Annotated in this window: 55 protein-coding genes and 4 other annotated features (1 of these 59 running past the window's edge); of the genes, 41 read left to right on the top strand and 14 right to left on the bottom strand. The window is 36.0% G+C overall.

Features of this window, described 5'->3' with window-relative positions; all coding sequences use genetic code 11:
• Nucleotides 1-310: 310 nt before the first annotated feature.
• Nucleotides 311-1,411 (top strand): D-alanine--D-alanine ligase, encoded by a 1,101-nt coding sequence (gene ddlA, locus ACFFIS_RS16705; RefSeq protein WP_390188441.1) that lies wholly within the window; start codon nt 311-313, stop codon nt 1,409-1,411.
• Between the two features lie 586 nt (nt 1,412-1,997).
• The gene (locus ACFFIS_RS16700; RefSeq protein ID WP_390188439.1) at nt 1,998-2,897 is read left to right on the top strand and encodes a glycine betaine ABC transporter substrate-binding protein; all 900 of its coding nucleotides are present in this window, start codon (nt 1,998-2,000) and stop codon (nt 2,895-2,897) included.
• Between the two features lie 189 nt (nt 2,898-3,086).
• Here the strand turns inward: ACFFIS_RS16700 and ACFFIS_RS16695 are convergent, their stop codons facing one another.
• On the bottom strand, nt 3,087-3,380 hold the full coding sequence (locus tag ACFFIS_RS16695; RefSeq protein WP_320381254.1) for a DUF378 domain-containing protein: 294 nt from the start codon (nt 3,378-3,380) through the stop codon (nt 3,087-3,089).
• A gap of 206 nt (nt 3,381-3,586) precedes the next feature.
• On the bottom strand, nt 3,587-4,147 hold the full coding sequence (locus tag ACFFIS_RS16690; protein WP_390188437.1) for a nitroreductase family protein: 561 nt from the start codon (nt 4,145-4,147) through the stop codon (nt 3,587-3,589).
• A gap of 357 nt (nt 4,148-4,504) precedes the next feature.
• Between ACFFIS_RS16690 and ACFFIS_RS16685 the strand changes: the two genes are divergently transcribed.
• Together ACFFIS_RS16685 and ACFFIS_RS16680 are read left to right on the top strand one after the other, a co-directional pair.
• Complete coding sequence (locus tag ACFFIS_RS16685; protein ID WP_320381256.1) at nt 4,505-4,975, top strand: nucleoside deaminase; 471 nt, start codon at nt 4,505-4,507, stop codon at nt 4,973-4,975.
• A gap of 135 nt (nt 4,976-5,110) precedes the next feature.
• Complete coding sequence (locus ACFFIS_RS16680) at nt 5,111-5,563, top strand: DUF2269 family protein (RefSeq protein ID WP_320381257.1); 453 nt, start codon at nt 5,111-5,113, stop codon at nt 5,561-5,563.
• A 105-nt stretch (nt 5,564-5,668) separates the two neighbouring features.
• On the opposite strand, the gene ACFFIS_RS16675 is transcribed toward ACFFIS_RS16680, so the two are convergent.
• Nucleotides 5,669-6,709: a D-alanyl-D-alanine carboxypeptidase family protein gene (locus ACFFIS_RS16675; protein WP_390188436.1), complete on the bottom strand. Its 1,041-nt coding sequence runs from the start codon at nt 6,707-6,709 to the stop codon at nt 5,669-5,671.
• A 193-nt stretch (nt 6,710-6,902) separates the two neighbouring features.
• Between ACFFIS_RS16675 and ACFFIS_RS16670 the strand changes: the two genes are divergently transcribed.
• Nucleotides 6,903-8,099, top strand: coding sequence for an MFS transporter (locus ACFFIS_RS16670; RefSeq protein ID WP_390188435.1), 1,197 nt, complete (start codon nt 6,903-6,905; stop codon nt 8,097-8,099).
• Between the two features lie 96 nt (nt 8,100-8,195).
• Here ACFFIS_RS16670 and pepT read toward each other — a convergent pair whose 3' ends face one another.
• Nucleotides 8,196-9,431 carry a peptidase T gene (gene pepT, locus ACFFIS_RS16665; RefSeq protein WP_390188434.1) on the bottom strand — a complete coding sequence of 412 codons (1,236 nt, stop codon included), beginning with the start codon at nt 9,429-9,431 and terminating at the stop codon, nt 8,196-8,198.
• Between the two features lie 141 nt (nt 9,432-9,572).
• Here pepT and ACFFIS_RS16660 point away from each other — a divergent pair, with 141 nt between their 5' ends.
• Together ACFFIS_RS16660 and ACFFIS_RS16655 are read left to right on the top strand one after the other, a co-directional pair.
• Complete coding sequence (locus ACFFIS_RS16660; protein ID WP_320381263.1) at nt 9,573-10,412, top strand: sulfurtransferase; 840 nt, start codon at nt 9,573-9,575, stop codon at nt 10,410-10,412.
• Nucleotides 10,413-10,994 carry a DNA-3-methyladenine glycosylase I gene (locus ACFFIS_RS16655; protein WP_390188433.1) on the top strand — a complete coding sequence of 194 codons (582 nt, stop codon included), beginning with the start codon at nt 10,413-10,415 and terminating at the stop codon, nt 10,992-10,994. It begins immediately after the preceding gene.
• Between the two features lie 143 nt (nt 10,995-11,137).
• Here ACFFIS_RS16655 and ACFFIS_RS16650 read toward each other — a convergent pair whose 3' ends face one another.
• Both ACFFIS_RS16650 and ACFFIS_RS16645 read right to left on the bottom strand, forming a co-directional pair.
• Complete coding sequence (locus tag ACFFIS_RS16650; RefSeq protein ID WP_320381264.1) at nt 11,138-11,452, bottom strand: YbjQ family protein; 315 nt, start codon at nt 11,450-11,452, stop codon at nt 11,138-11,140.
• Nucleotides 11,453-11,597: 145 nt separating this feature from the next.
• Nucleotides 11,598-13,403, bottom strand: coding sequence for a methyl-accepting chemotaxis protein (locus ACFFIS_RS16645; RefSeq protein ID WP_390188432.1), 1,806 nt, complete (start codon nt 13,401-13,403; stop codon nt 11,598-11,600).
• Between the two features lie 245 nt (nt 13,404-13,648).
• On the opposite strand from ACFFIS_RS16645, the gene ACFFIS_RS16640 reads away from it, so the two are divergent.
• From ACFFIS_RS16640 to ACFFIS_RS16620, 5 genes are all read left to right on the top strand, one after another.
• The gene (locus ACFFIS_RS16640; RefSeq protein ID WP_320381268.1) at nt 13,649-14,359 is read left to right on the top strand and encodes a GntR family transcriptional regulator; all 711 of its coding nucleotides are present in this window, start codon (nt 13,649-13,651) and stop codon (nt 14,357-14,359) included.
• A gap of 11 nt (nt 14,360-14,370) precedes the next feature.
• Nucleotides 14,371-15,570, top strand: a complete 1,200-nt coding sequence (locus ACFFIS_RS16635; RefSeq protein ID WP_390188430.1) for a trans-sulfuration enzyme family protein — start codon at nt 14,371-14,373, stop codon at nt 15,568-15,570.
• 82 nt (nt 15,571-15,652) lie between these two features.
• Nucleotides 15,653-15,844 (top strand) — a binding site (T-box leader).
• Nucleotides 15,845-15,945: 101 nt separating this feature from the next.
• Nucleotides 15,946-16,137: a binding site (T-box leader), on the top strand.
• Between the two features lie 101 nt (nt 16,138-16,238).
• Nucleotides 16,239-16,431 (top strand) — a binding site (T-box leader).
• A 53-nt stretch (nt 16,432-16,484) separates the two neighbouring features.
• Complete coding sequence (gene nhaC, locus ACFFIS_RS16630) at nt 16,485-17,861, top strand: Na+/H+ antiporter NhaC (protein ID WP_390188429.1); 1,377 nt, start codon at nt 16,485-16,487, stop codon at nt 17,859-17,861.
• 162 nt (nt 17,862-18,023) lie between these two features.
• Complete coding sequence (locus ACFFIS_RS16625) at nt 18,024-18,941, top strand: MBL fold metallo-hydrolase (protein WP_390188427.1); 918 nt, start codon at nt 18,024-18,026, stop codon at nt 18,939-18,941.
• A gap of 74 nt (nt 18,942-19,015) precedes the next feature.
• Complete coding sequence (locus ACFFIS_RS16620; protein ID WP_320381269.1) at nt 19,016-19,840, top strand: aldo/keto reductase; 825 nt, start codon at nt 19,016-19,018, stop codon at nt 19,838-19,840.
• A gap of 58 nt (nt 19,841-19,898) precedes the next feature.
• Here ACFFIS_RS16620 and ACFFIS_RS16615 read toward each other — a convergent pair whose 3' ends face one another.
• Complete coding sequence (locus ACFFIS_RS16615; RefSeq protein WP_320381270.1) at nt 19,899-20,519, bottom strand: hypothetical protein; 621 nt, start codon at nt 20,517-20,519, stop codon at nt 19,899-19,901.
• Between the two features lie 252 nt (nt 20,520-20,771).
• Between ACFFIS_RS16615 and fni the strand changes: the two genes are divergently transcribed.
• From fni to murB, 9 genes are all read left to right on the top strand, one after another.
• Nucleotides 20,772-21,833, top strand: a complete 1,062-nt coding sequence (fni, locus tag ACFFIS_RS16610; protein ID WP_320381271.1) for a type 2 isopentenyl-diphosphate Delta-isomerase — start codon at nt 20,772-20,774, stop codon at nt 21,831-21,833.
• 137 nt (nt 21,834-21,970) lie between these two features.
• Nucleotides 21,971-22,834 carry an MBL fold metallo-hydrolase gene (locus ACFFIS_RS16605; protein ID WP_390188425.1) on the top strand — a complete coding sequence of 288 codons (864 nt, stop codon included), beginning with the start codon at nt 21,971-21,973 and terminating at the stop codon, nt 22,832-22,834.
• 252 nt (nt 22,835-23,086) lie between these two features.
• Nucleotides 23,087-23,818: a DsbA family oxidoreductase gene (locus tag ACFFIS_RS16600; RefSeq protein ID WP_320381272.1), complete on the top strand. Its 732-nt coding sequence runs from the start codon at nt 23,087-23,089 to the stop codon at nt 23,816-23,818.
• Nucleotides 23,819-24,368: 550 nt separating this feature from the next.
• On the top strand, nt 24,369-25,322 hold the full coding sequence (locus ACFFIS_RS16595; protein WP_320381273.1) for an ABC transporter permease: 954 nt from the start codon (nt 24,369-24,371) through the stop codon (nt 25,320-25,322).
• The gene (locus ACFFIS_RS16590) at nt 25,312-26,262 is read left to right on the top strand and encodes an iron chelate uptake ABC transporter family permease subunit (RefSeq protein WP_320381274.1); all 951 of its coding nucleotides are present in this window, start codon (nt 25,312-25,314) and stop codon (nt 26,260-26,262) included. The genes ACFFIS_RS16595 and ACFFIS_RS16590 overlap by 11 nt, the downstream gene beginning before the upstream one ends.
• Complete coding sequence (locus tag ACFFIS_RS16585; RefSeq protein ID WP_390188423.1) at nt 26,256-27,011, top strand: iron ABC transporter ATP-binding protein; 756 nt, start codon at nt 26,256-26,258, stop codon at nt 27,009-27,011. The genes ACFFIS_RS16590 and ACFFIS_RS16585 overlap by 7 nt, the downstream gene beginning before the upstream one ends.
• A 370-nt stretch (nt 27,012-27,381) precedes the next feature.
• Entirely contained in the window at nt 27,382-28,329 is a 948-nt protein-coding gene (locus ACFFIS_RS16580; protein ID WP_390188422.1) for a siderophore ABC transporter substrate-binding protein, read from the top strand.
• 188 nt (nt 28,330-28,517) lie between these two features.
• Nucleotides 28,518-29,210, top strand: coding sequence for a SurA N-terminal domain-containing protein (locus ACFFIS_RS16575; RefSeq protein WP_320381275.1), 693 nt, complete (start codon nt 28,518-28,520; stop codon nt 29,208-29,210).
• Nucleotides 29,211-29,616: 406 nt separating this feature from the next.
• The gene (murB, locus tag ACFFIS_RS16570) at nt 29,617-30,540 is read left to right on the top strand and encodes a UDP-N-acetylmuramate dehydrogenase (RefSeq protein WP_390188421.1); all 924 of its coding nucleotides are present in this window, start codon (nt 29,617-29,619) and stop codon (nt 30,538-30,540) included.
• 108 nt (nt 30,541-30,648) lie between these two features.
• Here the strand turns inward: murB and ehuA are convergent, their stop codons facing one another.
• From ehuA to ehuB, 4 genes are all read right to left on the bottom strand, one after another.
• Entirely contained in the window at nt 30,649-31,485 is an 837-nt protein-coding gene (ehuA, locus tag ACFFIS_RS16565; protein ID WP_320381276.1) for an ectoine/hydroxyectoine ABC transporter ATP-binding protein EhuA, read from the bottom strand.
• Nucleotides 31,478-32,197 carry an ectoine/hydroxyectoine ABC transporter permease subunit EhuD gene (ehuD, locus tag ACFFIS_RS16560; RefSeq protein ID WP_320381278.1) on the bottom strand — a complete coding sequence of 240 codons (720 nt, stop codon included), beginning with the start codon at nt 32,195-32,197 and terminating at the stop codon, nt 31,478-31,480. The genes ehuA and ehuD overlap by 8 nt, the downstream gene beginning before the upstream one ends.
• Nucleotides 32,194-32,823, bottom strand: a complete 630-nt coding sequence (locus tag ACFFIS_RS16555) for an amino acid ABC transporter permease (protein ID WP_320381280.1) — start codon at nt 32,821-32,823, stop codon at nt 32,194-32,196. The genes ehuD and ACFFIS_RS16555 overlap by 4 nt, the downstream gene beginning before the upstream one ends.
• Before the next feature lie 170 nt (nt 32,824-32,993).
• A complete protein-coding gene (gene ehuB / locus ACFFIS_RS16550; protein ID WP_320381281.1) occupies nt 32,994-33,863 on the bottom strand; it encodes an ectoine/hydroxyectoine ABC transporter substrate-binding protein EhuB in 870 nt (289 codons plus the stop codon).
• A gap of 634 nt (nt 33,864-34,497) precedes the next feature.
• On the opposite strand from ehuB, the gene ytzI reads away from it, so the two are divergent.
• The 7 genes from ytzI (at nt 34,498) to ACFFIS_RS16515 (ending at nt 38,139) form a co-directional block, all read left to right on the top strand.
• On the top strand, nt 34,498-34,656 hold the full coding sequence (gene ytzI, locus ACFFIS_RS16545) for a YtzI protein (RefSeq protein WP_320381282.1): 159 nt from the start codon (nt 34,498-34,500) through the stop codon (nt 34,654-34,656).
• A gap of 180 nt (nt 34,657-34,836) precedes the next feature.
• Nucleotides 34,837-35,325: a DUF456 domain-containing protein gene (locus ACFFIS_RS16540; RefSeq protein ID WP_390188420.1), complete on the top strand. Its 489-nt coding sequence runs from the start codon at nt 34,837-34,839 to the stop codon at nt 35,323-35,325.
• Nucleotides 35,326-35,373: 48 nt separating this feature from the next.
• Nucleotides 35,374-36,213, top strand: coding sequence for a bifunctional hydroxymethylpyrimidine kinase/phosphomethylpyrimidine kinase (gene thiD, locus ACFFIS_RS16535; RefSeq protein WP_390188418.1), 840 nt, complete (start codon nt 35,374-35,376; stop codon nt 36,211-36,213).
• Nucleotides 36,214-36,393: 180 nt separating this feature from the next.
• Complete coding sequence (locus ACFFIS_RS16530) at nt 36,394-36,678, top strand: hypothetical protein (RefSeq protein WP_390188417.1); 285 nt, start codon at nt 36,394-36,396, stop codon at nt 36,676-36,678.
• Between the two features lie 29 nt (nt 36,679-36,707).
• Nucleotides 36,708-37,259, top strand: coding sequence for a cysteine hydrolase family protein (locus ACFFIS_RS16525; RefSeq protein ID WP_390188416.1), 552 nt, complete (start codon nt 36,708-36,710; stop codon nt 37,257-37,259).
• A gap of 79 nt (nt 37,260-37,338) precedes the next feature.
• Nucleotides 37,339-37,830: a GNAT family N-acetyltransferase gene (locus tag ACFFIS_RS16520; RefSeq protein ID WP_320381286.1), complete on the top strand. Its 492-nt coding sequence runs from the start codon at nt 37,339-37,341 to the stop codon at nt 37,828-37,830.
• Nucleotides 37,831-37,890: 60 nt separating this feature from the next.
• Nucleotides 37,891-38,139 carry a hypothetical protein gene (locus ACFFIS_RS16515; protein ID WP_390188414.1) on the top strand — a complete coding sequence of 83 codons (249 nt, stop codon included), beginning with the start codon at nt 37,891-37,893 and terminating at the stop codon, nt 38,137-38,139.
• Nucleotides 38,140-38,235: 96 nt separating this feature from the next.
• On the opposite strand, the gene ACFFIS_RS16510 is transcribed toward ACFFIS_RS16515, so the two are convergent.
• Nucleotides 38,236-38,850: an NUDIX hydrolase gene (locus ACFFIS_RS16510; protein WP_390188413.1), complete on the bottom strand. Its 615-nt coding sequence runs from the start codon at nt 38,848-38,850 to the stop codon at nt 38,236-38,238.
• Between the two features lie 188 nt (nt 38,851-39,038).
• On the opposite strand from ACFFIS_RS16510, the gene ACFFIS_RS16505 reads away from it, so the two are divergent.
• The 9 genes from ACFFIS_RS16505 (at nt 39,039) to ACFFIS_RS16465 (ending at nt 53,627) form a co-directional block, all read left to right on the top strand.
• Nucleotides 39,039-39,680 carry a hypothetical protein gene (locus ACFFIS_RS16505; RefSeq protein WP_320381289.1) on the top strand — a complete coding sequence of 214 codons (642 nt, stop codon included), beginning with the start codon at nt 39,039-39,041 and terminating at the stop codon, nt 39,678-39,680.
• Between the two features lie 101 nt (nt 39,681-39,781).
• A complete protein-coding gene (locus ACFFIS_RS16500) occupies nt 39,782-41,248 on the top strand; it encodes an aldehyde dehydrogenase family protein (RefSeq protein ID WP_390188412.1) in 1,467 nt (488 codons plus the stop codon).
• A gap of 254 nt (nt 41,249-41,502) precedes the next feature.
• Nucleotides 41,503-41,727 (top strand) — a binding site (T-box leader).
• Nucleotides 41,728-41,777: 50 nt separating this feature from the next.
• A complete protein-coding gene (gene proS, locus ACFFIS_RS16495; protein WP_320381290.1) occupies nt 41,778-43,217 on the top strand; it encodes a proline--tRNA ligase in 1,440 nt (479 codons plus the stop codon).
• A 512-nt stretch (nt 43,218-43,729) separates the two neighbouring features.
• Complete coding sequence (locus tag ACFFIS_RS16490) at nt 43,730-44,488, top strand: transporter substrate-binding domain-containing protein (protein ID WP_390188411.1); 759 nt, start codon at nt 43,730-43,732, stop codon at nt 44,486-44,488.
• A 24-nt stretch (nt 44,489-44,512) separates the two neighbouring features.
• A complete protein-coding gene (locus ACFFIS_RS16485) occupies nt 44,513-45,172 on the top strand; it encodes an amino acid ABC transporter permease (protein WP_320381291.1) in 660 nt (219 codons plus the stop codon).
• Entirely contained in the window at nt 45,165-45,887 is a 723-nt protein-coding gene (locus tag ACFFIS_RS16480) for an amino acid ABC transporter ATP-binding protein (RefSeq protein WP_390188410.1), read from the top strand. Before ACFFIS_RS16485 ends, ACFFIS_RS16480 begins: the two co-directional genes overlap by 8 nt.
• A gap of 441 nt (nt 45,888-46,328) precedes the next feature.
• On the top strand, nt 46,329-47,309 hold the full coding sequence (gene trhO, locus ACFFIS_RS16475; protein ID WP_390188409.1) for an oxygen-dependent tRNA uridine(34) hydroxylase TrhO: 981 nt from the start codon (nt 46,329-46,331) through the stop codon (nt 47,307-47,309).
• A 525-nt stretch (nt 47,310-47,834) separates the two neighbouring features.
• The gene (locus ACFFIS_RS16470; RefSeq protein WP_390188408.1) at nt 47,835-49,892 is read left to right on the top strand and encodes a 5'-nucleotidase C-terminal domain-containing protein; all 2,058 of its coding nucleotides are present in this window, start codon (nt 47,835-47,837) and stop codon (nt 49,890-49,892) included.
• Between the two features lie 330 nt (nt 49,893-50,222).
• Nucleotides 50,223-53,627: a DUF8508 domain-containing protein gene (locus ACFFIS_RS16465; protein WP_390188407.1), complete on the top strand. Its 3,405-nt coding sequence runs from the start codon at nt 50,223-50,225 to the stop codon at nt 53,625-53,627.
• Between the two features lie 63 nt (nt 53,628-53,690).
• Here ACFFIS_RS16465 and ACFFIS_RS16460 read toward each other — a convergent pair whose 3' ends face one another.
• Complete coding sequence (locus tag ACFFIS_RS16460) at nt 53,691-54,110, bottom strand: SLAP domain-containing protein (RefSeq protein ID WP_320381296.1); 420 nt, start codon at nt 54,108-54,110, stop codon at nt 53,691-53,693.
• Nucleotides 54,111-54,560: 450 nt separating this feature from the next.
• Between ACFFIS_RS16460 and cspD the strand changes: the two genes are divergently transcribed.
• The 3 genes from cspD (at nt 54,561) to yxiS (ending at nt 55,893) form a co-directional block, all read left to right on the top strand.
• The gene (gene cspD / locus ACFFIS_RS16455; protein ID WP_320381297.1) at nt 54,561-54,758 is read left to right on the top strand and encodes a cold-shock protein CspD; all 198 of its coding nucleotides are present in this window, start codon (nt 54,561-54,563) and stop codon (nt 54,756-54,758) included.
• Between the two features lie 138 nt (nt 54,759-54,896).
• Nucleotides 54,897-55,580 (top strand): class I SAM-dependent methyltransferase, encoded by a 684-nt coding sequence (locus tag ACFFIS_RS16450; RefSeq protein WP_390188405.1) that lies wholly within the window; start codon nt 54,897-54,899, stop codon nt 55,578-55,580.
• 1 nt (nt 55,581) lies between these two features.
• Entirely contained in the window at nt 55,582-55,893 is a 312-nt protein-coding gene (gene yxiS, locus ACFFIS_RS16445; RefSeq protein WP_320381299.1) for a protein YxiS, read from the top strand.
• Between the two features lie 24 nt (nt 55,894-55,917).
• Here the strand turns inward: yxiS and ACFFIS_RS16440 are convergent, their stop codons facing one another.
• Nucleotides 55,918-56,787: an NAD(P)-dependent oxidoreductase gene (locus ACFFIS_RS16440; RefSeq protein WP_320381300.1), complete on the bottom strand. Its 870-nt coding sequence runs from the start codon at nt 56,785-56,787 to the stop codon at nt 55,918-55,920.
• Nucleotides 56,788-56,874: 87 nt separating this feature from the next.
• Here ACFFIS_RS16440 and ACFFIS_RS16435 point away from each other — a divergent pair, with 87 nt between their 5' ends.
• Nucleotides 56,875-57,109 carry the 5' portion of a GNAT family N-acetyltransferase gene (locus tag ACFFIS_RS16435; protein WP_390188404.1) on the top strand. 212 nt of this gene lie beyond the right edge of the window, so only the first 235 of its 447 coding nucleotides appear in the window; the start codon lies at nt 56,875-56,877; the stop codon falls past the right edge of the window.

Below are 57,109 nucleotides of genomic sequence, written 5' to 3'. Positions count from 1 at the left end.
TACCCCAGTGTTGGGGCAAGGCGTTGCCCGCGGAAAGCAACGGTCCGCAGCGGAAAACACCGCTGTATCAGAAAAATAGCAGGTATAAAACGACTCTATACAAAAACACTGGTGTAGTGTTTTTCCGTAGTGATGCAGCGAGCTAATTAAGTTTAAAGACAAGTTTTCACTACCGAACAGTTTGGGTCTACTACGCAGATTTAAGGAATAAAACGTGTAAAAAGAGAATCAATTACAAAGAACTGTTGCTTTTTTGGTTAAAATGAATAGGATGTTAATAGCCCAGATTTTGAGGAGAGGAAATAAAAAGATGAAAAAAATGAACGTCGGTATTATTTTTGGTGGGAAATCAGCCGAGCATGAAGTCTCATTACAATCAGCAAAAAATATCGTTGACGCAATTGATAAAGAAAAATTTGAAGTTGTTTTAATTGGCATTGATAAGCAAGGAAATTGGCATATCAATGATCAGTCCAGTTACTTAATGCATGCGGATAATCCAAAGCTTATTCAATTGAATAAATCGAATGATGCAGTTGCAATCGTTCCGGGATCAAGTGATCACCAGTTAATCCATGCAAATTCCGCAGAGGTACTTGATCAGTTAGATGTTGTATTTCCAATTGTACATGGTACATTAGGAGAAGATGGAAGTTTACAAGGGATGTTACGTTTAGCGAATTTACCATTTGTAGGACCTAGTGTGTTAAGTTCATCTATTTGCATGGATAAAGATATTGCAAAGATAATATTACAAAATGCTGGGATTAATGTAGCAAAAGGACTTGTCTATACGAGAACGGACATAGATAACATTCGTTTTGAAGTTGTTTCAGAAACTCTTGGTACACCTATGTTTATTAAACCAGCTAATCAAGGCTCATCTGTAGGGGTAAGTAAAGTTACAACAGAAGAGGAGTTTTATGAGGCGATTAAATTAGCATTTCAATTTGATCATAAAGTTGTTATTGAAGAAAATATTACAGGACGGGAGATTGAATGTTCTGTACTTGGAAATGAAGAGCCCATTGCTTCCTTGCCTGGTGAAATATTACCTAAAACAGAATTTTACTCTTATGAATCAAAATATATTGATGAAAAGGGAGCAGAGCTTGCTGCACCAGCTGATTTATCTGAGGAAGTTGTGCAAAAGGTACAAGAAACTGCAATTGCTGCATTTCAAGCATTACAATGTGAGGGGTTAGCTCGCGTTGACTTTTTCTTAACGGAATCAGGAGAATTGTATGTAAATGAGTTAAACACATTGCCAGGATTTACAAAAATTAGTATGTATCCAAGGTTGTGGGAAATAAGTGGTATTTCATATACTGATTTGATTACAAAGTTAATTGATCTTGCTGTTAAGCGCCACAAACAAGATCAAGAACTAAAAAGCTCAATTTGGGAGTAAGAGTACCACTAATTTTAGAAAATATAACGAAAGATGCAACGCCAATATTTGCTAGTAGATAGATAAGACGTTTAGAGTATATAGATAAACTCTAAGCGCCTTTTTTTGTGGACATTACACTCGCCTTTTTCTTTTGTACAGTTTCAATAGAATTAATTAGTAGCCTACCTTTTTCCCTTGAGTTTTTAATCTTAAATTCCTGAATTTCTTAGAAAATTTATGTGAGGAACTCCTCCTTTCCCCGAAATATACTTCAAGGTTTCCTATCGTAATAAAGTTAAAAATTGCTATTTTAAAGGAAATTAATATGATGTAAAGCATGAGTGATTATTTCTATGAATGATATAGCTAAATGAATAAGAGTACGAATTGTAATCTAATATTACATGATACAAGTCTTTATTAGAATTTCCTGTAAATTAAATTTGCTATATCATAATAGGTGCGTTCAAAAATTAGTAGGGTATTAAGCGTGAAGAAAAGTAATTAGGTTTGTCCTTATAAGTTGTTCGAACATTATTATGGGAAATTTAACACAACATATGTTTCTTAACTCACGTTTAAAGTAAAAAAGGAGGAAGAAAATTTGCCGAAGTTTAGAATGATTAGTATTACTCTTATTCTATTTCTTTCATTATTATTAGTAGGCTGTGCAAATGATGAAAAAGATAGTGATAAGTCAGAAGAAAACTTAGGAGAAGTATTAGAATATACGATTACAGGGATTGAACCAGGTGCAGGATTAACTCAACTTGCAAAAGATACATTAGAAGAGTATGACAACTTGAAGGGGTGGAAACTAGAAGAAAGTTCAACTGCAGGCATGACTACTCTTTTAGGTGAAGCAATCGATAACGAGGAACCTATTGTTATAACAGGTTGGAGTCCGCATTGGATGTTTGCAGCTTATGATTTGAAGTTTCTAGAAGATCCAAAGGGTACACTTGGCGAAATTGAAGGTATTCATACAATTGTAAGAAAAGATTTAGAGAAAGATATGCCTCATGCATATAAAATTCTTGATGCCTTCCAATGGGAAGTGGAAGATATGGAGGCTGTGATGCTCGATGAACAAGATAGTTCTTTTGATGAAGCTGCCAAAAAGTGGGTAGATGAGAATCAGGGTAAAGTTGATGAATGGATAGAAGGTACTGACATGGTGGAGGGGGAAGAAATTGAATTAGTATCGACACCTTGGGACTCAGAACGTGCTTCTGCATATGTTATGAAAACAGTTTTAGAACAACAAGGCTTTGAGGTAACGATAACTGATGTTGATCCAGCAATTATGTTCCAAGCAATAGCTAATGGGGACGCTGATGCAACAGTTGCTCCATGGTTGCCAACTACACATGGTTTTCTATATGAAGAACATAAGGAAGACGTTCTAGATTTAGGTGTGAACTTAAATGGAACTAAAAATGGAATTGCCGTTCCTGCGTATATGGATATCGACTCCATTGAAGATTTACCATCAAAAGAATAATTATGCTTTAAGTCCGATTTGTATTGCATGTATTGCACCCCCTAAGGGAATTTAGACCTTATGGTGTGAACTATTTTCGGGCTTCTAAAGTTAACACTATAAAGCATACAAGGTGAAATGGAAGATAACCACCATTCTCTGGGGAAAGGGCTTGTAGTTATCCTACAAGCCCTTTCCAATCCAAAATTATTAAATATCGTCCCTGTCAAAATCGTATTCTTCTCCAAACTCTTCTCCAAATTCTGTGCCGTAATTTGGACTACGTCGGATATTTGTGCGACTGTTATCTGTTATTGGGTCAAATAGTAAACCTAGTGACACAAGTCCACTAACACCTACTAACGTATAAACGATCCTTGAAAATCCTGCATTTTGTCCGCCAAATATGGCTGCGACTAAATCAAACTGAAATAAACCAATTAGTCCCCAATTTAACGCTCCGATGATGACTAATGCTAACGCAATACGGCGTAATGTGTGCATTGGTGTACCTCCTCATCATATGATTTCACCATAGCTATAGTTAGCTATATTTTGCACACATGCGACTTTTTTATACCATTACGAAAATTAGATGCGAAATATTTGTAGGTTTTAGTATGTATCCATCTTCAATCTGAATACAACATCATCAAAAAAGGGCTGTGCAAATGACAACCCTTTCTTTAATCTTTATTGGAAATTGACGATTATCCTTCAAATATGTGGAACTTTTCAATAGCAGGAATTCTCTCTTTAATAGGTGGTTCTTCATCAAAATATCCCAGATGTAAAAAGCCAACGATTTTTTCGTTATCTTTAGCGTTAAGGATCTTTTTTACTTCAGGATCATAGTTGTGAGGGTTTGTCTTCCAGACGACGCCGAGCTGTTTCTCCCATGCTAATAGCCAAAAGTTTTGAATCATACTTGCAACCGCACCGTAATTATCATCCCATTGTTTTTGCACTTCTAATTCTTCCATTAAAACGACTAAAATAGCATTTGGCTCGTTTAAATAATTCTCTCGGTTTTCCCGGCGTTCTTCAGGATATGTTGCAGCAACACGTTTTGCAAATGTTGGTAACTGATCCTTTCCGATGAAAATAAAACGCCAAGGTTGACGCATCCCATGTGTTGGTGCCCATATCGCGTCGTTTAATAGATCCAACACAAGCTCTTTGGTAACAACTTTATCGTTATATCCCTTTTTTATCGCACGTCTTTCACGGATGATTTGTGCAAGCTGTGACCTTTGTTTTACTTGTTCCAATAACATAACTCCTTTCTTTGATGTCGCCCAAATAAATGATTCTCATTCTCAATGAGAGTCTACTTGATAACTGAGGTAAAAGCAAATAAAGTGAAAAAACTGTTAGTTCCTAGATACACCAAGCATTTGAAATGCTACAATCTATCTATAGACGTGGGAGTCTCAAATGTTCTTGCACCTGCAATCATAAGTTTACTCGTATCTGAATGGTTTAGGAAAAAAGGGTGGATCAAATTAGGTGATATGCAAATTACATATGAATGATAAAACTTGAAGTGGCATAGCTTTAGTTGGTAATATCGTAAAAAGTAACATATGATGAAGGCAACACATATGTTAGAAAGGGGAAATGATTGTATGGATAAGTTTATGAAGCGTGCTGTAGAACTTTCGACTAATAATGTAAAAGACGGTGGCCAGCCATTTGGTGCAGTGTTAGTGAAAGATGGAGCAATCGTTGCAGAAGGTGTGAACGAAATCCATATCAAGCATGATGTAAGTGCACATGCGGAACTAGTGGCCATACGTAAAGCACAAGAAAAATTACAGACGGATGATTTAAGCGGTTATGTGATGTATGCAAGCGGAGAACCGTGTCCGATGTGTTTTACAGCAATGTATTATGTGGGCATTAAGAAGGCATACTATTGTGCTTCTGTTAAAGAGACTGCTGACAATGGCTTAAATGCTTCAGCTGTTCTATATGAAGATTTTAAGCATGCAACAGAAAATAGAAAAACAGTTGAGATGATCCATATGCCGCTGGAAGAAGGGCTGGAGGATCCGATGAAAATGTGGCTAGAAAAGGATGAAGTGAAGAAAGGTTAGTACAATGCATATATTTTTAAATAGGTGTATGTACTAATCGAATATTACAATATTTTGTCTAAGTGGTCTAAGTCACTCCGATATCGGCAAATCTGTTGTATGATAGTCATGTGAGAAAATGTCGGAGGTATGAAGATGACGTTATATCAGGTACTGCTATTTATTCATATATTTTCAGCTATTATTGGTTTGGGGCCGGGATTTATCATGACGCTCATTCCAGTGAAAGCACAAAATATGGCGGAAGTACGGCATGCTTATCGGATCCGTACCATGGTACATATTATCATCATGATAGGTGGAACGCTGTTACTTGTAACAGGATTGACAATGGGCTTTTTAAATCCAGCACTATTTAGGGCAGGATGGTATGTGACAAGTCTAACGTTATATATGGTAGCACTTGCAATGGGGCCATTTGTTTTAAAACCATTTTCAAGACCGATAAAAGAACTATTGAAAACATATCAAGGTGAGGAAATACCAGAGGAATATTATGTTCATGCTAGAAAAGTATTCAATAGTGAACATGTAGAAAATATAATTTTTATAATCATTATATCACTTATGATATTAAAACCTTTTTAGATGGATTCTTCGTATAGCTTGTACATACTTCATTGTTATGTCCTTATTTGAAAAGATGATAAAGGAAAAGGGAGTTCACCAGTTTAGTTGGGAGCTCCCTATTTCTTATTCTGAAAGACTTTCTACATATTCTTCTAAAGTGATTTGTTGCGACATAATAGTTTGAGCAGCCTTTTTACCAACATATCGTATGTGCCAGGGCTCATATTGATATTGTGTAATGGATTCTTTTCCATTTGGATAGCGTATGATGAACCCAAAATCACCACAATGCTCCGCTAGCCATTTTCCTTCGGGTGTTTCTCCAAAGTCTTCATTTAGTAAAAAGCTAACATCAGGACTCGTCACGTCCATAGTTAATCCACTTTGATGTTCACTTTCTCCAGGGCGAGCACTGTATTTATTCGCGGCTTCTATGCCATCACGTTCTACGTAAGAAGCAAATAAGGATACTTGTGTTTCATAGGAACGGTATCCGGATTGTGCATATAAGTTTATACCTTCCTCATCGCCCGCGGCAAACATCGCTGCTAAAGCTTCGGCAGCAGGTTTTCGCATTAATTTTTTAGGTAAATCCTCTGTAAATGGAAAACGCACATCTGGCGTTACGAGATCGTCTGGAACAAAATCTTTTGGCAAAGCATGTTCTTTATTAACGAGTGCTAAAATTTCATATGGATTATTGATCACAATAGAATGTTCATTTTTTATTACTTTATCAGAGTAAGCAAGTCCTTCCCCTGGTGTAAAAGAAGTTGTCTTTTTTCCATCTTGAACTTTTTCAAAAGCTTCTTGTAAGATCTTTCTAGTAGGCGCATCATAAATACCTGTAATTAGAAGTTCCTCGTGTTGCAATTGGAAATCTGTCAATGCCCATGTAGTGTCTGCATCATATACACCAGTAGCATCAATCTTATAACCGAGTTTACGTAAGATCTCCTGTAAATCTTTTACCTTTGCATTTTGATCACCTTTTTGAAGTTCTTGTGTTGGCAAGCCGAGTTTTTCTTGTTTTGTTACAGTGTTTGTGGAATGACCAGTTTCCTCCATATCTTGCTTTCCATTTTCTTCAACGTTAGAAGATTGGCAAGCAGCCATGGTAAGTAAACAAGCAAATATAATGAATGTAATTATTTTTTTCGACATTGTAGTCTCTCCTGTTTGTAAACTATAAAACACAAATCTTATTTTCTCAAAAAAAAGAATGAAGCGCAATAGGTATTGCTTCCCATGCAATTTGTTAATGATTGACTAAATTATAAATTCATATTTAGAAAACTACTACTAAAATATGCTGCACATTGGAGCTTAAGTAGCATATTTTAATAGGGGGGTGGGCGTGTTGGGGCAAGATAAGCGAATACAAGAAAGCTTGGAACCTAATTATGATAAGCTAACTGGATTATTATTTTGGTGTGCATTAATTGTTGTTTCTAGCGTATATATTACAACGCCCTTAATAAGTGTATTTTCACAGGAGTTTACTATATCAACGACTGTAGCTGCCTGGAGTAGTAGTATGTTTTCCTTTTTCTATGCCATTGGTTTTTTGTTCTTTGGTCCATTATCAGATCGCATCGGTCGGAAGGAAGTACTGCTAAGTGGAATGGGTGCTTTAGCTATTGTGACCTGCTTATTAGGATTTGCTGACGAGTTTTATATGATTGTCATATTACGAGGAATTCAAGGTTTTGTTGCAGCGTCATTTGCACCGACAGCAATGGCATATGTTTTTGATGTTTTTCCAAAAAATAAAATAGGCTCTGCTATTGGTTTTATTAGTTTCGGCTATGTCACTGCAGGTATATTAGGACAAATATTTGCCGAGAGTATTAAACAAACGTTTGATTGGAAAATTATATTTTTTAGCTTTGCACTTTTTTACTTTTTGACAAGTTTAAAAATATATATATCGTTACCCCGTTCTTCTCAACCAACCGTTTCTACTAAAATAAATGATGTTGTAAAGCAAATGAAGGCGTTATTACTCATACGTAATTTGCGCATCACATATGGTATCACAAGCTTACTTTTACTTACTTTTATTGGTATGTATACAGTGCTAGGGGATTATTTACAATCTACATTTCAAAACTTGACGGAGAAGGATATTTTATTTATTCGGGGGGCAGGAATTGTTGCTATGGTTTTTTCACCAATAACAGGAATGATGATGAAAAAAATCAAACCAATGTTTATGTTGCGTGTTGGATTAATAATTGGAGTAATTGGTCTGGCCTTTTTAGGGTTGGAAGGTAGCATTTTGTTTACAACGCTCATGAGTATAATATATGTTGCGGGTATATCTATCATCTTTCCAGCTATTATGATGTTAGTAGGAGAGTTTGGTTATATATACCGTGGTTTAGCGAATGCACTTTATGCATTTATATTATTTATCGGTGCAACGCTTGGTCCGATAGTTGCGCTCTATTTGATGAAATGGGGAAGTTATATTTTCACGTTTGGAATGCTAGCGTTACTCATGCTAGGTGGTCTAATTCTGACTTTATTATATAAAAGAAAAGAAGTTTAGACGCATATAAAAAATGGCATGCTATCCATTCAGATGGCGTGCCATTTTTTATGGTTATGCTTTATTTTTCACAAAAGAAGACTATGTTTTCTTGAATTATTCATATTTTGCTTCAAATAATTTACAAACTTCAACGATAACTTGTACGGCTTTTTCCATATTATCAACGGAAATATATTCAAATTTACCATGGAAGTTTTCCCCACCAGTAAAAATATTCGGGGTAGGTAAGCCCATATAAGATAGTTGTGATCCGTCTGTTCCACCACGAATTGGTTCAATAATAGACTCGATTTGTAAGTTTTTCATTGCTTGATCCGCAATTTCAACAACTTCTTTAACAGGTTCAATTTTATCACGCATATTATAATATTGATCGTTTAATTCTAAGCGAACATTTTCCTCACCATATTTTGTTTTCATTTCCGATACAAATTTTTCTACCGTTGCTTTTCTATTTTCAAATGAATTCTTTTCAAAGTCACGTATAATATAGTACACTTGTGCATTTTCTACATCACCATCGATAGAAATTAAGTGATAAAATCCTTCATAGCCTTCCGTTTGTTCAGGAGTTTCTGCCTCAGGAAATTTGTTAATAAATTCTGCGGCCATTTTACCAGCATTCACCATTTTATTTTTTGCTGTTCCGGGGTGTACACTATTTCCTTTGAAAAATACTTTTGCAGCTGCAGCATTAAAACTTTCGTATTGTAATTCTCCTAACGGCCCACCATCAACAGTATAAGCGTATTTTGCATTAAAACGTTTGACGTCAAATTTATGTGGACCACGGCCAATTTCTTCATCTGGAGTAAAGGCAACCCTTATTTTACCGTGCTTAATAGTAGGATTTTCAATTAAATAGTGCATTGCTGTCATAATTTCTGCGATACCAGCTTTGTTATCCGCACCTAGTAAAGTAGTGCCATCTGTTGTCATCAGGGTATGCCCTTTGTAAGTAGACAGTTCAGGAAAGTCTTTTACTGAAAGAATAACTTGCATTTCTTTATTTAACGTAATGTCATTCCCATCGAAGTTTTCAATAACTTGTGGATTGACATTCTTACCAGTAAAATCTGTCGCAGTGTCAACATGTGCCAAAAAGCCAATTGTTGGGATGGATTTATCTGTATTCGCCGGTAGGGTAGCCATTAAATAACCGTTGTCATCTACTGCAACTTCTTCCATCCCTAATTCTTGTAATTCTTTTTCTAATAGATGTAGTAAATCCCACTGTCCAGGAGTGGAAGGTGTGGAATCACTAGCTTCGTTAGATTGTGTATCAATTTTTGCATATCTTGTTAGACGTTCAATTAGTTCTTGTTTCAATCTATACATCTCCTCTTGCGTTGTAATATTCTTATTTTATCACAACCGTTAAAAAAACATGTGAAATGTGCAAGGACTATGGGAAGTTGTGTAGAATGTATAATAAGAGGTGACGATAATTACGAAAATTGGAGGGGTTTTGTGGAATTTCTTATGAGTGTTCAAGAATTGAATCATTTACTTTCAAACAAACGGGAAATAGTTGTAGTGGACGTACGTTTTGACTTAAATAATCACACATTTGGACAAGACGCGTATAAAAAGGGACATATCCCAGGTGCGATTTATTTAGATTTAAATAAGGATTTGTCAGGAAGTGCGGAAAAACATGGTGGTAGCCACCCGTTACCGGATGCAAAGTTATTTGCCAAAAAGCTAGGTGAGTATGGCATTGATACCAAAACGAATGTTGTTATATATGACCAAGCAAATGAGATGTTTGCGCCTCGTCTATGGTTCATGCTTCACCACTTAGGACATGAACAAGTTTACGTGCTTGAGGGTGGAATGCAGGCTTGGTTAGATGCTGGTTTTGAAGTTACAAAGGAAATACCTGCATATGGTAAAAAACAATTTGTTCCACAACCGAAACAGCATGCCATTGTACATATGAAAGAAGTGAAAGATAAAGTGCAAGCAAATGAAGCGGTATTAATCGATTCACGCGCACGAGAGCGATATCTAGGAAAAGTGGAACCGATGTATAAAAAGGCTGGCCATATACCTGGGGCTAAAAACTATTTTTGGAAAGATGTAATGGCCGATGATAATAAGTGGAAACGTGTAGAAGCATTACATGAACATTTTGCATCCCTTCCAAAGGATAAAGAAATTATTGTATCGTGTGGATCAGGAGTCTCTGCATGCCCCAATATAATGGGATTGAAAATGGCAGGCTTTACAAACGTGAAACTATACCCTGGAAGTTTCAGTGATTGGATTTCTTATGAAGAAAATAAAGTGGAAACGAAGGAACAATAAATGGATAAGACACGTTGTAGTTGGGTGAATGACGATCCATTATATATAAAATATCATGATGAGGAATGGGGGATACCCATTTATGATGATCAACAGTTATTTGAATTACTGTCCTTAGAAGGAGCGCAGGCGGGACTTAGTTGGATTACAATTTTAAAAAGAAGATTGGGCTATCGTGAGGCTTTCGCTAATTTTGATATCGAAAAGGTTAGTCAATTTGATGAGGCGAAAGTGCAGGAGTTACTGTGTAATGAGTATATTATTCGACATGAGCTAAAGATACGGTCAGTAATTAAAAATGCGCAAGCCATAAAGGCAATCAAGGTGGAATATGGTAGTTTTTCTTCTTTTGTTTGGGGATTTGTTGATCATACCCCAATCATAAACAATTGGAGCCATCATGAAGAAGTTCCTGCATATACAGAGGAATCTACTAGGATGAGCAAAGCTTTAAAAAAATATGGTTTTTCTTTTGTAGGTCCTACTATTTGTTACGCTTTTATGCAAGTAGCAGGACTTGTTAATGATCATACGAAAGCGTGCTATTTGTATCAACAGGTAGGAAGAACGGGAATCAAATGAACTACTAAATTTTAATTGAATAAAAGCAAAAATGGAAGCCTTCTAAAAGAATAGAGGGCATCCACCTATGTATATAAAATTTGATTATAACGAGCTCCTACCTTTACGAAAAAGCTTTGACCAGATAGTGCGTAGCTGAAAAATCATGCTATGACAACCGCAGTTCCGTATGCTATTACTTCGGAAGCAGAATTCATAATTTGTGATGTTTGATAGCGCATGGCAACGATGGCATTTGCTCCTAGGCGTTTCGCATCTTCAATCATGCGATCATAAGCAATGTCTCTAGCTTCATGCATTAAATCGGAATATCCTTTAATCTCACCACCAATAAGTGTTTTCAAACCGGCGCCTATATCGCGACCAACATGTTTCGATTGAACCGTACTTCCTTGGACTAAACCTTTTACTTCCACAATATTTTTGCCATGTATTTTATTTGCTGTAACAACTAACATACTAGCATCTCCCTCAGTTTAATAAATAATATAATGAGTATACGTAAATACAATTGAAAAAGTTTCATATGTTCTTTTCATGATATAGTAGATGTCCGAGCCAAACAAAAAGGTCTTCTCCTGCTCGAGGAGAAGACCTTATGTCTTACAATTTAAATATTTGTAGTTCTTGATTTAGTTTTTCGGCGAGATGAGCTAGATCTGCTGCATTATTTGTAATTTCCTCCATAGAACTTGAAGTTTGTTGTGAGGATGCTGCCGCTTGTTCAACACCTGCAGCGGCTTCCTCAGAAACAGAAGCAATCTCTTCAATTAATCCATTAATTTCTCCACTACCATTCACGATTTCTTTCATTTGGTTCGAAATGAGTTCGATTTCCCCAACCATCTCTTCAATGGAATGATTAATAGTATGGAAATTCTCTCCAGTAGTTGCAATTTGCTTTGTCCCAGTTTTTACTTCATCATAACCATGGTTTAAAGAATCTACAACATGATCTGTTTCCTGTTGAATATTTTCTACAATAGTTGTGATTTCTCCAACAGATTGTGCGACTTGTTCAGATAATTTTCTTACTTCATCTGCAACAACCGCAAAACCACGACCATGTTCCCCAGCCCTTGCAGCTTCAATTGCAGCATTTAATGAGAGTAAGTTTGTTTGACCTGCAATATCTTTAATTACACCAACTAAATTTGAGATTTGTTCGGACTGCTCATCCAATCCTTTTACTTTCAGTACTGCATCTGCAACGATACGATCAATTTGATTCATTTGTTTTATCGATTCTTCCATTAAATTCTCTCCGGTCTTTGTGAGATTGCGCACATCTACTGCTCGAGTTACAACATCTACACTACTCTTATCTGATAGAGAAACCTTTTGCGCAAAGTCATTCATCTTTTCGGATAATACAGATGCACTATTGGCCTGTGTTTCGGAACCAGCTGATAATTGTTCCATTGTAGCAGCGATTTGTTCACTGCCCTCTTTGACTTCTGTAGCTGATTGCGTAAATTCCTCACTTCTCGTTATCAATACTTTTGACGCGTCTGTCACATTCGATATAATGTTGCGGATATTTTCTTTCATTTGATTTACTGATGTAGTTAATTCTCCAAGTTCGTTCTTGCCTTGAAATTCTAACGACAATACATTTAAATTGCCTCGGGCTACCTCTGAAGTCATCACGACGACATCCTTTAATTTTCTAGAAATACCTCTACTTATGACAATCATGAAGGCGGTGCCAATTGCGATTGCTAATACAATTAAAATTGAAAGAAGAAATTGACTTTGTTGCAGTGATTGACTTGCTGCTTGCACAGATTTCGCTTCTTCTTTCTTCACGAGTGTCATTAACGCATTTACAAGTTCAATTGTATTTGCACGTAATTGTGATGTTTGATTTCTAGTTGATAATGCAACATATTCTTGTTTACTTTCTAATGCAGGTAGCATTTCATCATTAAAAATTTGATTAACCTTTTCATTGTTTTCTATAATTTGTGTGAGTAATGATTGTTGCTCTTTATTTGCTATTTTCGGTTCGATTTTTTTGATGAGTTGCTCAAATTGTGTTTGAAATTCCTCGAATGCCCGAATGTAGCGAGAACTTTTTGTTAGTAAGTAATCGGATATTTGTACATCTTTCACTTGAATTAAAGAAGCTAAATCGGACATATCACTGACACGTGCACTATGTTCTTCAACAAGACGCATATTGTCTTTACTCGTGCTTAATAATGAATATACAATTCCGCCTGCAATCATAATAAGGAGGAAGGATATAGAAAATATCGTAATATATTTTCGACCGATACTATAATCTTTCCAGTTTAACCAAGATATTTTGTTTTTCTGCTTCATTTGCTTATTCTTATGCTTTGCTTTTTTCGAAGGTTTCCCTCGTTTACCTAAATTCAGAAATTTAATTTTACCAATTTTCATGTTATGTATCTCCTCACTTCAATAAGGAATAGGCCTTAAGTATGATGTAGTAGTTCTATAGTAATACATTTCATTGTAATTTACTAGGACAAATAGCTCATTTTGACGATTTATTTTTATTATACAAAAAATTTGTTCACCAATTGTAAACGATTTTAATTTGACCATTCAGGTAATTGACAGTTCTAACTATTAAACCGTATAATTGTATACAATTATTCATTTTGTAGAGGTGAGGTCGATTGTTGGGAAATACGCAATACGGTGATAAACGGGTATCGACAAAAGATTATGCTTACTTGGAGATTAAAAATCGCATTATGAAAGGTGAACTTATTCCAGATGAATCTATTGTGGAAGAAAGACTTTCTACTGAATTAGTAATCAGTAGAACACCGCTACGTGAGGCTTTACAACGACTTGAATATGAGGAACTTGTCGTTCGGCAACATAATGGAAGATTAAAAGTAGCACCTATTTCTATTCAAGAAGTAAAAGAACTATTTGAAGTGAGAAAGCAATTGGAAAGTATTGTTGTAGCACAGGCGACTGATAAAATAACCGAATTGGATAAACGCAGGTTACGAAATCTTGTTCAGGTGATAAAGAAATCTGATGATACAGATGAGGAAGATATTTTAGCGGATATTTTGTACTATGGCGGTAAATTCCACACGTATATTTACGAATTAAGTGCAAATAAAACTGTAAATAAAATTCTTTTACAATTAAATGATAGGATTTTCCGCTACCGTCGTCTTATCCCATTTGAAAATAAAGAGCGGCTTACACAATCTGCTGCTGAACATAAACATATTTTAGATTTGATGGAAAAGGGAGATAAAGCTGGAGCTGTTGAGGCAATGGTTGTACATATTGAAAATAGTTTGGAGTGTGCTGTAAATGCGATTAAGCGTTATATGCATACGGATGGAGAAATAAATAATCCGAAATAGGAGGATTGGAAATGACAAACAATTGGGGATTTAACACAAAGGCAATTCATTGTGAAGTAAGTCCGTGTAAAGAAACGGGTGCTGTATCACAGCCTTTAGTTCCTGCGGTTGCTTATGCATTTCAACATGCTGACGCTGCGGCAGCAGTAGTAACCGGTGAAAATGAAGGCACATTTTATGGACGGTATGGAAATCCAACGACTTGTACACTCGAAAAGAAAATTGCTCGTTTAGAAGGGGCGGAAGAAGCGTTAGCTGTGAGTAGTGGGATGGCTGCTATTTCAACAGCAATTTTAGCATTTGTTAAAAAGGGAGAACATATTGTTGTTACAAAAGATATTTATGGGGGAACACATAAGTTTTTAACAAATTTAGCACCAAGATTTGGTATTGAATATGACTATGTCGACTGTACCGATATGGATGCGCTGCAGTGTGCGATTAAAGCAAATACGAAGGTTGTTTATATTGAAACACCGTCGAACCCGACATTAACATTAATAGATATTGAAGCGGTATGTAAAGTGGCACATCGATTTGGTTTATCTGTTATCGTGGATAATACATTTATGACACCATATCTACAAAGACCTTTGGAGTTGGGGGCAGATGTCGTCGTTCATAGTGCGACGAAATACTTAAATGGACATGGAGATGTTGTCGCAGGCGTAATATGTGGTAAAAAGGAACACATTGATTTTATGCGCCAAACAATCATGGGAGATCTTGGTCAGGCGTTGAGTGCATGGGATGCATATTTAATTTTACGGGGTTTAAAAACACTTGGAATCCGTGTAGCAGCTCATTGTGACACAGCGCAAAGAGTGGCAGAGTTTCTAGAAGGACACGAAGCAGTGGAAAGGGTGTATTATCCTGGATTGGCATCTCATCCGCAAAGAAACCTTGCAAAAAGACAAATGAGTGGTATGGGAGGAATTATTGCATTTGAAGTAAAAGGTGGGGTTGAAACGGGTAAAAGGTTTATTGACTCGCTCAAGCTTGCCATGATTTCATTTAGCCTTGGTGATCCGGAAACATTGGTGCAACATCCTGCTTCCATGACGCATTCCTCGATACCTGAAGAGGAATTGATTCACTTTGGAATTCCAAAAGGATTAATTCGTTTATCTGTAGGGTTAGAGAATCCTGAAGATATTGTAGAAGACTTAAAAGCAGCATTGGAATTAGTGGGTGATGATATAGAAATTTAACTGAAATATTTGTGTGCGAAATCTAAATAGCTACTTGACATTTAACAGCATTACTTCTAAAATATCGTTAATACATTTATATGAAAAAGCGTTGAACTATAATAGTAGTTGCTACAAGCTTGAAATCAGAAACCTAGTGGGTGCTGTGAACTAGGCAAGGTGTAGGACGAAGTACAAATAGGGAGCTGAATATTCCGGTTTCGGCCGTTATCTAAGTGAGTGAACAAAGAAATTTGTTAATCAGGGTGGTACCGCGGAGCTTTCCGTCCCTTTTGGGATAGGAGGCTCTTTTTTTTATAGGATTAGAATATTACGTTCGTTATTATTGCGAGCACTTGTTAGTGATGCTGAGTAAAAATTAGAAAAAATAAATATGAAAAAGCGTTGAACTATAATAGTAGTTACTACAAGCTTGAAATCAGAAATCTAGTGGGTGCTGTGAACTAGGCAAGGTGTAGGACGAAGTACAAATAGGGAGCTGAATATTCCGGTTTCGGCCGTTATCTAAGTGAGTGAACAAAGAAATTTGTTAATCAGGGTGGTACCGCGGAGCTTTCCGTCCCTTTTGGGATAGGAGGCTCTTTTTTTTATAGGATTAGAATATTACGTTCGTTATTATGGCGAGCATTTGTTATTGATACTGAGTAAAAGTAAGAAAAAGTAAATATGGAAAAGCGTTGAACTATAATAGTAGTTACTACAAGCTTGAAATCAGAAACCTAGTGGGTGCTGTGAACTAGGCAAGGTGTAGGACGAAATACAAATAGGGAGCTGAATAATTCCGGTTTCGGCCGTTATCTAAGTGAGTGAACAAAGAAATTTGTTAATGAGGGTGGTACCACGGAGCTTTCCGTCCCTTTTGGGATAGGAGGCTCTTTTTTTTATATAAAAAAATATGCAAGGGGAAATGAAAAGTGAAACAAAAAATGACATTCGGTCTATCAATTATTCCGTTAATTGCTTTAATTATGACGGCGGTGCTTGCTGTCTTTGTATGGAAAATAGAAATGCACTTTCCATTAATAATTGGAATGATGGCTGCTAGTATTGTTGCTCTAATTGCTGGTTTTAAGTGGGAAGAAATACAAGAGATGATGATAAAGGGTGTAACCATTGCATTACCCGCAGTCTTTATTTTGTTTATTATTGGAACAATTGTAGGGTCATGGATTGCAAGTGGTGTTATTCCGACAATTATATATTACGGATTAGCAATTATTAAACCGGAAATTTTCGTTCCAATTGTTGCACTAGTGACCGGCATTGTGTCGATTACCTTAGGGAGTTCATTCACATCGATTGCTACTGTCGGATTAGCATTTATGGCAATCGGCCAGGGGTTAGGATTTCCACCAGGCTTAGTTGGTGGTGCTATTATATCTGGTGCATTCTTTGGAGATAAATTATCACCAATCTCTGATACAACTAATATTGCCGCCGCAGTAGCAGAAACAGATTTATTTAGCCATATTATGCATATGTTATGGGATACGATTCCAGCATTTCTTATGTCACTTATTTTGTACTGGCTTTTTTCTAATACAGGCGAAACGATAGAACATGCTGATGTTTACGCTATTAAAGAAATTTCGGTTGGTTTAAAAAGCACATTTATTATCCATCCCATTTTATTATTTGTACCAATTATAACGATAGTGTTAATGGTATTACGTATCCCTGCAATACCTGCTTTAATGGGAGTTAGTCTACTTGGTGCATTTCTAGCTGTTACGGTTCAAGGATATTCTATTGGAGAAACAATTGCATTTATGATGAATGGATATGTTGGGGAAACTGGCATTGCACGGGTGGATGCTTTGCTGAGTCGAGGTGGTCTCATGTCTATGTTAAGCACAATTTCCTTTTTGATTTTAGCGACGGCATTAGGTGGGATACTGGAAAGAACTGGTTCATTTGAAGTTTTAACACATAAAATAATGGAAAAAGTGAAGACAACAGGTGCTTTAATTGGTTCTACCATTTTATCCACGTTTCTTGTGGGATTTGCTAGTGGTGAACAGTTTTTAACGATTATTTTACCTGCCAGAACATTCGTGAATAAATACAAGGATATGGGCATTGACACAAAAAATCTATCGCGTTGCGTAGAGGCAGCTGGAACAGTTGGTATTAATCTTGTTCCATGGGGAGTGACAGCTGTATTTGCAGCTAGTGTTTTGGGAATTAGTCCGATGGAATTTATTCCGTTTGCATTCTTTGTAATGCTTGTTCCATTCATTAATATTGTTTTTGGTTTTACAGGATGGACCATTCATAAAAAGCAATACTAGTATTGTTAAGAAAAAGGATATTGTAGAATGGGAAAAGCAGTATGAAAGACCCACTTAGCATCGTATGATGGAAAGAGATAAAATTTACTGCTGTCTTACTTATGGTATGGTGATTGATTGGGTTATACTGTCATATATACCATATGGAAAGAAGTGGGGAAAATGTTGCAACGACGCCGATTTTATAATATGGATCATATTGAAATGAAAAACCGCCCAAAAGATTTAATGCTGTGGTTCAAAGAAAGAATGAAAAAGGACAAAGATTTATCTTTTCAGGTTCCTATAGTTAAGAATCCAGATACGGAATGGCTACGGACAAATCGTGATGTACCGACTATTACATGGATTGGACACTGTACATTTCTCATTCAAATGAATGGTTTAAATATCCTGACTGACCCTGTATGGACGAAATGGTTATCAACATATAAGCGTTTATCACCACCTGGTATCGCAATTGAAGCATTACCTGAAATAGATATTGTATTGATTTCGCATGGTCATTATGATCATTTAAGCTATTCAACAATAAGAAAATTACCAGGTAATCCGTTATTTTTAGTTCCAGCAGGTCTAGGACGTTGGTTTTTAAAAAAAGGTATTAATCATGTAGCAGAATTTGAATGGTGGGGTAAGTCTACAGTAAATGGTGTACATTTTACATTTGTACCCGCACAACATTGGACAAAGCGTACACTATTTGACACGAATACATCTCATTGGGGTGGATGGGTATTGGAACAAGATAAAACGATATACTTCGCGGGTGATAGTGGTTATTTTAGAGGCTTTTCAGAAATTGGCCAACGTTTTACCATTGACTATGCCCTTATGCCAATCGGTGCTTATGAACCGGAATGGTTTATGCATTATCAGCACGTCACACCAGAGGAGTCTATTCAGGCCTTTATGGATACAAATGCGAAAAATATGATTCCGATGCATTATGGTGCATATATGCTAGCTGATGATACACCAAAAGAAGCTTTAGATCGAATGCAGGCGGAGTGGGGACGATTAGAGCTTTGTGAAGACAATTTAAAGGTATTAAAACTCGGTGAAATATTTTCGTTATAAAGAGATGTAGAAGTCTAGTCTTTGTTTTGATTTTTCATTTTGTGGTAAACTATGGGGTAGAAAGGTGTGATCACATGGATTATATTACATTAAATAATGGATTAAAAATGCCGCAATTAGGTTTTGGTGTTTGGCAAGTTCCCGATGCTGAAGTAACTTCTGCAGTCAAAAAGGCTATTGAAGTTGGTTATCGTTCAATCGATACAGCTAAAGTTTATGAAAATGAAGCGGGTGTTGGCAAGGCGATTGCGGAAAGCCACGTACCACGGGAAGATTTATTTATTACAACAAAAGTTTGGAACAGTGACCAAGGTTATGAGAAAACATTGCAAGCATTTGATGCAAGCTTAGAACGTCTTGGACTTGATTATGTTGATTTATATTTAATTCATTGGCCAACTCCTGAATTCGATCAGTATGTTGATACATATAAAGCATTAGAGAAGATTTATCAAGATGGTCGAGCAAAAGCGATTGGGGTTTGTAATTTTAATGTGGAACATCTTGAGAGATTAATAAACGAATGTAATGTTGTGCCTGCTGTCAACCAAGTTGAATGTCATCCTTATTTACAGCAAAAGGAATTAAAGGAATTTTGTAATAAACATAACATTTATTTAGAAGCGTGGAGCCCGCTTATGCAAGGTGGCGAAGTGCTACAAAATGAAATTGTCCAAAACTTTGCTGAAAAATATAAGAAGACTCCAGCACAAGTGATTATTCGTTGGCATCTTCAATCTCGTCATATTGTTATTCCAAAGTCAGTAACACCATCACGCATTGAGGAAAACTTCCATGTCTTTGATTTTGAATTGAGTAACGATGATATGAAGATATTCGAGACATTAAATCGTAATGAACGCAAAGGACCAGAACCAAGTGAAATGAATGTAAGATAAAAAAACAGACGCATATACATTTGCGTCTGTTTCACTGTATTTCCACGTTTCCCATACCTTATAACGTAATAATTAAGCCGATAACATTGTCTATCATGTAAAACGCAAACAAAAATACTGCTGCTACTTTGAGATTGTCTCGTGCTACAAAAAGATAAGATACTAGGAAAATGGCAACATATAAAAATGTATAGGCAACGGAGCTTAACCAACTTCCAACACTAATGTCTAATAGTGCTAATGGTATCGAAGTTGCGTAAAGAATTGCGGAAGGTACAAGCAAAGCGCCTAATTTTTCGAGAAAGTAATTTGTTGTTAATTTCTTGCCTTCTTTTTCTCCTGCATACCATTTAAATGAAACAATAATAAGTGCAAGAACGGCGGCTAGCGTTAACGGGGTTGTGAAAAAGGCAAAAAAGTCTTGAAAGCTACTTATAAACTTTGTATCAATATAATCATTTTGTAGGTGTAACTTTAATTGGTATGAAAAACTTCTTATCACAATTAATGATAAAAAAGCAATAATTGTAATGAGTCCATAGGAATGGTAACCTTTGTAATCAGTAGATAATATGGAATGTGGCTTTTTAATGACATCCATTACAAATTGCATATAGCCATGTAGCTCTTTATTCTTTTGACTTGTAACATGTTCTTCTGTCTTGGCTTGATTTTCCATAAATAAATCCCTCCTTTTCTATTCTCATAGATTGTATATAATATAAATTTTTATGTAAATAATCCGAAAGCATTAATCGGTGTAAATAGTTAGTCTAAAAGTACTATATAAATATAATGTATGACCGTTCCCTATTACATATATGTAAATATTTGATATGATAATGGTAATTGCCATGTGTACTTTGTAACATTACATTTGTATACCTTTAAGCGGCAAATGAAAATACAATTCATTTAGGAAGTGAAAAAAGTGGCAGAAGAAGGAATTAATCGTCGAAAAACGGAACATATTCGACTTTGTTTAACAGACAATGTTGAAGGAGTTAATAAATCTACTGGTTTAGAAGGAATATCTTTTATACATAATGCATTACCAGAAATTAATTTTCAAAATATAGATATTCAAACAACATTCTTAAATAAGAAAATCAAAGCGCCTTTTTTAGTAAGTTCGATGACAGGTGGCTCAAAGTTGGCTGCAGATATTAATCAGAACTTAGCAAAAGCTGCAGAACAAAGGGGATGGGCAATAGGTCTCGGCTCGACAAGGGCTTTACTTGAGAGTGACCTACATCAAGATTCCTTTTTAATACGAAAACATGCACCTTCTGTTCCGTTAATTGCAAATCTCGGAGCTGTACAACTTAACTATGGATATGGCCCTGAAGAAGCGCAACGAATTGTCGACATGACAGAAGCAGACTCCCTCGTTTTACATTTGAACAGTTTACAAGAAATCTTTCAAGACGAAGGTGATGTAAACTTTGAACAGTTGCTTCCGAAGATTGAAAAGCTCTGTAAGCATGTTTCAGTTCCGGTTGGTGCCAAGGAAGTTGGTTTTGGAATAGATGGGGAAGTTGCTAAACGACTTTATGATGCCGGAATTGCTTATATTGATGTTGCCGGCGCAGGTGGGACGTCGTGGAGTCAAGTTGAAAAGCTCCGTTCTCAAGATACACTTAGAAAGGCTGCTGCTGAAGCATTTAATAATTGGGGTATCCCGACAAAAGATTGTATTGTTTCAGTGAAAAGTCAGCTTCCAAATACGCCAATTGTTGCTAGTGGCGGAATGAAGACGGGTATGGATGCTGCAAAAGCAATTACAATTGGTGCGGATGTAATTGGTTACGCGCGCCAACTGCTACAATCTGCTACTGAATCAGTAGATGCTGTCCTAAAAACAATGGAACAAATTGAATTTGAATTAAAAGTCACGATGTTTGGAATTGGTGCTAAAACAATAGAACAATTAAAGAATACAAAACGTGTATCGATTATGGGAAAATCATTAATGGATGAACTGAATAAATAAACGTACAGATGTAGATGAACACCTTATAACATTTCCATGATGTTATGAGGTGTTTTTTAAAACTTTGCTTTGTTATGGTAATGGACAGTGTAAAAAGATAAATCCCTCACATACTAACTATTGAGGAGGTTGAAGAAATGGAGAGAGAATTGCATGAGAGTAAAGATAATAAGTGGATACCGATGACATCTGTTTTAAGTGGTATCGGTCAGGAAATAACCGAAGACGTATACTATTATACAAATCAAATCGTTAATGTCATTTTTATTGGAAAGCCCCAAGATAAGACTTGGTATTTAGTTGATGCAGGTATGCCAGGATCAGCAGAGAAAATAATTTCAGTTGCCAATGAAAGATTTGGAAAAGGAAGCAAACCAGTGGCAATATTGCTAACCCACGGTCATTTTGATCATGTAGGAGGCCTTGTAGATCTCGTCAAGCAATGGGAAGTTCCAATTTATGCGCACGAGTTGGAGTTTCCGTATTTAACTGGTGAGCAAAGCTATCCTGAACCTGATGGATCAGTAGAGGGTGGCTTACTAGCAAAAATCTCACCAATTTACCCACACGAACCGATTAACGTTGCACCATTTTTAAAAGTGCTACCTCAAGATCATACGATTCCCGGGCTCTCTGAATGGGAGTGGATTCATACTCCAGGACATTCTCCAGGGCAAGTATCCTTTTTCAGAAAACGTGATTCTCTTCTCATAGCCGCCGATGCCTTTGTGACGGTCAAACAAGATTCATTCTATAAAGTACTGCTACAAGATCCAGAAGTACATGGCCCACCAAGATATTTAACAACGGATTGGCAAGCTGCAAAGGCTTCTGTAATAGCATTAGAAAAGTTGAAACCCAAAACTGCAATTACAGGACATGGCCCAGCACTTGATGGTACACAATTAACCGAAGGATTATCAAAACTGGTTCAAGATTTTGAGGAAATGGCGGTGCCAGACTATGGGAAGTTTGTAGATGGAGACCATTTCACACATTAACAAATGGTATCTGAGGCTGGGACATAAGGGGTCTGACCCCCTCATTAAAGTTTGATTTTGTCCCAGTCCCTACTTTTAAAATCATTTTAAGCAAGATAGTAAAAGGTTATATAAAATTATGTTAAAATATGGAGGAAATAAACGATAGGTGAAGTTCGAAAGCCCCCACTGAATGAGGTTTCACTTTATAATTGATTAAAATATTAGGTAGAAAAATAACGCCTAATCATAGTATATGAGAGGGGATACAAAGTGAAAATTGAAGTATGGTCAGATTTTGTCTGTCCCTTTTGTTATATAGGAAAACGTAGATTAGAAGAGGCATTACATGCATTCCCATATCGTGATCATGTGGTAGTTCAGTATAAGAGCTATGAATTGAATCCACAAGCAAAACATGATCCGACTAGAAGCTACTTTGAGCTATTAGCGGATAAATTCCAATCTAGTGTAGAAGATGCAGCAAGGACATCTGCACAAATAGCGGACCAGGCCCGAGAACTAGGATTGGATTATCAATTTGAAAAAATGCAGCCGACAAATACGTTTCACGCGCACCGTTTAGTAAAATACGCAGAAAAGGTTGGCAAAGGAAATGAATTGGTAGAAAGATTGTTTCACGCATATTTTACGGATGCCAAATTAATTAGTAATCAAGATACATTATTACAATTAGCTTCTGATATTGGGCTACAACGGGATAAAGTAGAAGAAATATTACACGCTAATAAATTCGGGAAGCGCGTACGTGAAGAAGAAGAACAAGCATATGAAATTGGTATTCAAGGGGTGCCATTTTATATTTTTAATGAAAAGTATGCTGTATCTGGAGCACAGCCACCTGAAGTGTTTGAACAAGTGTTAAATCAAGTATGGGAATTGGAAAAGGAAGAACAAAATACAATCCAACTAACATCTTTAAATAATGATGAAACTTCTTTTTGTACAGATGAAGGTTGTGAAGTACAGAAGAAAGATTGGTAAGTCCCTCACTAAGTGAAGTATTAGTGAGGTTTTTTTGTGTACATCTTGATAACGTAGATGAGCAGGGTGTTAAAAGTCTTACATTCATATTGCTAGGGAATGAAGGAAAATATGTTAGGAAATAGCTATAAAAGTACGATTCATTCAGCTCAAAAAGATGTGGGTCACAAAGGCATTGTAACAAGACGTTGCGATTATTGTCCCTTGTTCTTCCAAATCCAGTAGGGGATGTGTGTGTATTCCCCCATTAATTGAAGTTATATTTTTATGTTTGAAAATTTTTAAAAAAATGTAAGTTACTTATAATCTTAATTGCTAGCGCTTACGACAGTTTACCATGTTTCAACATATTTATCGTGGTAATGTTGAAATTTCTTGTACATTTATAATTGACGTCTATACCAAGTATGCTATACTCTACTTAGGAAGTTCTAATTGATAATGAATATCATTCTTATTTAGATTTACTTGTACTTGAGAATCATTATTGACAAAAGGGGAGAAATGCCTGTGTAAGGGGTTTCTAATATAAGGAGAAGGACTTACAAGAATGAAAGTAAGATATTTAGTAATCGCACTAATTATTTTATCTATTACATCTTTATTTATTGGGGTAGTAGATGTATCAATTGTAGATATATTTAACTTAACAGAAGACCAAAGGGAAATTGTTTGGGTAAGTCGGTTTCCAAGACTCGTAAGTATTTTAATTGCGGGTATGAGTATGAGTATTTGCGGATTGATTATGCAACAACTTAGTAGAAATAGATTTGTGTCGCCAACAACTGCGGGTACATTAGATGCAGCGAGACTAGGGATTCTCATTAGTTTAATGGTATTTACTACGGCAAGTCCAATCCAAAAAATGCTAGTTTCCTTTGCTTTTGCACTTCTTGGTACATTTGCCTTTATGAAGATTTTGGAAAAGGTTAAATTTAAAGATGCTGTATTTATTCCATTGATTGGGCTTATGTTTGGAAATATTATCACATCAATATCAACATTTATTGCATATAAAAATGATCTGATTCAAAATATGACATCTTGGATGCAAGGCGATTTCTCCATGATTATGAGTGGAAACTACGAGTTAATTTATATTAGTATCCCTATTTTAATTATTGCATTCCTTTATGCAAATAAATTTACAATAGCTGGTATGGGAGAGGACTTTGCGAAGAATCTTGGATTAAATTATCGACAAGTTGTTAATATCGGTTTAGTTATCGTTGCACTTGTAACAGCTTCTGTCGTGTTAACTGTTGGGGTCATTCCCTTTTTGGGATTAATCATACCTAATATTGTGACGATATACCAAGGGGATCATTTGAAAAATAGCCTCATACATACAGCATTAATAGGGGCACTTTTCGTGTTGTTATGTGATATTATCGGCAGGGTGATTATTTATCCATATGAAATACCTATCAGTCTAACCGTTGGCGTAATCGGTAGTGGAATATTTATTTATCTACTCTTAAGGAGAAAGCGCTATGGGTTATAAAAAGAAAACAGTCATCCTGGCCATTATTGCGGTACTATTAGCTATTTTATTTATCTTTTACGATTTACACGGTAATATCGCGTATATTTTACCAAGAAGGGTTATAAAAGTTACCGCCATCATTTTAACAGGCGGTGCCATTGCATTTGCAACGACAATATTTATGACGATTACAAATAATCGTATTTTAACACCAAGTGTGATGGGACTTGACTCTCTATATATGTTAATTCAAACAGTAATTGTCTTTTTATTTGGATCGAGATCACTAGTGATGATGAACAGTAATTTAAACTACTTAATTTCTATTTGTGGCATGGTATTATTCGCATTAATTCTTTACCAATTATTATTTAAAGGCGAGCAAAATAATATTTATTTTCTACTTCTAATTGGTATGATCTTAGGTACGTTTTTTGGTAGTTTCACATCATTTATGCAAGTTTTAATTGATCCAAATGAATTTATGATAGCGCAAGATAAAATGTTTGCAAGTATTAATAATGTGAATTCAGATTTAGTATATTTATCACTCGTATTAATTGTGCTTGTGTTTCTATACTTTTTACGTTTTTATAAATATTTGGATGTCCTTTCATTAGGGAAAGATCACGCAATCAATTTAGGTGTGCCGTATGACAAAGCAGTGAAGCATCTGCTCATTATTGTTTCGATACTTATCTCGGTTGCAACAGCATTAGTTGGTCCGATTACCTTTCTCGGACTACTTGTAGTAAATGTAACATATGAATTTTTAAAGACATATCGCCATTTTTACCTCATTATTGGTTCAGTTTTGATAAGTATTATCGCCTTACTTGGGGGACAATTTTTAGTAGAAAAACTCTTTTCATTTGAAACAACGGTAAGTGTCATTATTAACTTTATTGGTGGAATTTATTTCATATATCTTTTGTTAAAGGAGAATAAATCATGGTAGATATTAAAAACTTATTTAAATCGTATAACAATAAAACAGTGATTGATAACGTATCATTACAAATTGAAAAAGGTACAATCACGTCATTTATTGGTCCAAACGGTGCGGGGAAAAGTACATTAATCTCTATGGTAAGTCGCTTAATAGCAAAAGACAATGGAGAAATTACAATCGATGGTCAAGATATTTTAAAAGCAAAGAATAATGAATTAGCTAAAAAAATATCGATCTTGAAACAGTCTAATGCAATCAATCTAAAATTAACGATTCGTGAGCTCGTGTCCTTTGGAAGATTTCCTTATTCTCAAGGGCGATTAAATAAAGAAGATTGGAAAAAGGTTGACGAAGCAATTGATTACATGGAGTTACGTGATATTCAAGATAAACATCTTGATGAATTAAGTGGCGGGCAACGACAACGCGCACATATTGCGATGGTCATTGCGCAGGATACAGAATATATATTGTTAGATGAACCATTAAATAACTTAGATATGCGTCATTCCGTACAGATTATGAAAATCCTTCGCAAACTCGTTGATGAATTAGGAAAAACAATCATGATTGTCATTCACGATATTAATTTTGCCTCTTGTTATTCAGACAATATTGTTGCATTAAAGGATGGAAAGATTATCAAACAAGGTCGTGCTTGTGATGTGATTGATAAGTGCGTCTTAAAAGAAATCTATGACATGGATATAGATATAAAAAACGTAGATGATAAACGGATATGTGTCTATTTTTGATCACTAATGCTGCAAATAAAGATGGGGAAAAATAAGTGGGCTTTTTGGAACAAGCTCTAAAAATAAAAAAGCCCCTTGCACGACTTCAGCAATCGTTGCAAAGGGAATAAAAAAACATCTATATTATTATTGTAACGTATATGACTCAATTCGTAAATGTTTCGGTTTATATATATTGAAGATAAAAAAAGGGGGGATTGGAACACGCAGTTGTCCTGAATACAATGCTATATTCTTTGCATGCCCAAATGGAAGTGTAAAATGAGTTCATTTTAATATCATGACCTTTTAAAAGTATAAAAAATAAAACCAACCCGTCTGCAGCATTAGTGCTGAAAAATAAACTTTAATAAAGTAAAGGGGTTTCAAAATGAAAAGATTTTTAATGTTTATTTCTCTTATTGTCCTAACATTTGTTATTACGGCATGTGGTACAGATGACAATAAAAATGAAAAAGATGCAGCGTCTAACAGTGAGAATCAAACGATAACAATTGAGCATGAACTAGGTAAGACAGACGTATCTGTTAATCCTAAAAAAGTAGTCGTATTTGATTATGGTATACTGGACACTTTAGATAAAATAGGGGTTGATGTTGTAGGTGTTCCCCAAGCTACGGTTCCAAATTACTTGGAAAAGTACAAAAGCGATGACTACGAAAATGTCGGAAGTTTGAAGGAACCAGATTTTGAGAAGATTGCCGAAATTGACCCTGACTTGATTATAATTTCTGGACGTCAATCTGATGTATATGATGAATTAAGTAAACTTGGACCGACTATTTATTTAGGTGTTGACGCAACACGCTACATGGATTCATTCCACGAGAATATGGATGTCGTTGCAAAGATCTTCTCTAAAGAAGACGAGATGGATAAAGAAGTAAAATCTATTGATGATGCAATTGCAGCTCTACATGAGAAAGCAGCAAATAGTGACCAAGAAGCACTCATTGTTTTAGCAAATGACGATAAAATTAGTGCTTACGGCTCAAATTCCAGATTTGGTTTGATTCATGACGTATTTGGTGTAAAACCGGTTGATAATAAAATTGAAGCTTCTACACACGGTATGAATGTTTCATTCGAATATGTTGTTGAACACGACCCTGATTTACTTTATGTGATTGATCGTGGTGCAGCGATTGGTGAAAAATCTTCTGCAAAACAAGTTGTTGAAAATAAGCTTGTGAAAAAGACAAAAGCGTATCAAAATGATAATATTACTTATTTAAATCCTGAGTATTGGTATCTTTCTGGCGGTGGATTACAGTCAATAAAAGAAATGGTCGATGAAATAGACGGCAGCATAAAATAATTATATATATCCCTTGGAGCGAGTGATCGCATTCAAGGGAGTTTTTTCTTTATGTATCTGTAATTTGATACATGCACTACTTAAAATGGTAACTGCTATATAAAAAGTGTAAGTTAAAATGGTTGCTTTTATGTTGTTTACTATGTTTGAATGGACGCATACACTATAATGAAATGAGGATTTTATTGATGAAAAAAACATATTTACTTTTAATAGCAGTCCTGTTTGCAGTCGTTTTAACTGCTTGTAATAGTGATAAAGATAAAGAAAAAGATACGAAGCAAGCTGACATGGAAAAGTTAGAAGTGACAGATGCGGAAAAGGTTGCAAATGATAAAGTTGTTTTAGAAGTGAACGATGAAAAAGTAAATGGTAATAAATATAACACCGCATATATTCAAACAAAAATGCGTCTTTATCAAATTGGACAAGATATTGATGATTTGGAACAAGTGAAGGACAAGACATTGGATGAGCTAATTGCCCAAGAATTGCTCCGTCAGGAAATTGAGAATAAGGGATTTTCGGTGTCAAATAAAGATGTAGATGCAGAATATGAAGCAATTAAAAAGGAAAATGGCGATCAACTAAAAGCTTATTTGAAGGAATTCTCTATGACAGAAGATGATTTTAAAGAGCAAGTAAAGTATAGCTTAGCTTTGGAAAAATATTTAGACAAAGAAGTAAAAACTCCAAAGGTTTCTGACAAAGAGATAAAAGACATGTATGATAAATTAAAGGAAAATAATGATGACATACCGGAATATAAGGATGTAGCAGATATTATTAAAGAACAGTTAGAACAGCAAAAGAAAGAAGAAGAATTAAAAACAATAATAGATGCATTAGAAGAGAAGGCCGAAGTGAAGAAGCTAATATAATATTGTAAAAGGGCTGCTGAATGGTTGAGAAGCGGCTCTTTTTTAATACAGGCAAACTGGCCAGTAAGACCCTACTTTCTATCATATGAATTCGGGGAAAATGAAAGAGTGATAAAAGTACGTGAGGTTGGTTTAAATTTCAATCTTGGAAACTAAAAAAATCCAAATATCTCCAAGTTGAAAAACCGTCAGAGTAAGCATGATGATGTAACCTTTTCCGTTTTTTTCTATAACCTGCACGATTTCAGTTTAAATGAATAGTATAATAGCCCAATCATATATTTTATTGTTAACATTACATTTACTTCACAACTGATGTAAAATTTATCTATTTGTGTGGAAAGCTAAGCAGATTTTCAGTACAATATAAAGGATGGATAGTTTATAGTTAAAGGATTGATTGTCAATGGTAAATAGCCATGAACATATATATCAAGCGTTATTAGCAATTACGTCAGAAGAGAATGTATTGTTAAATGAACCATTAAAAAAGCACACGTATACACATTTGGGTGGTCCTGCTGACTTTTTTGTGACTCCGGAGACGTATGCGGAAGTACAAGAAATCATGAAGCTTGCCAATAAAGAACATATACCTTTTACATTATTGGGGAACGGTTCGAATTTGATTGTAAAAGATGGCGGTATCCGTGGTATTGTAATGAACCCGTATAAATTAAACAAAATTGAAACTACTGGTACAACACTTGTTGCTCAAAGTGGTGCACGTATTATTGATGCCTCACGTGAGGCGTTGGCTGCAAAGCTTACAGGATTAGAGTTCGCATGTGGTATTCCTGGTTCTGTTGGTGGTGCATTATATATGAATGCAGGTGCATATGGTGGTGAGGTTAAAGACGTTTTACAAAGTGCGATTGTTGTAACGAGAGAAGGGGAATTGCTTGAACTGCAAGCAGAGGATTTAGATTTGTCCTACCGTACAAGTAATATTCCGTCAAACGGTTATATTGTTCTTGAAGCAACCTTTTTACTCCAAATCGGAAATTATGAAGAAATAAAAGCAGTAATGGATGACCTCACATTTAAGCGTGAATCGAAACAACCTTTGGAGTACCCATCATGTGGAAGTGTGTTTAAACGCCCACCTGGGTATTTTGCGGGTAAGCTCATTCAAGATAGTGGGCTACAGGGCAAGCAAATTGGTGGGGCGCAAGTCTCGCTGAAACATGCCGGTTTTATTGTGAATATTGCAGATGCTACAGCAAATGAATATATTGATTTAATTCATCATGTGCAAGATACAGTGATGAAGAACTTTGGTGTCCGTTTAGAAAGAGAAGTCCGCATTATTGGAGACGATCAACAATAAAGCTCATGAGGATTAAAGATAGAAAAGCATTGCTTCCAAAAAGATGGGCAATGCTTTTTCTTCTGAGTAAAGAGCGCTTTACTTGGAACTATAATCTTAACTGTAATGTTATGAAGAAGAGAAGGAGTTGCCATTACGGAATCTGTGTAAAAAGCTTTGCAGACGTTCGTTATTAGAACTCTCTAATACTTCTGTTGGCGTACCTTGTTCGGCAATGATTCCGTTATCTAAAAATACAATCCGATCGGCAATTTCTTGAGCAAAATCCATTTCATGTGTGACAAGTACCATTGCCATATCGCCTTTATTCGCAATATCACGTATGACCTCTAAAACCTCACCAACAAGTTCGGGATCTAAAGCAGAGGTAACTTCGTCAAATAACATAATTTTTGGCCGCATTACCAATGCTCTTGCCATCGCAACTCGTTGCTTTTGTCCACCGGAAAGTTGGCTAGGATAATTATCTAATTTATCCCCTAAACCAACTTTTTCTAGCATTTCAATCGAACGCTTTTTTGCAGTTTGTTTGTCTATCTTTTTCACGTGAATCGGTGCAGACATACAATTTTCCAGTATTGTCATATGGGGAAAAAGATTAAAATGTTGAAACACCATACCGATATCACCGCGAACACTGCGTAAGTGTTTTTCGTTTGCTCTAAATACTTTGCTGTCTTTTTCCATCTTCCATAGATTACGACCATCAACTATAATATCGCCTAATGTTGGCTCTTCTAGCGTCATTAACATACGAATAATCGTTGTTTTTCCTGAACCACTTGGACCAATTAAAGCAACTTTTTCTGATGGCATAATATCTAAATTGATACCTTTTAATACTTCCAATTCTCCAAATGATTTATGAACATCGCGATATTTCACAATTGGTTCTATCGCATTCCTTTTTTGTGAATTCTCTTTTACAGAAATGGAACTATCCATTCATTACCGCTCCTTTACTTTCTTGAATAACTTCTTTTTTGTCAAAACGACGATTCATTTTTTCCTCTAGCTTTCGAATTAAAATTGCAGAAGGATAACTTATAATAAGAAATAGTAGCGCTACAATTGTTAATGACTCTAAATATCTAAAATGCTGTGATCCAAAAGTGTTTGCTAAATGTAGGATTTCTACCACTCCAATTGTAGCAGCTAATGGTACTTCCTTAAATAAAATGATGAAGTAATTCCCAAGCATAGGGATAGTTGGTGGTAATGCTTGTGGCAAAATTACTTTCGTCCACTTCTGAGCGGTTGAAAAGTTTAATGCTTTTGCTGCTTCCCACTGACCGTTATCAACACTCTCAATCCCGGAACGATATACCTCGCTTATATACGTACTAAAGTGTAAACCAAGTCCGATTGTACCACATATAAACGGACTGAATGTCAAAGTCTCACCGATATAGGGCAAGGTTGGCAACGCATAAAAGATGAAAAATAGCTGAATTAAAGGTGGTGTGGAACGAATAAATTCCATCGTCCATGTTACAATCCAATTAATTGGCTTAATTGGTATACGCTTAAGTAGCGTCCAAACAAAACCAAATATTAATGCAAATGCAAAGCAAGAAAAAGTCAAGCCAATTAACATGTACAGTCCCTTTGATACAATTGGTATTGCTTCAAAAAATAAATCCCAACGCCAATTCATTCACTTGCCACCCCCTTCTTTGAAATATCCTCCATTTTTCGTGATAGAAAAATCAGTGGAAGTGCAAGGATAAAATAAAAGACGAGTAATAATAAATAAACAGTAGGGGCCATCGATAAATTCGAACTTCTTAATATATTTCCATGATAGAGAATATCTGTCATTCCAATTAGGGATACAAGAGAAGTTGCTTTGACAACTTGAATTAAATAGTTACCAAATTCCGGCAACATCATTCGAATGGCTTGTGGAAGAATCACAAGTCGCATTCTTTGAAAACGAGACATATTCAATGCTGTTGCTGCTTCTGACTGTCCTTCCGCCACTGATAAAATGGAACCCCGAACAATTTCAGACATATAAGCCCCGTAGTTAAGGGAGATGGCCAATACTCCCGCCATTAATCCACTTCCTATATTAATGTTAAATAACATTGGTATGGCATAATAAAACCAAAAGAGTTGGACAATGAGTGATGTTCCACGAAATATCTCTACATAAAAGGCAGTAATCTTCCGAATAAAAAAGTTGTTCGATAGTCGGCAAAACCCCGCAATAAATGCAAATATATAAGCAAGTATTGCAGATAAGACTAGGACATTAATCGTTACAGTAATTCCTCTCATTAAAGCAGGAAATACTTCTATTATGGCATTAATTATACTTCACTCCTCTACTTTACGTTTAAATATAATAAAACAGTTAGGATGAAAAAACAGGGCCACTCTCCCTGGGCAAGGGAGAGAGACCCTGTGGAGTTTTTGTTTTCATATAGGGTCTTTGAGCCCTATTATGTTTACTTGATTTCACCACTACAGATTTTTTCAGTAGTGATATCGCTTGGAACACTATTTGTTTCTCCATTAAAATAGTTATTATCTAAAATTTCAGCGACAGTACCATCTTCTTTTAACTTCTTAAGTGCTTCATTGTATGCTTCTCTTAGCTCATTATCGTCCTTATGAAAAGCTGCTGCACCGTAACTTGGATTACCGTCGACATCTGGCTGTTCGAAGTCCTCCACAAATTCTAGTTTGTCGGAGTTTAATGATTCTAGTGCCATTCTAACCGTTGCTTCTGTTCCTGTAGTAGCATCTGCACGACCTGATTCTACCGCAGCAAATGTTGCTGGGATGTCTGGAGCACTTTGAATTTGAGCAGCATCAACACCTGTTTCCTTTAGAAAACCGATTTCAGTTGCACCTTCCATAACAGAAACTGTGATATCCGTATTATTTGCGATATCTTCATAACTTTTTAGTCCTAGTGGATTTCCGGCTTGTACGATTAGTCCTTCGCCATATTGCATTTCAGGATCACCAAAGGCAACGTTTTCACAACGGTCAGGCATAATAGCCATTCCAGCAGTAATGACATCAAATTGTTTCGCATTTACTCCTGAAACAAGTTGACCAAAATCTGATAATTTCCCTTCAACCTCATCTATGCCTAATTCTTTAAAAACAGCTTTCGCAATGTCCACAGCTGCTCCTTTTAGTTCGCCATCATCATCTTCATATGCGTAAGGCTTTTCATTTGCAAAGCCAACTGTAACTTTCCCAGCATCTTTTAATTTTTGTAGTGATTGATCATCACCTTCCGAATTACAAGCTGCAAGTAAAATAATAGATAAACCTAATACAATTGTTATTAAAAGTTTTCTCACCAATAAACCTCCCAAGAATATAGAAAAACGTAGTATGTTACATGAGAAAATATTAGATACCCGGGCAATGCACCTCATGTAGGCATACTATAATACTATCGATTCAGAAAAATGTAATCAAATGCAGTAAAGTTTGATATTTATGAAAACAATTGGATATAAAGCGATGAGAAAACATAAGCTTTGTGAACCTAAAACATCCTCCAATTTGGTCTACTTTCCTTCATATTCCCCGACAATCGATAAAAAAGTAAAGTAAATTGTAAACTAAAAAAACACTTGTTGTTCTTTAAAGTTTACCATTTGTTAATTTATGTCTTTAATAGCATATAGTGTAACAGCATTTTATAAATAGAAATGGATTAGAAAAATCTAGCTTTTCATTAGTGCCAAGTATAAAATAGTAGGCACCTCTGCGAATTTTTATGTATTTGGATTAAAAATGACTATATCTTTATAGAATATAAGTAATTGGCTATTATATCTTGCATCATAGATGTGTATGGAAAGGAAAATTTTGTAATCGAATATTAGGCTTTATAAATAGTTGCATAAATATTATTTCTCATTATAGTAGAATGTAGTAAGTAATGATTGTGATGCTTTGCGACTACGGTACAAAGGAGTGTAAGGCGTGGTTTATTACGTTATTGCGATGGTAGCGATTTGTGTCATTGTGCTAATCATGTCACTGGTAACAGTTTCCAAGGGGTATGCATATAAGCATGTTGTCGACCCACTACCGGAAAATGAAGGAACAAATAACAAAGTGGAAGGTATAGGAAAGAAATAAAAGAAATTTGGATGGACAAACCATTAGATCACACAAATAAAGTGTTGTGTAGTCTAATGGTTTTTTTAAATATGTATTAGGGGTAAATTAACATGCTTCTGTATAAAGTCCCCTCGTAATAAGAGATAATGGAAGGGATAGAAACTTTAAATAAATCTATATGTATGAGGTGTGCATATCGTGTTTAGCACGTTAATATGGTGGATTGTTATCATATTTTTCTTTCTTGGAAGCTTAATCGGGTTGTTGTTCCCGATTATTCCATCTACGCTTTTTCTCTGGGTGGGTTTTCTTATCTACCATTTTGCGTTAAGCTCAGAACAATTAGGCGTGTTTTTTTGGGGAAGTATGATTGCTTTAACAATTGTGCTCTTTTTTGCTGATATCCTCGCCAATAGTTATTTTGTAAGAAAGTTTGGTGGAAGTGTCTGGGGCGAACGATCAGCAGTGATTGGAATTGTTATTGGATCTTTTGTTATCCCGCCGTTTGGCATATTTATTGTACCGTTAGTTCTCGTTTTTATTGTGGAATTATTGCAGGGCCGACCATTTTTTGTTGCAATGAAGGTGGCAGTTGGATCATTCATTGGATTTTTTAGTGGGACAATTGCTAAAATAGTAATACAAATTATCATGATTATTTGGTTTTTAATTGTTGTTATTTTTTAGGAAAAATAAGGATTAAATTATTCAAATTTAAGGTGAAGAGGGATGAAGATGAAATTTCCAGCACGCGTCATCACAATTGCGGGATCTGCATCAGGAGGAAGTGCAGGAATCCAGGCTGATTTAAAAACATTTCAAGAGTTAGATGTGTATGGGATGAGTGTCGTAACTGCAATTGTAGGAAGACATCCAGAAACAGGAAAAAATGTTCACGCGATGACATTAGAAGCAATAGAAGCGCAATTTGATACAGCAATGAAGCAAGTAGGTGCAGATGCATTAAAGACGGGGATGCTTTTTTCAAAAGAAGTTATTATTCGCACTGCAGAATTAATCCATCGTGCGTCGATTAAAGATATTGTCGTAGACCCGGTTATGGTCGGTAAATTAGATTCAAAACTTTTAGCAGATGATGCAATCGATGCATTGAAGGAAAAGTTAATTCCACATGCAACAATTATTACACCGAATATTCCGGAGGCCTCCTTTTTACTAGATGATAGAAAAATTGATGACGTAGATGGATTAAAACAAGCAGCGATTGATTTATTCTCTTTAGGATCAAAATATGTCCTTGTAAAAGGTGGCCGATTAACAGGACCAGCCGTTGACGTATTATTTGATGGGAAAACAATTACAACATTAGAAGCACCACGAATTGATACAGTTAACACAAGTGGTGCGGGGTGTTCTTATTCTGCAGCAATTTGTGCGTATCTTGCGAAGGGTAATAAAGTAGAGGAAGCTGTTCGTTTAGCAAAAGGCTTTGTCACAACAGCTATTCAATATGGTTTTTCGTATAATGAAATGGTCGGTCCCACCTATCATGCAGCACACCATAAATTTGGAGAGGCACATGAAATAAAAGTAGCTCAAGAATTAGTTAAATAAAAAAACAACGCACAAAAGGCGCTCATTGTAGCGCTTTTTTGCGTTGTTTTTACATTGTAAAGTAGGCCACAATTAGTAAAATGGTGAGAAATAGACTCGCATATTATAATTTGTTTTGCTATAGTAGTTTGTAAAGGGTTTCACAAGGCAATACTTCTAATAAGTTTATTGTTAAGGAGGTTGATGAGGTCGGAAGAACATGATCATCGTCACGCGACAATTAGTTTAGAAGAAAAAGAAGACTTATTAGGTCTAGTTCATATGCGATTTGGCCATGTCCCAGAAGATGTAAAGAAGCAGATAATGGCTATTGACCATCTGGATGTATTGGACCGATTATTTCTGGTTGCAGTAAACGCTGCTAATTGGGATGTATTCGTCACAGAATTACAGCAAGGAGAAGAATCATTTAAAATGACTGGTGATGGTTTTAATCCATTAGCGGAGAGAAAATCAGAACTATAAATAAAGCATATTAAAACGGGGGGAATACAATGGGGAAGCGCGCATTACTTAATATTGATTATTCATATGACTTTGTCGCAGAAGATGGTAAATTAACATGTGGTATACCGGGTCAGGCTATCGAAGACGCAATAACTTCTATTACAAAGGAATTTATCGAAACGGGAGACTTTGTCGTTATTGCAATGGATGCACATCATGAGGGTGATGATCTACATCCAGAAGCAAAAATGTTTCCGCCACATAACATTGTTGGAACACCAGGTCGTGAATTATATGGAAAGCTAGCAACGCTTTATGAAGATCATCAAGATAATCCGAATGTTTATTACACGGATAAGACGAGATATAGCGCTTTTGCCGGAACGGACATTGAATTGAAACTGCGTGAAAGAGGAATTGATGAAGTACATTTAGTTGGTGTATGTACAGATATTTGTATTTTGCATACTGCTGTTGATGCATATAATAAAGGATTTCAAGTTGTTGTGCATAAAGCTGGTGTTGCAAGTTTTAATAAAGCAGGTCATGAATATGCATTGCAACATTTTGAAAATGTAATTGGAGCAAAAGTTATATAAATGGAAAGCTGCCTGAGTAGCGGGATACTTTAGGCGGCTTTTTAGTAGTAGAAAATGATATTGCGCTGGGGGGATAAAATTGTTTGAAACAGAAAGATGTATGATTCAATCTTTAAAAAAGGCAGATTATCATGATGTACAAGAGCTGTATTTCAACGAAGAAGTTAGAAAATACCTTGGTGGAGTACGCTCAATTTCAGAAGATACAATGGAAAAAATGTTGGAAATAGGTGCAGGCGAGTATCATTGGACGATTAGAGAGAAACAAACAAATGATTTTGTGGGCTCTGTTTCTCTTGGACCACATCACGATGGCACATATTTTGAAATATCCTACCAGTTATTACCGAAATGGTGGGGTGCAGGTTTTGCAACAGAAGTTGTGCAAGTAATCTTACATTTTGCATTTGATCATTTGAAGCTTCCAAAAATAGTTGCAGAAACACAAGTCGCGAACATACCATCTTGTCAGCTTTTGGAGAGAATAGGTATGAAATTAGAGAGAACTACAATTAGATTTGGAGAAAAGCAAGCAATCTATGCTATGGAGGTTACCGCGTTTTCTTTGTAGTTTTGTTATATCATGAAACTTATATATAAAATAAACGTATATATAGTGGAGGTGTCTTTAATGAAAAAATATATGATCTTTGCTGTTAGTTTTGTAGTATTATTTTCACTTTTTCAATTTCTAATGGGTTTGTTTCTTACATTTATATATACGCCGGATATGGAGTTAGCGTGGAGTGCAAGTGCAACATTATCCCATAAAGTAGTATTGAAAGGTGACTCCTTCTTCTTCACTTTCTTCTTCGCATTTCTTTCTGCCACAATCGCATATTTTATTCCACAAAAACTTAATATTGATCACAATAAATGAGATCCTTTATCAAACATAGAAAAATGCTTGGAATTGGTCCAAGCATTTTTAATGTTACTGTCAAAATGAAATGATTGCAGTATCTTATCTCAAATCCTATGTCCGTATTAATGCTAGAAAGTGAGTTAAAATCTTCGCCGTTAGTCCCCAAATGACTCTACCTTCATATTCATAGAAAAGTTCTTCGATATGTTGGACGTGCCAATTATAATCTTTTCCGCCCACAATTTGATCAAATGGAAAGTTTTCTTCCGGAACTACCTCAAAATGTACATTGTATTTTTTAGGTTTAGTAGTTAGAAAGAAATCCAGTGGTACGGTAAATATTTCTGCAACCTCTCCTGAGAAAGGTGTAATCTGTTCGGGATGTTTTATTGTGCCTATAAACGGATAGATAATACGCTGTTCACCAACATAATAATCAAGTGGGATGACATCGGTGACATGGTTTTGTTCAATACCTAATTCTTCGGATGTTTCTCGAATAGCGGTATGTTTTGGACTTTCATCGGTTGCATCCATTCTTCCACCTGGAAAACAAATATCACCTGGTTGACTACGTAATGTCATCGATCTAACTTCAAAAAGAATGTGGGTTTTATTGTCAATGTCTATGAGTGGTATGAGTACAGCAGACTTTTTGTATTGATTGTAGCCTAAAAGTTGTGATTGTCGATTTCTAAGTAATTGAAAAACATCTGTTTTTTTCAAAATGAACACCCCCACTTCTATTATAGGATGTGTTGTAAAAAAATACGAATAGCTTTACACCTTTAAGGTAAATAGTTTGATTGTATCGATTTGAATTTGCGGGTTAAACTAAAACACCTTTAGAAATTTACAAAAGTTAAAATATGCCTTTTGATATCAAAATTGGTTTTCTATGGAAGGTGCATTTAATGAAGAAAAGTATTAAACTTCTTTTCATTTTAGTAGCATTGGTTGGTTTTCAGCAAAGTGCACAACGGTCTTTCGCTATGGGATTAGACATAAAAGTCGAACCTTCCTTTTCTTCTAATATGAATAGGAGTCTAACATTAAAAGAAGCAATAGAAATTGCTCAGAGAGAGGCTTTGCGCTGGAATAAAGATGCAATGTTATTTTTTGGGCTTAGTGTTGATAGAGATGAGTCACCAACAGGGATGGATGGTAGGCGAAAACATTGGAACATCCAATTTGGTATTCCTGGCAAGACGGATTTGTATTTAGTCACTATCCGAGATGCAAAAGTGTGGAAAACAACACATTTGCCAAATGAATTAGAAAGCATGCCTGAAAAATACTTTATTCCTAGTTTTGAAGTATTTAAATATGACTCGCCCGAATTACTTAATAAAGGTCTAAAGATAACCAATATATATCCAGGAGACATCTTTGCCAAGGGATATCATTTCGGTTTCACTAAAAGTACGGAGAAAAACATGCCACTTGTGATGATAATTGGTTGGGACAAGTCTAGGAAAAGTATGATTTACTTACTATTTAATGCAATCACTGGGGAGTTGGAAGAAGAGTTTGAAAGAGAACAATATAAAAATTAATGCAGGTGAGTGCAATAAAATGATTACATTATTACTTTATATACATATGAACGGAGTATTAACCCCATAATATTTATAAGAAGAAAGAAGAGGTGAGTGACATGGAAAATTACTATAAGAATTATAATAAATCTTTTATAAATGGAAAATGGATACATGGAGACATTGACTCAAAGAAAACTGATATTTTGAATCCATATAATAATGAAGTATTAACGAGTGTTACCCTCGCGTCTTTAGACCAAATTCGCGGAGCTTTTATCATAGCCGAAGAGGCGCAAAAGGATTGGGCACATAGCAGTGTGGAAGAACGAAAAGAAATGTTTACGAAAATGGCAGAGTACTTTCAAAATAATAAAGACGAGATGATAAAGGTCGCAAGTAAGGAAACAGGAGGAACACTATTAAAGGCAGAACTTGAAATAAATTTAACGATTGATGTGTTAAAGGAAACGTTTAAATATATGGATGCACTTGACGAAGTAAAAGAGATACCTTCATCAATCGAAGGGAAAATAAATCGCGTATATCGCCAACCATTAGGCGTTATTTCATCAATTTCACCTTTTAACTTTCCAATGAACTTATCCATGCGCTCGATTGCCCCGGCAATCGCTTTAGGGAATACAGTTGTTCACAAAGCTGACTTGCAAGTTGCGATGACTGGTGGTTCGATTATAGCGCGCGCATTTGAATATGCAGGATTACCAGCGGGAGTATTTCAATCAATTTTGACACGCACAAGTGAAATTGGGGATGAAATGATGGAAAATCCGGTGATACAACTCGTCGCATTTACAGGTTCCACGGCCGTTGGCAAACATATTGGTGAAGTAGCGGGAAGAAATTTAAAGCGTGTTGCACTAGAATTAGGTGGAAATAACCCATTTATTGTACTAGAGGATGCAGAAGTAGATAAAGCGGTAGATGCAGCGATATTTGGTAAGTTTATTCACCAAGGGCAAATTTGTATGTGTATTAACCGCATTATTGTACATGAAAAGTTATATGATGCATTTACAAAGAAGTTTATTGAACGTGCTAAGCAGTTACCTTACGGGGATCAAACGAATCCTAATACTGTAATCGGTCCTTTAATTAATGAGAAACAACTTGCAAAAGTGCAAGAAATTATCGAACAGGCGAAACAAGATGGCATTCAATTAGGTTTGGAAGGAAAGCGTGACGGGAATATTTTAACCCCATATGTATTCGTTGATGTAGATAATAATTCAGAATTAGCCCAATCCGAACTTTTTTCCCCTGTCGTTTCAATCATCAAGGCGAAAACAGATGATCACGCAATAGAGCTTGCGAATGATACGATTTATGGATTAACTTCGGCTGTTTTTACATCAGATCTTAAAAAAGGTGAAGCATACGGTTTGAAAATAGATAGCGGAATGACGCATGTTAATGATCAGACGGTCAATGATGCAGCGAATATTCCATTTGGTGGAAATAAACAAAGTGGTATGGGAAGATTCGGGGATCCATGGGTAATTGACGAATTTACCAAGTTGAAATGGATTTCAGTACAGGAAAAATATCGCGAATTTCCGTTTTAAGATGACCCGGAACGTTCCGGGTTTTTTTAATGACGAGATGATATGTAAAAACTATTTATAAAAGTATTATTTACATAAGTAAATGAGCTTGGGAGCTAGAAACCGGCTACATAGAAACCCGAGAGGTGAAAATTGAATAAGTATTACATAGGATTTTTTATAGGGAAAGAGCTTCTGCTGTAACGACTTGTTTAAATCCATTCATGAAATCTTGACTTTACCATTGCTTCCATACTATAGTTAGAAGTAGAATAACTGAAACGATGAAAAGGATTAGTACAATTTACTTGTTTTTCTAGAGAGGAAAGGGTTGGTGCAACTTTCCAAAACAAAGAATTGGAACCTGCCTTTGAGTTCGCCATCAGAAAGCGATGAGCCAAAGATGTGCGCGGTATAAAAGCCGTTATGCAATGAAGTGTACAATTTTTGTGCTAAAAAATTGTAAACAAGGGTGGTAACACCAAACCTCGGTCCCTTTTTTGGATGGAGGCTTTTTTGTGTTTAAAAAAATAAAAAAGAGGTGGATATAATGGGTAAGAAAAATAAAAACTTTGTTGAAAAAGTAACTGCAATGGAAGACGACTTTGCCCAATGGTATACAGATGTTGTGAAACAAGCGGAACTAGTAGACTATGGGGCAGTTAGAGGTACGATGATTATAAAGCCATATGGTTATGCAATTTGGGAGAATATTCGTGATGAATTTGATCGTCAATTCAAAGAAACAGGCCATACAAACGTCTATTTTCCAATGTTTATTCCAGAAAGTATGCTACAAAAGGAAAAAGACCATATTGAAGGGTTTGCGCCTGAAGTAGCATGGGTAACCCATGGTGGAGATGAAGAATTGGAAGAACGTTTAGTAGTGCGTCCAACTTCCGAAGTGTTATTTGGTGATTATTATTCAAAAAATATTCATTCTTACCGTGATCTACCAATGCTTTATAATCAGTGGGCTAACGTTGTTCGTTGGGAAAAAACGACACGTCCATTTTTACGCTCGTTAGAATTTTTATGGCAAGAAGGACATACATGTCACGCAACACAAGAAGAAGCAGAGGCGGAAACGAGCCAAATGCTGAATGTGTATGCAGATGTATGTGAAAACTATTTGGCCATCCCTGTTTTAAAAGGGAAAAAGACGGAAAAAGAAAAGTTTGCGGGTGCAGAATACACGTTAACAATTGAAAGCTTGATGCACGACGGTCGAGCACTTCAGTCTGGAACATCACATTATTTAGGTACTGGATTTGCGGAAGCCTTTGATATTAAATATTTGGATAAAGAAGGAAAACAACAACTTGTGCACCAAACATCTTGGGGTGTATCTACACGTATTATGGGTGCCTTAATTATGGTACACGGTGATAACCGTGGACTAGTAGTTCCACCACGTGTCGCACCAACGCAAGCAATGATAGTACCAATTGCACAACATAAAGAAGGTGTACTTGATAAGGCATATGATTTAAGAGACCGCTTGAAGGAGATTGTTCGTGTAGATATTGATGCGAGCGATAAAATGCCTGGTTGGAAATTTAATGAATATGAAATGAAAGGGATTCCGGTTCGTATTGAAATGGGACCAAAAGATATCGAAAAAGAGCAAGTCGTTTTAGTGCGCCGTGATACAGGTGAAAAGGAATTCGTATCACTACAAGAACTTGAAGGGCGACTACCAGCATTACTAGAAGAAATTCAACAAAACTTATACAATAAAGCACTGGCACACCGTACCGAAATGACAACAACTGTAACGACGATGAGTGAATTGAAACAGTCACTTGAAGATAAAGGTGGATTTATGAAAGCAATGTGGTGTGGAGAACTTGCATGTGAAGAACAGATTCGCGAAGAAACAACTGCAACATCTCGTTGTATTCCATTTGAGCAAGAAAAAGTATCTGATAAATGCGTTTGCTGTGGAAAAGAAGCAAAAGAAATGGTGTACTGGGCAAAAGCGTATTAATCAAGAGAAAAAGAGCGCATAGATTGAAATGCGCTCTTTTTTTATGACGATGGATAATAGAGTAGTTTAATTGAAATTCTTCTGTTTGGCTCTTCATAAAGTCATGGGAAGAACAGTTCATCTGCATTTTTTACACTTGAAAGTTTTAACGAATATACCCTTCCTTTTCCACATCAAATAGCCAAATGTATCTAATAGCAAAAATAATCCTTGAATAATCATACATATTGTAGTATAAATATACATAATGATTAATAAATATACATAATCAATTCATTTGCTTTCGTCCTATGTAATGGAAATTGGAAACAAATGTATATGTTAAAGCGGATTAACTGGTCGTAATACCCCATATTAGAAATACGAGGTGATGAAAGGGATGATTAGCAGGGGGCCACAGCCAGTAATAACACAATTCATTCGATTAACAACTAGTAGGAGAAGTGCGTGCAAAAAATCCTTATGATTGAAGTTTCACTTACACGAAATAAAAAAAGAAGAGGAGAGATTGTATGAAGAAATGGGGATTATTTGGTTTAGCAATTATTTCATTACTAATATTATTAGCTGCATGTGGGGAAAAAGGAGCGGAAAAGCAAGACGTTTTAAAAATGGGAACATCAGCAGATTTTCCGCCATTTGAGACTCGCAATGAAAAGGGAGAATTTATTGGCTTTGATATAGAACTAGCAGAGAAAATAGCAGAGGAATTAGGATATAAACTTGAAGTACAAGATATGAATTTTGATGGATTAGTAGGTGCATTACAAGCAAAACGTGTTGACATGGTGATGGCTGGTATGAGTGCGGATGAAAAAAGAAAAAAGAATGTTGATTTCTCCGTTGAGTACAATCGTTCTGGTGAAATATTTATAAGTCATCAAGACACGGTTATGCAAGACTTAAATGATTTAAAAGGAAAAATAGTCGGTGTACAACTTGGAACAATTCAAGAAGAAGGAGCAGATAATCTTGCCTCTGAATATGGCTTTGAAGTAAAAAAAGTAGATGATGCAACAATCCTTATCCAAGAATTGAATTCAAATCGAATAGATGTTGCTTATATGGATAAGGAAGTTGGACTTGGTTACGTTGAAGCACATGACTTAAATAGAATGGACGATCCAACATCAAGTACACCAGGAATGGGAATTGCATTTCCAAAAGATAGCGAACTTGTTGCAAAGGTAAATAAAGTACTTGAAAAACTCGAGGAAAATGGAGAATTACAGAAACTAAAAGATAAATGGTTATCCGAGTCTGAAGAATAAATTCTGGGGGGAAGGTGTTAAGGCATGAATTTGGATTTCAGCCAAATTGTGCCTTATATTCCTTTTATGTTAGAAGGAATATGGGTCACGTTAAAGTTTGTCAGTATGTCTATTGTAGTCGGCTTTCTATTAGGAACGATACTCGCATTATGCAAAATTACAAATGTAACATTTTTAAAAGGCCTTGCGAATGTATATACATCTGCATTTCGAGGTACGCCGCTTATTTTACAATTAATGATTATTTACTTTGCCGTTCCACAGTTAACGGGATATGACATATCGGCTTACTTATCCGCAATATTAGCTTTTGGATTAAATTCAGCTGCTTATGTATCAGAAATAATTCGGGCTGGAATTCTAGCGGTTGATCGTGGTCAAACAGAAGCTGCAGAAGCTTTAGGCGTTTCATATAAACAAATGATGGTAGATATTATTTTACCACAAGCAATAAAAAATATATTGCCAGCATTGATGAATGAATTTATTACATTAACTAAAGAGTCAGCAATCGTATCGGTTATTGGTTACCTAGACCTCATGAGACGAGCGCAAATTGTTGGCGCAGATTTGTACAGAAACTTCGAACCATTATTATTCGTAGGCTTTATTTATTGGTTTATGGTTTACATATTGACACAGATAGGGAAAGTTGTGGAAAGGCGGATGCGTCAGAGTGATTAAAGTAAACAACCTTAAAAAGGACTTTGGTAAACAAACAGTATTAAAAAGTATTTCTACAACGATTCATAGTGGTGAAGTTGTCGCGGTAATCGGACCTTCTGGATCAGGAAAGTCTACCTTTCTCCGTTGCTTAAACTTATTAGAAAACCCAACTGAGGGTGACATTTTTCTTCATGATATAAAAATCACGGATGCAAACGTGAAAAGGAATGAAATTAGAAAGCAGATTGGCATGGTCTTTCAACATTTCAATTTATTCCCACATATGACCGTATTAGAAAATATCACATATGCACCAAAAAGGGTAAATAAGGTCGAAAAAGAGACGGCAAAAGCAGAGGCGTTGTTACTATTAAAGAAAGTAGGGTTAATGGACAAAGCAGATGCATATCCTAATCGATTATCAGGGGGACAAAAGCAGCGTGTGGCAATTGCGCGTGCATTAGCGATGAATCCCCGTATGATGTTATTTGATGAACCAACTTCAGCGCTAGATCCGGAGATGGTCAAAGAAGTGTTAGCAGTAATGAAGGACTTAGCAAGTACGGGTATGACGATGGTTGTTGTGACGCATGAAATGAACTTTGCTAAAGAAGTTGCAGATCGCATTTTATTCATGGATAATGGGGGAATTGTCGAAGAAGGCGATCCAATTCATTTTTTTCAGCAACCTGAAACGACGCGTGCAAAGGCATTTTTAGAAAAAATATTGTAGTGATTGCGTATGTCGTGCTTATAAGACACACAAATTGAAACTTTGTTAAAGTAGTTCAATGCTGGAAAATAAAATGATAGTACATGTACGAAGATAAAAGGTTGTATGTTTTGTTGAAAGAAAACGAGCATTCGTCATTCTTTCGTGAAATATGTTGAATATTGCCCAGGAAATGATGAGAAAAAGCGCACTAATTGTAGAACGATTGTGAGCGTTTCGCAGCAATTATTATATCGCAGTTATAATATTAATTAATATCTCAGAGCAAGTGAAGACATGTTGTGAAATCTTTATATTAGGTAAATATATCATGGCTACAATGTGAATAATGATTGTAAGGAAGTTAAAATCTTGTTATAATATCCTCTGTGCAAGAGCAATAATCGAATAGCGACTACCGGCATTTGTATCTTGCAAATATAAATGATAGGTGGTAATAAAATGGAAGAAAAAAAGGATTATCAAGTTTTATTGTACTATAAATTTGTACAAATAGACGACCCTGAAACATATGCTGCAGAACACTTACAATTTTGTAAGGACCTTGGATTAAAAGGTCGAATTCTCGTAGCAGAAGAAGGTATGAATGGAACAGTATCCGGAACGGTGGAGCAAACCGAAGCATATATGAACAAAATGCATGCGGATCCTCGTTTTGCTGATATGACATTTAAAATTGACCAACATGACGGGCATGCATTTAAGAAAATGCATGTAAGACATCGTCCCGAACTTGTAACACTAAGATTAGAAGATGCGGTTAGCCCGATTGAGAAGACAGGAAAATTCCTTTCACCAAAGGAATTTTATGAAGCAATGTTAGACGAAGATACAGTTGTTCTTGATACCAGAAATGATTACGAATATGAATTAGGTCATTTCCGCGGAGCAATCAATCCTGATATTAAATCATTCCGTGAATTGCCAGAATGGATTCAGGAAAATAAGGATCAACTGAAGGGGAAAAAGGTTTTAACGTATTGTACAGGTGGTATTCGTTGTGAAAAGTTCACAGGTTGGTTAATGGATGAAGGAATTGAAGATGTCAATCAACTTCATGGTGGAATTGTCACATATGGAAAAGACCCAGAAGTACAGGGTGAATTGTGGGATGGAAATTGCTATGTATTTGATGAAAGAATCTCTGTTCCAGTAAACCGTAAAGAACATGTAGTAGTTGGAAAAGATTACTTTGATGGACAACCGTGTGAACGTTTTGTTAACTGTGCTAACCCTGAATGTAATAAGCAAATTTTATGTTCAGAAGAAAATGAGCATAAATATATGCGTGGTTGTACACATGAGTGTCGCGTAAGTCCGCGGAATATGTATGTTAAAGAACACAATCTTTCTACAGAAGAAATCAACCGCCGACTACAAATAATTGAAGACGAAAGCCAATTTATACAGACTGCAAATTAGAAAATGAGAGCGTAAAATAGCAAGCAGGTAGAAAATTCTACCTGCTTTTTTGCATTTCATTAATTAAAACGAGCTGGAAAACATTACTTTAGAACTAGGTTGTCTAACTGCGGTGCTTAAGTTGAAAAAGAAAATGAGGTTCTTTAGTCGTATTCTGCTAATTTATAAACTTAGTAGTTTGTAAAATTAATTGTTACATATGCATAAGAATAGATAATCAGCGAAAAAAATACGTTATTTCCGTGCCTTGAGAGAATAAATATACATTTTTGTGTATGTCAAGTGGTAATGAAGAAAACAGAAACCAAAGGCCTATATCATTTTTAAAATTGGATAGATAGAATGGAAGTGAACAAGAAACTAGAAGAATAGAGGTGAATCGATTCATTTCGACAATACTTTTCTCCATTGTTCGTAGTTTTGGGAAATAGCATAGCAATCGTCTAGGAGATTAAAGTTTTTCACCAGGAATAATTTGAACTGAATTTTTGCAAAAGACAAGATTTAATAGGAGGATGACAAGCTATGAAAAGTAGGAAACGATTCGGACTTTTTTCAAATGTAACTGCAATTACGATGCTCGTAATGTCACTTATTCTTCCATCATTCGCCTTTGCAGAAGGCGGAAATGAAAGCGTTAGCGATGATAGCTTCGCATTAACGCTTATGCACTTCAATGATTCACATGCACATGTGGAAGGTTATCCAAAAATGATTACAGCTATAAAAGAAATACGTCAGGAAGATCCAGATGCATTATTACTAAATGGTGGAGATGTATTTTCTGGAACATTATATTTTAACGAATTTAAAGGTCAAGCTGATGTAGCACTTATGAATTTGATGGGCCTTGATGCAATGGTTTTTGGAAATCATGAATTCGATCTTGGGGATAAAGAAGGTGGGCAAAAATCTTTGTCCGAGTTTGTCAAAAATGCCAACTTCCCCCTATTAGGAACGAATATTGATTTTTCCGGGGATGCGTATATGAGCGGGCTTGTGGGTGAAACTAAATTTTTAAGTAACCCAGAAGCGGGAACAATTTATGACGGTATTATTAAAGAAGTCAAGGGTGAACAGATTGGAATATTTGGACTAACAACAGAGGATACAATCGATATTGCTAGTCCAGTAAATGTAAAGTTTTCAAACTACATAGATGAAGCTAAACGCGCAGTTTCATATTTTGAAGAACAAGGAATTAATAAGATTATTTCTGTTAACCATATTGGATTTGATAGTAATCCAAATGCTGGTAATGATATTTTGTTAGCCAAGCACGTTCCTGGTATCGATATTATTGTCGGTGGACACTCTCATACTAAAGTAGAGGAGCCGAAGATAATCACAGAAGATAATAATGGTAAGAAAAAAGATCCTACAGTTATTGTACAAGCATTTCAATATGCAGAGTTTCTTGGTAATTTAAATGTTGAATTTGATGAAAACGGTGTTTTAGTTTTAGATAAAAATGGTGAGGTTGATGGAAAACTGATTGAGTTAAAAGATAAAGCAGATGATCCTGAAGCCCTTGAAGTATTAGCACCATTTAAAGAGGCTGTAGAAGAACTTCAAAACGAAAAAACAGGTGCATTTGCAATTAAAACGCTAGAAAATCCACGCTTAGGTGAAGGAAGTGAGATTAGCGTTCGAGCAAATGAAACTGAACTAGGAAACCTAGTTACAGATGCGATGCTTGCAAAAGCAAAAGAAAAATTCCCACAAACTGCAATTGCGATGCAAAATGGTGGGGGAATTCGTGCTGCAATCGATGAAGGTGAAATTACAGTAGGAGAAGTAATTAGTGTTTTACCATTTGGAAATGACCCAGTCATTGCTGAATTAACAGGTCAAGAAATTAAAGATCTTTTAGAACATAGTGTCCATAATGCACCTGATGAAAATGGTGGTTTCCTTCATTTAGCTGGAATGAAGTATACGTATGATAGCTCAAAAGAAGTAGGCGACCGTGTAGTTTCGATGGAAGTAAATATAAATGATGAGTTTGTAGACATTGAACTAGATAAGGTATATACAGTAACTACGAATAACTTCACTGGAAAAGGTGGAGATGGTTTTGAAGTATTTGAAAAAGCATACGATGAAGGTCGCGTAAAAGATATTGGGGAAATCGACTGGGAACAGCTTCGGGATTATATGGTTGAAGAAAAATACTTAAATGGTGTTGTTGATCCAGTACTGGAAGGCAGAATAATTGATGTAGCAGAAGAAGAGCCAACAGAACCAACAGATCCAGAAGAACCAGAAGAACCAACAGATCCAGGAGATCCAACTAATCCAGATCCAACTCCAACTCCAGAAGAGCCAGGCAATGGAGATGGCATTGATGACGGTTCGAAGCCAGGTAATGACAATAATGGCGACGGTTCTGATCAAGGCGAAGGAAATGACAAAGATCAAGACCAAACACCAGGACAAGATCATCAAGGCGATAATAATCAAAATCAAGATGGTAAGGAATTACCTAAAACAGCTACAAATATGTACTCCTTCATGCTATTTGGAGCGATCTTATTACTTTCTGGGGGAGCAATAGTTGTATATCGTAGAATAAGAGTTTAATTGCTAATATTACGTTGAAATATTTAGGCTATCACACAATTGAAGTCCTTCCAATCATGAAAGTCGGAAGGGCTTTTTTTCAAAAACAAGGAATAAAGCACATTATGTCATGGGATATTTGTTATTTACACAATGAAATGGCTTCGCAATAAGTAGAGACTTGAAAACTCATAGAACTTTTCTTTTCCTTCAGGAAAGTTCTAGCATCAAAGTAAAGTTTCTAATGGAATGAAAAGTACTCGTTTTAATAGATGGATAAATATTATGATTCGTTCAGAAATATGAGGCAGGAAATAACGCCTAAATATATAATATGCGAGGAGAAGTGGCATGAGTCGAAAAAAGATAAGCAGAGTTTCGAGTATACTATTAATCTTTGTAATGGTATTCAGTCTTTTTGCACCGGTTTCGAATGCAGTTGTTATTGGAGAAGACGATTCTATTTCAGTTGCTGATGCTATTGCAAAAGATAATAATGGTAGTGCAGCAAAGGTAAAAGGGCATATTGTTGGGTATGTAATAAGCCAAGGGAATGTAAGTAGAACAGATTTTAAAGAAGACCATAATTTTGCAATGGCGGATGATCCGGGAGAAACGGATATAAGTAAGATGGTTTTCGTTCAAGTTTCGAAAAATTATAGAGACGAGTTTGGATTAAAGACGAACCCTAACAACCTAGACAAAGCAGTGATTGTAACAGGAGATTTAGAAGCTTACCATAATCATAACGGATTAAAAAATCCAAAAGACATGAAGTTCATTACTGGAAATGAAGATGATGATGAGGATTTAGAAGTTATCACAATTGAAGAAGCACGTTATCAGCAAACTGGTTCTGCTAAAGTAACAGGAATTGTGACAGCTAAATTAAAAAATACAATTCATATTCAAGATGAAACAGCCGCAATTGCAGTCCGACCACCTTCATTGGACGTTCAATTGGGTGATGAAATAACGATTCAAGGATCCTTATTAGACTATCGTTCGTTATTGCAATTGGATGCTGCTGTAGTTGAAGAAAACCATGGACTAAAAGGTGTTCCACATCCGCTAACTTTAACAGGCAGCGAATTGACGATGGAAAACCAATCGAAATTAGCAACAGTTGAGCAAGTGACGATTGTAGACGTTTATGATGGTGGGGATTGGGCGAATTATACGGTTACAGATGAAGAGGGTACAGAGTTTTTAGTTCGTGATGAAAACAATACGCTTTCTCTTATCGTAGGAGCTACTTACGATTCAGTAACAGGAATCGTGTCGCATTTTGATGGTGACGCACAAATTATTCCGCGTCATGTTGACGATATTGTCGCGGATGCAACAGTTGTACAACCGGTATATGCCACTCCAGATGCGGGAATTGTTCCGTCTGGTACAGAAGTAACATTGGCTACAAATACAGAGAATGCGAAAATTATTTATACAGTTGATGGAAACGATCCATTAACAAATGGTATAGAATATATGCAGCCAATTATATTAGATAAAGACACAACAATTCGTGCCATAGCAAAACATGATGAATTAGAAACAAGTGTAGAGAGGGCCTTTACTTACACGGTTTATGATGCAGAAGATGGTATTCAGATTCATCATATTCAAGGTGAAGGACATGAATCACCAATGAAGGGTAGCTACGTTAATGAAGTCGAGGGAATTGTCACTTATAAGTACGATATTCGTGGTTCCCATTATTTTCATATGCAAGCTCCAGAGGATAAATATGATGGTAATCCGAAAACGTCAGAAGCAATCGTTGTTTACACTGGTAAGGCAGCAGATGTTGAAATCGGGGACTTTATAAATGTTACTGGAACTGTAGATGAATATTATATCGATGGATATGATGGTAAAGAAAAAACGGATTTACCTATAACCCAAATTAATGCCCGAGATGACCGCGGTGGTAAGATTGAGGTTTTGGATGAAGATGTAGCACTACCAGCACCAATTAAAATAACATCAAGTGACATTCCGAGTGAAATAATTGGTGAAGAAGGCTTTGATGTATTTGAACCGGAAAACTATGCGATTGATTTCTGGGAAAGTATTGAAGCAATGCGCGTAGAAATAGCACCTTCTAAGGCTGTTGCACCACAAGAACATGGTGATTTGGTTGTCGTAACAGAGGAGTTTAAGACAGATACGATAAATGGCGGGTTATTATTAACAGAAAATGGCCCCAATGCACAATCTATACAGTTCAAGCTTCAACCTAACGATAAGGCGAGAGATTTCGCTGTTAAAACAGGTGATCGTTTTACAGAGCCAATTACTGGCGTAGTAAACTATGGTTTCTCAAACTATAAAGTTTATGCTGATTTAAATGAAGTACAAGCTGTTTTTGAAGAGGGAGAAACAGAACCACGTCCAACAACAATTGTGAAAGATGATTCAAAACTAACCATTGCATCTTATAATGTTGAGAACTTCTCAGCAAATACAAGTGATAGAGAAACACCAGAAGAAAAGGCACGAAATATTGCAAGAGCTTTTGTTCAAGATATGGAGAGCCCAGATATTGTTGGTGTAGTTGAAGTCCAAGATAATAATGGACAAGATCAAGGACCGGATGATGCGGATGCATCAAAGAGTTATGAAAGACTTATACGTGTTATTCAGGAGGCTGGTGGGCCACAATATGACTATGTGAATATTGATCCTGAATATAATGCAGACGGCGGTGCACCAAATGGAAATATCCGGGTAGGATTTTTATACAACCCAGAACGTGTGTCTTTAATGGATGGAGAGCATGGAACAGCTACGGATGAAGTAGCATACAAAGATGGGAAACTCACTTTAAATCCAGGAAGAATTGCACCAAATCACGAAGCAATGAAAAGTACAAGAAAGCCTTTAGCTGCACAATTTGAATTTAACGGAGAAAGCGTTGTAGTAATTGCGAACCACTTGAACTCAAAACTAGGTGATGATGCAGCATTTGGCCAAAACCAACCGCCTGTACTTGGTAGTGAACCACAACGAATGGAATTAGCTAAGCTTATTAATAACTTTGTAAAAGAGATTGCGAAAGACAATCCTGAGGAAAATGTAGTCGTTTTAGGAGATATGAATGACTTTGAATTTTCTAATCCACTACAAGTATTAAAAGGTAATGAATTAACCAACATGATTGATCACGTACCTGCAGAGAAACGTTATTCTTATGTTTACCAAGGAAATTCACAAGTTTTAGATCATATCCTAGTTTCAAATCATTTAACTGAAGTTACCGAGGTAGACATCTTGCATATTAACGCAGATTTTACAGAGATGCATGGACGCGCAAGTGACCATGAACCTGTACTGGTACAAATGGATTTGATGAACAGAGACGATGATGGTACACCACCAGGAGATGGTGACGGAGACGAAGACGGTACACCACCGGGAGATGGTAACGGGGATGATGATGGTACATCACCGGGAGATGGTAACGGAGACGAAGACGGTACACCACCGGGAGATGGTAACGGAGACGATGATGGTACATCACCAGGAGATGGTAACGGAGATGATGATGGTACATCACCAGGAGATGGTAACGGAGATGATGATGGTACATCACCAGGAGATGGTAACGAAGACGATGATGGCACATCACCAGGAGATGGATCCATCTTACCGAAAACAGCGACAACGATGTATACGATGATGGCAATAGGCACGCTTTTACTTGTAATTGGTGGAGGGTTTTTATTGCTGAGAAGACGTCATTTACAAGAATAAAGTAGGAAGTGTAATACTATTCAGCTTGTAGAGAAAGTGATCAATCTTTCTCTACAAGCATTTTTAGTTTGAAGGGGAATCGGGATATGTGACCCGGCATGATGATAGATCTATGGGCTCCATATATAGAGAGGAAGCAGGAAACACAAATGTGGCTGGTTTGCTTGTGAATGGCTGGACGGTTAAGTTTTTTAATGAGAAGGTGCCTTTTGCGACTACCATTCCTGATACTTTTTCTGTAATACATAGTGGTAGACTTTGAAAATGAAGTATTCGTTGTGTACCGTTTCGAATAAGTACGGTAGACACTAAATCACCATTCTCGCTCTTTTTTAGGGTAAGGTGCATTATATCTACTTGATTAGGTTGCAGTGGCTTAGCGGATTTCATGATTTCTTTTAACTTTTCCTCTGTAGCTTTTGAATATTTTGTATGCGCTAGGTCTAGTCTTTCTATTATTGGGTCGTTGGAGTTGTGATTCATATATTGTTACCTCCCCATTCTTTTCTACATTGTAACATAGAGATTAGCTATCCTTATTCCAAAAAAGTTTTGTGGAAATTGTTGGTAATTATTTACGGGCCTAATTTCTAGAAAAATGTAAGAATAAAGTGAAAGATAAAATACATGTTATACTTGAAACCCCTTTCATACATATGATTGAACAAGATTCAGATTCACTATTTTTTTTGAATTTATATGTATAATTTCATATAAAAGGACTTATAATATGTAATGGAAAATGACAAGTATAAAAAATAATTCTTTTTATTTTTGTTATCTACTTGCATTTTTAGCCATAAAAGGTTAAAGTTAAAAGAGCAAAAGGAAATTGAAGGTTGAATAATTTTTTACGAACTCTTTATCGAAGTGGTGTAAAAGTATTCATGATTCAATTACTTTGCACACTATTTGGATAAGGAGGTTGTTCAAATGACTGGAAAAGTAAAATGGTTTAATGCCGAAAAAGGATTCGGTTTTATTGAGCGCGAAGACGGAGACGATGTATTCGTACATTTCTCTGCTATACAAGGTGATGGTTTCAAAACTCTTGAAGAAGGTCAAGATGTTGAATTTGAAATCGTTGAAGGTAACCGTGGCCCACAAGCGGCTAACGTAACTAAACTATAATTAACCGATGTATATGAAAAAGGCCTACTCTATTCTATAGAGCTAGGTCTTTTTTTATATTTGTTTTTATATTAATGGTAATGAGAGGTGTTTTCACGAACAACTTCGTGTAATATACATCGTATAGGGGGGATTGCGATGTCTAGTTTTAAGTGGGAAGAAGCTGCAGAAATGCAATGGAATAAACGGGCAGCATCATGGACTAAGCGAAGCGCAACAATGTGGGATAAGGGAAGTAGAAAGGATATCATACCTTTTATACAACGTTACCTTGAAAAGGATGCTTGTCTATTGGATATAGGATGTGGGGATGGTTATGGTACGTATCGGTTACACGAAGTAGGCTATCGCACGATAGGAATGGATATTTCAAGCGAAATGATTTCCTTCGCCAAACAAAAGGCAACAGACAATACAGTTCTTTTTAAACAAGGGAATATTTTAGATATGGAAGAATCAGAGATGACCTATGACAGTGTACTCGCAATAAATGTCATGGAATGGACAGAATCCCCATTATTAGCTCTACAGGAAGTATGGCGCGTTCTAAAAAGTAATGGCTTGTTCTTTGTAGGTATTCTTGGGCCTACAGCTGGCCCGCGGGTAAATAGTTATCCCCGTCTGTATGGGGAAAAAACGATATGTCATACGATAATGCCATGGGAGTTTATGCAATTAGCAAAGGAAAATAGCTTTACATATGTAGATGGCTTTGGTGTATATAAAAAAGGAATAATAGAGGCCGATATCGAGCAGTTGTCCTTACCATTAAAACAGGCTTTGTCCTTCATGTGGGTATTTTGTTTTAGAAAGGATGAGTAGAATGAATAAAGAAATAGATGAAAAAGTGATTGCCAATTACAAACAAGATGAGTATATGATGATTGCATGCTTTGTGCAATGGTGTATGCATAACGAGATAGATGCGACTGCATTATATAAAAAGGCATATCCAACACAGCCACATAATTCTTTACTAGAAGAAGTGTTGGATACGATTGGAGAAAATCAGATAAATGAGCAAGTATCATTGGATGCCGTATTACAGTTGCTACAAATCTTTGGTAACGATGATTTAGCTTTCACAGTACAGGAAGAAGCGGAAAAGATAAGAAAAAGAAAGCTAAATAGGTAAAGATATATTTACTTACGTACATTATTATTGTTTGTTCATAAACCATTTTATAAGTGCCTGTGTTCCGCTATCAGCCTCGCCCTTTTCAGCAAGTTCCTCATAAAGTTGCAATGAAAGAGTGAGACCTGGAGTTTCCAAGCCGATTTCTTTTGCGGATTCTAAAGCAATTTGCATATCTTTTATAAAATGTTTGATATAGAAACCTGGCTCATAATCCTCCTGAATCATGCGTGGTGCCAAATTGGATAAGGACCAACTACCAGCCGCGCCAGTAGTAATGCTGTCTAGCACGCCTAATGGATTTAAGCCAGCTTTTTTTGCATACATCATCGATTCACAAACTCCAATCATATTAGACGCAATTGTAATTTGATTACTCAGTTTTGTATGTTGACCGGCACCTGGATCGCCTTGTAATTTAATATTTGTCCCCATTGTTTGTAAAATTGGGAGGACCTGTTGAAAGTGTTCTTTCTCTCCACCAACCATAATGGCAAGTGAACCGTTTCTCGCACCAATATCTCCGCCAGAAACTGGAGCGTCAAGTGCAAATAGTTGCTGATATTTAGCTTTTTCATAAATCTCTATTGCGAGTGAAGGCTTAGATGTTGTCATATCTATGAGGAAGGTCCCTTTCCTTGCGTTTGCAATAATGCCATCTTCTCCAAAATATACATTTTCAACATCTACTGGATATCCAACCATCGTAATGATGATATCTGATGTTTGAGATAATTCTTTTATTGTTGGCATCCACGTTGCACCGGCTGTAAGAAGGGGACTTGCTTTTTGTTTTGTTCGCGTATAAATATGTACGTTATATCCCGCATTCATTATATTTGCAGCCATGCTTTTCCCCATTACGCCTGTTCCAATAAAACCAATTGTTTTCATTCCATCGCCTCCTTATTCTTGTCCATTATACAATATATTCGGTAAAATGTATGACATATGTATGCAAGTGAAGAGGAGATGTTTATAGTGGAATGGCATGTAAAACAATTTGCGGATTTATCCAATAAGCAATTGTATGATTTATTAAAAGCAAGGGTGGACGTATTTGTTGTGGAACAACATTGTCCTTATCCAGAAATAGATGGATTTGATGAACAATCCATACATATTTATTTAACAATTAACGGGGAAGTTGCTGCAAATGCACGGATTGTGCCAAAGGGAGTAAGATATCCTGAGGTCTCAATAGGTCGAGTTCTCG

The sequence above is a fragment of the Paracerasibacillus soli genome (genome assembly GCF_042432965.1).
In the GTDB taxonomy this organism is placed as follows: domain Bacteria; phylum Bacillota; class Bacilli; order Bacillales; family Amphibacillaceae; genus Paracerasibacillus; species Paracerasibacillus soli.
The sequence above is the reverse complement of the archived record's forward strand: the minus strand, read 5'-3'. Positions and strand labels throughout refer to the sequence as shown.

Excerpts from the sequence above, each read along its gene's own strand:
- ACFFIS_RS16555 (WP_320381280.1), bottom strand. The coding sequence starts at position 32,823 with ATGAGAGGAATTACTGTAACGATTAATGTCCTAGTCTTATCTGCAATA.
- ACFFIS_RS16450 (WP_390188405.1), top strand. The coding sequence starts at position 54,897 with ATGTCTAGTTTTAAGTGGGAAGAAGCTGCAGAAATGCAATGGAATAAA.
- ACFFIS_RS16605 (WP_390188425.1), top strand. The coding sequence starts at position 21,971 with ATGGAGAGAGAATTGCATGAGAGTAAAGATAATAAGTGGATACCGATG.
- ACFFIS_RS16490 (WP_390188411.1), top strand. The coding sequence starts at position 43,730 with ATGAAGAAATGGGGATTATTTGGTTTAGCAATTATTTCATTACTAATA.
- ACFFIS_RS16655 (WP_390188433.1), top strand. The coding sequence starts at position 10,413 with ATGGATAAGACACGTTGTAGTTGGGTGAATGACGATCCATTATATATA.
- cspD (WP_320381297.1), top strand. The coding sequence starts at position 54,561 with ATGACTGGAAAAGTAAAATGGTTTAATGCCGAAAAAGGATTCGGTTTT.
- ACFFIS_RS16505 (WP_320381289.1), top strand. The coding sequence starts at position 39,039 with ATGAAGAAAAGTATTAAACTTCTTTTCATTTTAGTAGCATTGGTTGGT.
- ACFFIS_RS16575 (WP_320381275.1), top strand. The coding sequence starts at position 28,518 with ATGAAAAAAACATATTTACTTTTAATAGCAGTCCTGTTTGCAGTCGTT.
- ACFFIS_RS16595 (WP_320381273.1), top strand. The coding sequence starts at position 24,369 with ATGAAAGTAAGATATTTAGTAATCGCACTAATTATTTTATCTATTACA.
- ACFFIS_RS16580 (WP_390188422.1), top strand. The coding sequence starts at position 27,382 with ATGAAAAGATTTTTAATGTTTATTTCTCTTATTGTCCTAACATTTGTT.
- ehuD (WP_320381278.1), bottom strand. The coding sequence starts at position 32,197 with ATGAATTGGCGTTGGGATTTATTTTTTGAAGCAATACCAATTGTATCA.
- ACFFIS_RS16590 (WP_320381274.1), top strand. The coding sequence starts at position 25,312 with ATGGGTTATAAAAAGAAAACAGTCATCCTGGCCATTATTGCGGTACTA.
- ACFFIS_RS16695 (WP_320381254.1), bottom strand. The coding sequence starts at position 3,380 with ATGCACACATTACGCCGTATTGCGTTAGCATTAGTCATCATCGGAGCG.
- ACFFIS_RS16515 (WP_390188414.1), top strand. The coding sequence starts at position 37,891 with ATGAAAAAATATATGATCTTTGCTGTTAGTTTTGTAGTATTATTTTCA.
- ACFFIS_RS16470 (WP_390188408.1), top strand. The coding sequence starts at position 47,835 with ATGAAAAGTAGGAAACGATTCGGACTTTTTTCAAATGTAACTGCAATT.
- ACFFIS_RS16650 (WP_320381264.1), bottom strand. The coding sequence starts at position 11,452 with ATGTTAGTTGTTACAGCAAATAAAATACATGGCAAAAATATTGTGGAA.
- ACFFIS_RS16440 (WP_320381300.1), bottom strand. The coding sequence starts at position 56,787 with ATGAAAACAATTGGTTTTATTGGAACAGGCGTAATGGGGAAAAGCATG.
- ACFFIS_RS16485 (WP_320381291.1), top strand. The coding sequence starts at position 44,513 with ATGAATTTGGATTTCAGCCAAATTGTGCCTTATATTCCTTTTATGTTA.
- ACFFIS_RS16525 (WP_390188416.1), top strand. The coding sequence starts at position 36,708 with ATGGGGAAGCGCGCATTACTTAATATTGATTATTCATATGACTTTGTC.
- ACFFIS_RS16685 (WP_320381256.1), top strand. The coding sequence starts at position 4,505 with ATGGATAAGTTTATGAAGCGTGCTGTAGAACTTTCGACTAATAATGTA.
- ACFFIS_RS16635 (WP_390188430.1), top strand. The coding sequence starts at position 14,371 with ATGACAAACAATTGGGGATTTAACACAAAGGCAATTCATTGTGAAGTA.
- ACFFIS_RS16645 (WP_390188432.1), bottom strand. The coding sequence starts at position 13,403 with ATGAAAATTGGTAAAATTAAATTTCTGAATTTAGGTAAACGAGGGAAA.
- ACFFIS_RS16460 (WP_320381296.1), bottom strand. The coding sequence starts at position 54,110 with ATGAATCACAACTCCAACGACCCAATAATAGAAAGACTAGACCTAGCG.
- proS (WP_320381290.1), top strand. The coding sequence starts at position 41,778 with ATGGGTAAGAAAAATAAAAACTTTGTTGAAAAAGTAACTGCAATGGAA.
- ACFFIS_RS16615 (WP_320381270.1), bottom strand. The coding sequence starts at position 20,519 with ATGGAAAATCAAGCCAAGACAGAAGAACATGTTACAAGTCAAAAGAAT.
- murB (WP_390188421.1), top strand. The coding sequence starts at position 29,617 with ATGGTAAATAGCCATGAACATATATATCAAGCGTTATTAGCAATTACG.
- ACFFIS_RS16680 (WP_320381257.1), top strand. The coding sequence starts at position 5,111 with ATGACGTTATATCAGGTACTGCTATTTATTCATATATTTTCAGCTATT.
- ACFFIS_RS16675 (WP_390188436.1), bottom strand. The coding sequence starts at position 6,709 with ATGTCGAAAAAAATAATTACATTCATTATATTTGCTTGTTTACTTACC.
- yxiS (WP_320381299.1), top strand. The coding sequence starts at position 55,582 with ATGAATAAAGAAATAGATGAAAAAGTGATTGCCAATTACAAACAAGAT.
- ehuA (WP_320381276.1), bottom strand. The coding sequence starts at position 31,485 with ATGGATAGTTCCATTTCTGTAAAAGAGAATTCACAAAAAAGGAATGCG.
- ddlA (WP_390188441.1), top strand. The coding sequence starts at position 311 with ATGAAAAAAATGAACGTCGGTATTATTTTTGGTGGGAAATCAGCCGAG.
- ACFFIS_RS16465 (WP_390188407.1), top strand. The coding sequence starts at position 50,223 with ATGAGTCGAAAAAAGATAAGCAGAGTTTCGAGTATACTATTAATCTTT.
- trhO (WP_390188409.1), top strand. The coding sequence starts at position 46,329 with ATGGAAGAAAAAAAGGATTATCAAGTTTTATTGTACTATAAATTTGTA.
- ACFFIS_RS16625 (WP_390188427.1), top strand. The coding sequence starts at position 18,024 with ATGTTGCAACGACGCCGATTTTATAATATGGATCATATTGAAATGAAA.
- ACFFIS_RS16500 (WP_390188412.1), top strand. The coding sequence starts at position 39,782 with ATGGAAAATTACTATAAGAATTATAATAAATCTTTTATAAATGGAAAA.
- thiD (WP_390188418.1), top strand. The coding sequence starts at position 35,374 with ATGAAATTTCCAGCACGCGTCATCACAATTGCGGGATCTGCATCAGGA.
- ACFFIS_RS16585 (WP_390188423.1), top strand. The coding sequence starts at position 26,256 with ATGGTAGATATTAAAAACTTATTTAAATCGTATAACAATAAAACAGTG.
- ACFFIS_RS16620 (WP_320381269.1), top strand. The coding sequence starts at position 19,016 with ATGGATTATATTACATTAAATAATGGATTAAAAATGCCGCAATTAGGT.